This is a genomic window from Exiguobacterium sp. (assembly GCF_020832205.1).
GTDB lineage: Bacteria > Bacillota > Bacilli > Exiguobacteriales > Exiguobacteriaceae > Exiguobacterium.
This window is the reverse complement of record NZ_JAFIFD010000042.1, coordinates 1-56,760: the sequence shown is the minus strand read 5'-3', so window position 1 is coordinate 56,760 and position 56,760 is coordinate 1. Positions and strand designations below refer to the sequence as shown.

Here is a 56,760-nt window from a genome sequence, read left to right as displayed (position 1 = left end):
CAAAAACAAAACATGTTCATGGTGCTCATGATCGCCATCGTCGGCGTCATCTCTTACGTGTTCGGAAAGCTGATCTTCAACGTCACACCGGCTCTTTTGGCCGCCATGTTTCAAAACGTGCCGGCATTATCCGGACATGTGATTCAAAACCTCCTTGAAGGGGGAATAAAATTAGTATTACTGCTCAGCTATTTGTATTTGATCTCGTTGACGCCTTTAATCAAACGAGTGTTTCAATACCATGGCGCCGAGCATAAAGTGATCAACTGTTACGAGTCTGGTCGTCCGATCACGGTCGAGAACGTTCGGGCCAGCTCGCGGTTGCATTACCGTTGTGGCTCGAGTTTCATCTTGTTCACCGTATTCGTCGGCATCGGCGTGTATATGATCGTCCCGATCGACCCGCTATGGGTTCGACTCGTCAGCCGTATCGCATTGTTACCGGTCGTGATCGGGATCTCGTTTGAAGTACTTCAATTTACGAACCGCTTCCGTGACCATCGTTATTTATCTGCCCTCGGCAAACCCGGGCTCTCGCTCCAGCTTTTGACGACGCGTGAGCCGAACGACGAGCAGATCCGTGTCGCCATCGAAGCGTTCGAGACGTGGGAACGGGCCGAGACTTTGCAACCGGCCGTCAACAGAGAGGGTTAAAGAGGAGGAAACGCCATGATCAGACAAAGAATCGGTTCGACCGCAGCGATTATCGTGTTCATCTTAGGGTTCATCGGTGTCGGTCACATGCTCGCGACAGAACCGGGCCGATTGTTCAGACAGTTACTTTTCATCGGTATTTTCGGGTTAATCTTTTATGTCATCTACAAAGTGTTCATGGCGCCTAAAATCTCGGCTGAGGATGTGCGCTACCGAAAGACGGCCCAAGCCTCGAAAAGACGGATGCAACGGCCAAACGACCCTAAAGTGAAGCCGTCAGCGGCCACGAAGAAAAAAGCGAAGGTCAAACCGGGGTCGAACGTGACGAAACTTTCGAAACGTTCTTCATTGAACCGGACGGACGCACCTCGCCTCACCGTCATCGAAGGAAAAAAAGGCAAAAAGAAAAAGAAGGCGAACATGTAACAAGAGGATGACACGGGCCCGTGTCATCCTCTTTTCCTGTTCAATCCGTCTCTACGAATCCGATATATGGCAAGTTCCGATACTGCTCGGCGTAATCGATTCCATAACCGATCACAAACTCGTCCGGAATCTCAAAACCGACATAATCGGCGTCAAGCGTCACGAGACGCCGGGCCGGCTTATCGAGCAACGTACAAATTTTTAACTCCCCAGGCTGGTGCAACGTCATATGCTGACATAAAAATTTAAGTGTTTGCCCTGTGTCGATGATATCTTCAATGATGACGACGTACTTTCCTTCGACGTCGAGGTCAAGGTCTTTCCGAAGTTGAACGTTCCCGCTCGAGACTGACTTCTTCCCATAAGACGAAGCGGCGACGGTGTCGAGTTGAACACTTCCCGTCATTTGCCGCATCAAGTCCGCCGCGAACACCATCGATCCTTTCAACACGGCGACGAGGACGATCGGTGTTCCGTTCGCGTCCTGTTCAATCTGCTCCGCAAGCTCTTTCACTCGTTGTTTGATTTGAACCTCATCAAATAATTTTCCTTTAATGTGTATGTCCATGTTTTCCGGCGATTGTTCGCCGTCACCCCCTCCATGTTGTATCCAGCCCCCATTCTATCATAAATCCAGTTAAAAACCACACATCTTTCGAGATACAACAGTTATTGTTCGGTTTTAGATGTTGTATCCGACAAAAAAGCGGCTCCGATACGCGTACCGGAGCCACCTGTTCCTTACTCGTCTTGCGTCCGCTTCATCTGTTGAAACTGATGGAACTGTTCCATCAACTCGGGCTTGTCCTCAAAAAACTCCACGAACCGGGTCATACAGTCGAGCGTGTTCGAGCTCAAATGGTGTTCGATTCCCTCGACATCTTCATACACGTCAGCCTCATCCACCCCGATGAGCCGCAGAAACGACTCGAGCATCGCGTGCCGCTCGACAAGTCGTTTTCCAATTTTTTGCCCTTTATTCGTCAGCATGAGCCCTCGATATTTTTCATAGACCAAATATTCTTCACGATCGAGTTTTTGAACCATTTTCGTGACTGAGGAAGGGTGCACCCCTAAATGTTCGGCGATATCGGATACTCGGGCGTACCCTTTCTCCGTCATTAATAAATAAATTCGTTCTAAGTAATCTTCCATACTCGGTGTCGGCATGGGCGTGGCCTCCCCTTCAGTTCCGTTATCCAACCTCCATTTTAGCGTAACCGACAGGAAACAGGAAGTCCCAGCAGGAAATACATGAGTCAGTCGTTGTGTCCCGACGTCATATTCTTTATAATGGAGGATGGTAACTTTAAGTAGAGAAAGGAAGAACAGCAATGGGAATTGAAACAATCCTCGTCATCATCCTTTGGGGTGCACTCATCGCATACATCGTCTGGCGCTTTATGCCGGCGCGCGGTTTGAAAAAAATGAAGCAAGAAGAATTCCGCGCCTCACTCAGAAAAGGCCAGCTCATCGACGTCCGCGAACCGAACGAATACAAAGGCGGCCATATCACTGGTGCCCGCAACATCCCGGTCGGTCAAATGAAGCTCCGCATGAAAGAGCTCCGGAAAGATCAGCCGATCCTCATGTACTGCCAAGGCAAATCCCGCTCGAACCAGGCGGCCAAGTTGCTCATGAAAAACGGATTCACCGACATTTACATGCTCGAAGGCGGATTCAAACAATGGAAAGGGAAAGTCAAAAAAGGCTGACCTGAACAAACAAGCGTTGCCCCAACGAGAGTTGAGGCAACGCTTGTTTTCATATAACTTCAAAACAATTTGATGATTGATTTCGGCGTCAACACTTTTCCAGTAACTTATTAGCCCACGGACTCGTTACAATCAGGTGAAGCACCTTACAAAAACCCACTCGTTCACAACGAGTGGGTCACGATCAATTGATGGACGACGGTTGGCGCCGTTCATATTTCAAGACCGGCTTGCGGGCAGCGAGCGTCTCATCGAGTCGCTTGACGACCGTCGTATGAGGCGCCGTCTGAACGATCTCCGGATTCTCTTCTGCTTCTTTGACGATTTGCAGCATCGCGTCACAGAACGCATCGAGCGTCTCTTTCGACTCCGTCTCGGTCGGTTCGACCATGATGCACTCCTCGACGTTGAGCGGGAAATAAATCGTCGGCGGATGATAGCCGAAGTCGAGCAGCCGTTTAGCGATATCGAGCGTGCGGACGCCGAGCGCTTTTTGACGTTTGCCGGACAAGACGAACTCATGTTTACAGTACGTGTCATACGGCACGTCGAACGCGTCTTTCAGACGAGCGAACATATAGTTGGCGTTCAAGACCGCTTCACGCGACACCCGCGTCAATCCTTCCGCCCCCATCGTCTTGATGTAGCTGTAGGCACGGACGTTGATGCCAAAGTTGCCGTAAAACGGCTTAATGCGGCCAATCGACTGCGGTCGATCGTAGTCGAGCGTGAAACCTGTATCCGCCTTCTTCACAATCGGCGTCGGCAAGTACGGAATCAAGTCGTGTTTGACGCCGACGGGACCAGAACCCGGTCCGCCGCCGCCGTGCGGTCCGGTGAACGTCTTGTGCAAGTTCAAGTGGACGACGTCAAAGCCCATATCCCCAGGACGGGCGATGCCTAAAATCGCATTCGAGTTGGCACCGTCGTAATAAAGCTTGCCGCCTGCTTCGTGGACGACTTTCGCGATTTCAAGGATATCCGCTTCAAACAACCCGAGCGTGTTCGGGTTCGTGAGCATGAGAGCCGCCGTGTCTTCCCCGACTTTCGCTTTCAAGTCCGCAAGGTCGACGAGGCCACGCTCATCGGATTTGACGGTAACCGTCTCGAATCCGGCGACCACAGCCGAAGCCGGGTTCGTCCCGTGCGCCGAGTCCGGTACGAGCACTTTCGTCCGATGCGTGTCGCCGTTATGGTGATGGAACGCCTTGATCAACATGAGCCCCGTCCATTCCCCGTGGGCTCCGGCTGCCGGTTGAAGCGTCACTTCATCCATCCCGGTGATTTCGGCGAGTTGGTCTTGCAAGTCGACCATCATCTCAAGCGCTCCTTGTACTGACTCGAGCGGCTGAAGCGGATGAATATGGGCAAATCCAGGCAGGCGCGCCATATCTTCATTCACTTTCGGGTTATATTTCATCGTGCAAGACCCGAGCGGATAGAAGCCGGAATCGACGCCATGGTTGCGAGTCGATAACGACGTGTAGTGACGGACGACATCAAGTTCGGACACTTCCGGCAGTTCGGCCGCCTCTTGACGAATCATCGAGGCCGGCAAGAGCGTCTCGAGGTCGACTTCCGGCACGGTCGGCGTCGGTAAGTTGTAGCCGGTACGACCGGCGCGTGACACTTCAAAAATGAGCGTTTGTTCGTGTTGCATCAGTTCATCCCCCCAACGACTTCGATAAAGCGATCGATCTCTTCTTTCGTCCGAAGCTCGGTCGCGCAAACGAGCATGTGTGTGCGGCGAGCTGATTCATACGTTCCGAGCGGCAAGCCGCCGATGATCCCGTTGTCTAACAAATGGCGTGACACTTCATCGGCATCGACGTTGAAATCGACGACGAACTCATTGAACATCGGCCCTTCGTCGGCAATCGTATATCCAGCCGTTTTAAGCGACTCTTTCATATAATGCGCCGTTTGCATGTTTCGAACGGCCATGTCGCGAATCCCATACTTGCCGAGCGCGGACATCGTGATCGATGCGGCGAGCGCATTGAGCGCCTGGTTCGAGCAAATGTTCGACGTCGCCTTGTCACGCCGGATATGTTGTTCACGGGCCTGTAACGTCAAAACAAAGCCGCGTTTTCCGTCTTCATCAACAGTCTGCCCGACGAGGCGGCCTGGGAGTTTGCGCATGAGTGCTTGTTTCACGGCGAAGTAACCACACGACGGCCCCCCGAAGCTTTGCGGGATCCCGAACGGTTGAGCATCCCCGACCGTGATGTCGGCCCCGAGCGCACCAGGTGACTCCAAAATACCGAGCGCGAGCGGGTTGCTTGAAACGACGAACAGCGCTCCCGCGTCATGCGCCGCTTGGGCGAGCACGGCCAAGTCTTCGATTCGACCGTAGAAGTTCGGATATTGCACGACGAGACATGAAGCGTCGGTCAAGTCGAGGTTCGTCACATCGGTCAATCCATCGGCGACCGGGGTGAACTCGACGTTCAATCCAGGACCCCCGGCATACGTCTCGATGACGTCTTTCGCTTCTGGGTGGACGGCTCCCGATACGATGACTCGCTTCTTCTTCGTATGGGCGCTCGCAAGATATGTCGCCTCGGCCAGCGCCGTGATGCCGTCGTACATCGACGAGTTGGCGACGTCCATGCCAGTCAGTTCACAGATCATCGTCTGAAACTCGAACATCGCTTGCAATTCTCCTTGTGAGATTTCAGGCTGATAAGGTGTATATGCCGTGTAAAATTCAGAGCGGAGCAACATATGATTCATGACGCTCGGTGACAAATGGTCGTACATGCCCGCGCCGAGGAAACTCGGATGCGACTTCGTGTGCAAGTTCTTCTCCGCGAGCTTCGACATATGCCGCACGAGATCAACTTCCGGCAGTGGTGCCCCGATCGCAGACAGCGACGCCGTCTCACGGAGCGAGGCCGGGATGTCTTCGAGCAACTCTTCGATCGACTCAACCCCGATGGTCTGCAACATGTCACGCTCATCTTGCTCCGTCATCGGTAAATAGCGAAATTCCATTCTGTTCATTCTGAATCCCCCTGTATCATTTACGTTTATAAAACGGTGTCGGTACTCGTTCGGCTTCTATTTTTTTGCCCCGAACGTCGACGACGAAGTTCGTTTGTTCGATATAACGGCGGTCGACGCGTGCCCAGGCGATCGATTCATTCACTGTCGGCGGCATCGTCCCCGTCGTCACGACCCCAATCGCTTCCCCATCAAACTCGACAGTCGCCCCTTGGCGCGCGATGCCGCGACCGAGCAGCTTCAAGCCGATAAGACGTTGTGGGATATTTTCTTTTTGCTCAACGAGCGCGTCTTTTCCAATGAAGTCGGTATCAAGTTTGACCGCGAAGTTCAAATTCGCCTCAAACGGAGTGACCGTCTCATCAAGCTCGTGGCCGTAAAGCGGGAGGCACGCCTCAAATCGTAATGTGTCACGGGCACCGAGCCCACACGGCGTCACCCCTTCAGCTTCGAGCGCTGACCAGATATGCGGCATCTGTTCCGCTTTGGCGTAAAGTTCGAACCCGTCTTCACCCGTGTAACCGCTTCTTGAGACGATTGTCGTCACACCGGCCACGTCGCCCGTCAAGAAACGGAAAAACTTGATCTCATGCAACGGCAAATCAGTGATCCGCGAGAGTACCGCCTCGGCGTTCGGTCCTTGAATCGCGATTTGACCATATGCATCCGACTCATCCGTCACCGTGACGTCTCCCGTTGCGTACTCGTTCACGTGCGCCACGTCTTTTTCAATGTTCGAGGCGTTGACGACGAGCCAGAAGGCGTCCTCATCGAGTCGATAGACGAGCAAGTCATCGACGACTCCCCCATTCGGTAGACAGAACAAGTTATATTGCGCTTGACCGATGTGAAGTTTCGATACATCGTTCGTCACGAGTCGTTGGACGGCCGCCAAAGCGTCCGGTCCTTCGACTCGAATCTCTCCCATATGCGACACGTCGAACATGCCGACGTCTTCTCGCACGGCGACATGCTCTTCCTTAATTGAAGAGAACATGATCGGCATATCAAACCCCGCAAACTCCACCATCTTCGCCTTCGGAGCAATCAATTCATACAAAGGCGTACGTTTCAACGTAACTTTCTCCATAATATCCCCCAATCCCGAACATAAGTATAGAATATCGTGAAATATTTCGTTTTCACTATCACTCTATCAATTTTCTTCGCCGTTGCATAGCCTAAAGCGGGCAAAAAGAAAGAGGATGGAAAACGAAAACGTTTTCATCCTCATTATTTCATATTTTACTCTCGGTGGAAACGGTCGAGCTTTCGATTCCGGCGGTCCGTTTGATTTCTTTCGTCAATCCGATTGAGGCATCTTTCAATTCAAGTGACTCGTCCTTCACTTTGACCGACAGACGCTTCATCTCAGTCACGGATTTGTTAACCGTATCGACATGACGCTTGATGTCATCGATGAGTTGCTGGATCACATTGATCCGAATTTGAAACCGCTCGGTCAGTCGTTTGACGCGACGAACGTCACCCGCCATCTTCTTCTTGTAAAGTAAAAAGCCGTATAGGCCGAGCCCGAGAAGTGCGAGCACGATAATGGCAAGATTGATCCAAATCATTTATTTTCCTCCTTCAAGCGATATAGTTCATCGGCGATCGCCATTGTCCCGAGCGAAGCGTCCATTACGAGATGCGCTTGCGCGTACAAAGGGCGACGTCTTTCATAGAGTGCCTTCACACTATCTTTTCCCCGTTTGACGAGCGGACGGTCCGAATGACGGATCCTCTCCCAGCACGTCTCAAACGGCAAGTCGAGAGCGACGACGGTGCCGTTATGTAGCATCCACTCGAGATTTTCCGCCCGTTCGACGACCCCTCCTCCAGTCACGATGAAATCGGCGCTGACCGTCCGGAGTAACTCGGTCTCGCGTTGGCGAAAAGCCTCTTCGCCGTGACAGGCGAAATAAGTCGCGATGTTCGTCCCGTAGCGCCGCTCAAACACCTCATCCAAATCAATGACTTGATTCGTTGTTTCCAAATATCGTTTTAAGCTTGATTTACCTGTACCCATAAAACCGATGATGTAAAACGGTCTACTCATCAAAATAGATCACCTCTTTATGGCGTTCTCCCGTCTCGAGCCAAATCTCGACTTCTGCTGTCCCTGCGCCGAGCGGGCGGCAAGTGACGGTGCCGGTCGGTCTCGTCAAGGTGAGCGGGACCGTCCGGCACTGCTTTTTCGCCACGAGCAGATGGGCCTCGAACCGGATGGCGAGGACGTCGAGCGCGAGACGCTCCGTCGTTCGTTCGATATCAGTATACCAAAATAAAGCCGCACCGAGTATCCACGTCACGACGATCAAAGAAGAGATGAGAAAGAAGCCGCCCTCATGCACATGACATACTTTTCTCGTTCCCCGGTCGCATCGGCCCACCGCACCCGATAACCGCTCCCTACCGTTTCGACGTGATAGCGATCGATTCCTCTTATAAATAGCAGATTCCCTCCTCCCTCTCCGACCATGACCAAGTTGCCGTTAATCTGTTTCAACGTCCACGCCCACGTCGTCTTGTCGGGCCGCACATACACCCCGGCGAGCCGTCCGTCGTTGACCGTGCAGTCCCGGCTGTCGATGACTTTTCGAACGAACAGCTGCGGCGTCATCGTCACGTTCCCTCGAGGCTGCTCATAAAGCGCCCCGCCGAACGCCAGCATATGGACGAGCAAAGCAATGAACAACGGGACGAGGAGCAACGTGAACGTCAGCTCGAGCAGCGTAAATCCTGATTCACAATGTCGGGAGGCAATGGTCACCTTCGCAAACTGCCAATCGTCCGCCCGGTTCGTCCGCATCCTTCACCACCTCCCCTTGCAATCGTTCATATATGCGAACCGTCATTTCAAGACGGGCGACGCGTTCGTTCCCGGCCTCGACGAACGGGACGAGCACACCGCCCCAACCGAGCAGGAGGGTCAGACTGAGACAAACTTCCCAAAACGTGACCCCTTGTTCACCATCCCTCACTGCGGATCACCTCCGGCTCGTAAGTGCCCATGCGAAACTTCAGCGTGACAGCCAACTGTCCCGAAGAAAACTTCCATTGTCCGGCGTACGTCGCTGCCGTCTTCGAGAACACGATGTCACTCGTCGTCGGCAGGCTGATGTCGACGCCATCTGGTACTCTCACCGTTTTGATCGAGGTCAACCCGCACGTGATGTGATAACGCCGTTCTTTGATGTACCAACGCAAACGAGGCACACATTTCTCATCGGAGGCGACGTACGGGTATTGTCCGACTTCGGCGATGTCCGCGAGCAGCGCCTCGGTGAAGTCGACCAAGGCGAGGCGCTCGACAGAACGGACGCTCGGCATCGCTATGAGCAACAGCATCGACAAGATCACGAGGACAGCTGCCATCTCGACGAACGTGTACCCGTCTTTCATTGCTTCGTCAACGTACCGGTCGTGGGAGCGTACGTATACGTCATCGACTGACAGCTGTATGTGAGCGGGTCGCCGGAACCGTTTCGCTTAATGACGGCGAGTGATTCCGGATACGCCTTGTGCTCGGCGTAATACAAATTGATCTCGGACTCGACGATGCGGACGCTGCCTTCACAACTTACACTGTCGGCCCGACTTTTGCCGTCCGACATCGACGGGACGAGCAACAGCAACAATACGGAAATGATGAGCAACACCGCCGCCATCTCGACGAGTGTGAATCCTTGCTCTGCCTTCATTCGGTTCATGTGAATTCCTCCTCATAATTGGTTCATGATCAGCTGGACCGGCAAATAGATCGTATAAAACATCATCGTCACCATGACCGTCAACAACCCATATAGCGCCGGTTCCGTTTTCGCGATAAGTTGTTTCCAGTACAGCTCCATCTCTTCGAAGACGAGGTCACGGTGTAGCGACATGATCATCCCGAGCTCGCCGCTCACCGTGCCGACACCGAACAAGCTGACAACTTCATGGTCAAGGAGCTGTTCCGCCCGCGCCGCCTCCTCTAGCTCGAGTCCGGAAGACATACGGTCGTGCATTCGCTTCGCCATCGAGGCTACTTCCCCTTCGCCGTTTGCCAATCGTTCCACGATGGTCCTAACCGAGGCTTGCCCTTCCCGCAACAATGACAGTTCACTGACGAACAAGTAGGTCACGTATAGACGTTGCCCGCGTTCGATGATCGGGACACGGACCCACCCACGCTTTCCGGACGCGTAAAGCCCCCCCGCCGTCAGGACGACGGCAAGAAACAATCCGGGGAAAAACCCTTTCGACAGTAAAACAGCGTTCATCCCGTTCATCTGCTCAAGCTCGACCATGGCAAGAAGCTTCGGGAAGATATAAAGGGCGTAAATCGTGCCCAAGCCGAACAGCATCGTCAGAATGACGAGCGGATAACGGGCGAGCTGCCGTAATTCTTGCTCGAGCGATCGGCGCATCGTCGATAAGGCGAGCACTTGTTCAAGCCCTTCGATGAAGTGATGCCCCCGCTCAGCCGTCTCGAGCAGTTCCTGCATCCGTCCATCTTTGATGAGTCCGGCGAACACTTCCGATAGAGGGGCCCCGCCTTCAAGCTTCAGCCGCATCTCATATACCGTCCGTCTGTCCCGTCCCCGTTCATGTAATTCAAGCGTTTCAAACGTCTTTTTTAATCCGACACCCCTGGCCTGGAGCCGCAGGAATCGCCGGATCGTGTTCAGTTCATTGTTGGCTCGGGTATCGACCATGAACAACTCACTCCTTCTTCTCGGCTGAGCACGCACCAATGCCGTGCGACATCCATCGTTCCGACGAGCTGTTTGAGCCGTCGTTCGCCGTCTTCGATCGTCGATGTATGAAACGTCACCATCGTCAAATGTCCGCTCAGTGCCGCATCATGGGCTACGTGCAACTCTTCACTCGTCCTCACCTCCCCGATGACGATGACATCGGGGTCGGCCCGGAGCGTCTCCTTCAACAACTGGCGATGATCAAGACCGGCCAACACGTTCACTTCAAGTTGGATCACGCCGGGCACTTGCTGCTCAGGCGGATTTTCAATTGTGACGATGCGCCGGTTGTTCATCTGTTCGAGCAACGCATAGAGCACCGTCGTCTTCCCGGCACCGGTCGCACCGCCAATGATGAACAAGCCGCGACGAAGCTCGGCCATCGCCTCGAATCGTCTCGCGTCTTCTTCTGTCACCAAGTCCCGTAATTGATACGACGCGTTTGGTAACCGCCACGACATGAGGACATGTTCGAAGGACGGGAGGAACGTGACACGCACGACCGCCGTACCCGCGTCATACATTCCTGATTGCGGGACGCGGTGGTCGGTTTCTGTGAGTGAACACCAATATTTCATATGTAACGTCAACCGCTCATAGTCGAACCGCGTCATCGTCTCAATCACTTGTAAACGGCTCCCAAAGCGAACGTGGACCGCCACTTGTTCGCCGGCCGGCATGAAATGCACGTCGCTTGCCCGTAATGCCCTCGCCGCCTCGACGAGTCGTGCCGTCATCACTTTCATCTCCCCCACCTCACAGAAAGCATAAAAAAAAAGCCCACCTTTTGAAAAGTGGACTTGTTTTAGGAAACGTTTGAAGTTGTGAGGTCATGGCGGCGGGCATACGTCTCAATCGATACTTTGTCGTAACCGACAATCACTTCTTTCCCGTCCGTCAAGATCGGGCGCTTCAACAATTTAGGGTTTTCACTCATGAGTTGAAGCAACTCGCTCAATTTCAAGTCATCGACATCGACGTCCAACTGTTTGAACGCTTGACTCCGTGTGGCGAGAAGGGATTCGACTCCGTTGTCACAAAGTGTCAACAACGTCAACAGTTCGTCGACCGAAGGGGCGTCACGGAAAATATGACGTTCGCTCACGTTGAGTTGCTGGTCTTGTAAAAATGCCTTCGTCTTCCGGCATGAAGTACAGCTTGGATACGTATAAAACATCAGTTCATTTGCCATTGTTAAAGCCTCCTTATGAGATGTGTTCCCGGTCGTTCAGTGTGTGTAAGTTGATTATACAACGGTTGGACAATTATGTACAGTATTTGTACAACTTTTTTTATTTTTTTGTACAACCCTTCGCCACTCTTAAATTTCACATTTTTTTCACGATTATTTTGCTCAATTCACACGTTTTCATAGCATTTTTTTTAATGTGTTGGTAAAATAGTGAATGAGAATGGAATAATGTACGTATGGGGGGATTAACATGGCGAGAATGTACCGTGTCCTTGGTTTTTGGACTGGATTGATCGCGGCGCTTGCTTTCGTGGGCGCACTCGGTGGAGATCAAAGCAGCAGCGAACATACTGGTGACTTCGTCGTAATGGGTCTTGTCTTTTTAGCTCAAACTATTTTCTTCGTCGCACTAGGCTACTTGAAGTTGACTGAAAAAACGTATGTATACGTGTTCGGGGCTTACTTGACTGTATTCTTCGTCGTCTTCACGTATTGGAGTAACTTCCAAATGTAAAAAAAGATTGTCTCGCCAAGAGACAATCTTTTTTTACATTTACCGGCTGAAAAACGGATTGGACCGGATTTCAGCTTCAAGTGTCGTTTTTGGTCCGTGCCCGGAATAAAGGACGGTCTCGGGTGGCAACAGTTGACGGATGCGGTCGATCGAACCGAGAAGCGTCGCTTGCTCCCCTCCGTACAGGTCCGTCCGCCCGACCGACTGTTTGAAAATGAGATCTCCGCAAAACGCGACGCCAGCATCCGCCGCGTGAAGTGTGACGCTTCCTGGCGAGTGGCCTGGAGTATGATGAAGACCGAACTCGAGAGCACCGATTTGCAACGATTTCCCTTGGTAGACTCGCTCGGCCGGCCGCATGGATGCGTAAGGCAAATGGAATTTCGCGGCGCCGTTCTTTTCATCGTCCATGAGCCACGTTCGTTCGGCCTCGTGGATGTAGACCGGGACGTTATAGCGGTCGCGAAGCGCATCGATCCCACCGATATGATCGAAATGGGCATGCGTCAACAAGATCGCCTGCACTCCACCGAAGCGTTCTACCGCTTCAAAGAAGCGCGGGTCATCGGTTCCCGGGTCGATGATGACGACCGTACCGTCTTGTTCCACGACATACCCGTTTTCTTGCGCCAAGCCTGATGTGATTTTTACTACGTTCATATGAACACCTCCTTCCCCATTCTAATCGATATTGTGGCAAAATTGTAGCGACGCCTTTCTTTGCTCGACACCGCCCTCTATTTCGGATAAAATAATAATGATATTTCAGTGAAATTTTTATGAATTTCATGACGTATAATAAAGGGGGAACTCGTCATGCATTTGTATGAGCCGTTTGGATGGATTTCACTTATCGTCGCACTTGTGGCGATTTGGGGAATGGCCCGTTCATTCAAGAAACGTCAATTCTTTCCACTCGCCTTCGCCGCGCTTACTGTACTCGTCTTTGGATTTTTCGGCGTCGCGACATTGATTTACGGTGGAATCCCGAGCTAACACACGCATTGAAAAAGACGGCCTCGGCCGTCTTTTTTGTACCAAAAAAGCGTCACCCGAACGGGTGACGCTTGCTCGTTCATTTATTATCCGACTGTTCTTTGAAGCGCAACAAGTCTGAGTAAATCAAGTCATCATTCATTTGAAGAATGTTCTCCGCTTCTTCGCTGATCGGTCCGCAAAGAGAGGCATCTTCCACGGCTTCACCCGTCTCGGCATCATAGCAAAGCGATTGTGTCCAAACGTATTCATCGGTGACGACCGTTCCATCCCGGAAGATGGCACGGCTGTTACGCTCTTCAGAGAAGAGGTCGTTGCCGAATCCGACGAGGTCGGACGTGTCAATGCCGAGCAAGTGCAGGATTGTCGGTTTCATATCGATATGGCTGCCGACCGTTTCATGGACTTGTCCGTTTTCTTGGCCAGGCAAATGAATCGCAAATGGGACTTGCTGAAGTTTCGCCACATCGTACGGTGTCAGCTCTTCTTTTCCAAGAAGGTCGGCCATCGCGGCGTTATGGTTCGTCGAGATGCCGTAATGGTCACCGTAGACGACGAAAATCGTGTCGTCCCACATGCCGTTCGCCTTCAGCTCGTCGATGAACAGTCCGAGCGCGTAATCTTGGTATGCGAGCGCCTGTGGGAAGTTGTTGAGCGTCGTCGAGTTCGTCTCGAACTTCGGCACGAGCTCATACTCCTCACTCGGCATCGTGTACGGGAAGTGGTTCGTCAAAGTGATGAACTTCGCGTAGAACGGTTGCGGCAACTCTTCGAGCATCGGAATCGATTGTTCGAAGAAACTGTCATCAAGCAGTCCCCATTCGGTCATATCTTCCGGATTACCGAGGTCGTAGCTCTTCTCATCGAAAAACTCGTCCACGCCGACGTTTTTGTACATATGGTCGCGATTCCAGAACGATTTATTGTTCGCGTGGAACACGGTCGAATAGTAATTGTCGTCTTTGATCAATTCCGGAAGCGCCTGATATTCGTTGTCGGCGTTCGTAAAGTAGACCGCACCTCGCGGAAGTCCGTAAAGCGAGTTGTCGAGGGCGAACTCGGCGTCGGACGTCTTCCCTTGTCCGACAGTGTGATAATAGTTCGGCCAGTAGTGCGACTCTTCGATCAACTTGTTCAAGTTCGGTGTGATGTACTCGCCGTTCGAGGCTTTCATATTGTGCGTGAAGTTTTGGGCTGACTCGAACGAGACGACGATCACGTTCTTCCCTTTATACTTGCCGAACAGATCAGGGTTCGGGGCGGCATAGTTTTGACGGGTGAACTGCTCGATCTCGGCAAGTTCCGATCCATCGGCCATCGCCTTTTGGGCAGACGTCTTCGTCTGGAGCATCGCGTCGTATACGTGGAAGTTGAACGTCCCGATATTTTTGACGAGCAGTTCACGGTCGAACGAGCGCGTCAACAATTCCGGGCGCTCCGTCTCAGCGAGTGACAAGTTGAAGAGGAACACGGCCACGGCCGCCACGAACGTGACGAGCGCACGGCGATGAGACGCCGCGTTTTGGCGGGTGTTCACTTTCCATAGGAGGAACGGCAAGACGAGCACATCGCCGAGGATGATCAAGTCTTTCCATTCCAACAGCGACGTGAACGATGTCGATAACGTCTCCATGTTCGACGGTTGCAAGATGACCGGCATCGTCAAGTAGTCGGTGAACTCACGGTAGTAGACGGCATCGGCGAACAAGATGAACGAGGCGAACGCATACAGCGTGTAGAGCACCCATTTCTGCTTGCTGCCTTTAAAGAAGAAACTAAACGCGAATAGGAACAGCGTTGAACTGATCGGGCTGATCAATAAAATAAATGCTTGCGCGGTGTTTTCAATCGGGATATTAAAGAAAAATTGATATACGATGTACGTCTTCGTCCAAAGCAATAAAGTAAAGATCCAGAATAAACGATATTCTTGAAACGAAGCGCGGACCGTTTCATTCAGTCGCATTGTAAGCTTCGAGAAGCGTTGAGATGACTTCATCTGACGGTCTCCTCCTCTTTTCAGTTTTATGGCGTTGTCCATCGACTCGCCTTCACTTCGTCCGTGGTGAGTATGTTCTATGTTTCACGAACGGTATTAGTCCAGTATCAAGTTCAAATCTTACCCCTTTTTTAACAAAAAATCAACCGTGGGGTTACAAAATTTACATTATTCAATACCCTTTCCATACTAAAAACACGCCTATGCTCGAGGCATAGGCGTGCAGGTCGTCAGATCGATTAAACGCGTGTCGGCAAGAAATGTTTGCGGGCGAGCCATGCGCACCCGATGACGCCCGCATCGTTCTCAAGTTCAGCGATTTTGAACGTCGTCGATGTGTAGACGCGTTCGAGGGCGAATCGTTTGAACTGTTCATCGAGCGGTTCAAGCAGTGCTTCTCTCGCTTTCGAGACACCGCCGCCGATGACGATGATTTTCGGGTTCAACGTATTGGCGATGTTGGAGATTGTAAGCCCTAAATACTCCGTCATCTCGCGGACGACCTCAGTCGCCACTTCATCGTTCGCTTTGAACGCTTCGAAAACGTCACGAGCCGTCACTTCTTTCAACTCATTCAACGAAGTCGTCCGATTTTTCCGTTTTTGAAGCGCCAAACGAGCGACACCTGTCGCGGATGCGATCGTCTCGATGCACCCTGTCCGGCCGCAGCCGCATTTCACTGCTTTCGTCTCATCGCGCTCGACCGTGATATGACCGATTTCTCCGGCCATCCCAGCGGCACCGTGTACGATATTGCCGTTCGTGATGACACCGCCGCCGACCCCGGTGCCGAGCGTGATGGCGAGCAACTCCGAGGCACCTTCGCCGGCACCTTTCCACATCTCGCCGAGCGCGGCCGCGTTGGCGTCATTTTCTAATACGGCCGGCAATCCGACCGCTTTCTCGAACTCACTGACGAGCGCAAAGTTTTTCCATCCGATGTTCGGCGAGTACTCGACGACACCTTCCGAGAAATTGATGAATCCCGGAGCGCCGATTCCGGCGCCGGCAAAGTCTTCCTTCGCCTTGCCCGATTGCGCGAGATAGGCGTTGAAGGAAGTTGCGATATCCGTCGGAATATGTACCCCGTTGTCACGAATATCCGTCTTGATTTCCCATTTGTCAGAAATGATACCATTCATATCGAGGACGGCCATTTTCACCGTCGTTCCTCCGATGTCGATCCCTAATAACCACTTCATCTAGTCCACTCCTCATCTCAATTAAATCGCTTTCATCCAATAGTTTACACTATTCAACCCCTTGTGCAAACATTTGCACAAGGGGTTTTTCTGTCAATCTATTGAATTTTTTAATTCGTGCGTCAAGATGATTTTCGCCGTGTCGTATTCACGTTGTTCGATCATCCCACCGGCGTGCAGTTCATCGAGCTCCATCATCATGAGACCGATCTCGGCGTCCCGCTCCCCGATATAGATGATCGTCCCGAACGATTTCAAAAACTGTTGAACATCGTAAAAGTTTTTCACGATCGTCCCTCCATCTCCGTCAAGACGTAACGGTACAATAGCGCCCGCGTCGCCTCGAGCGACGAGACGTGCGTCCGCTCGTAACTGTGGCTCGACTCGATGCCGGGGCCGATGAGCGCGTGCCGAACATCGTAGCCGGCCCGAACCGCCGCCGAGGCGTCGGAGCCATAATAAGGATAAAGATCGACTTTAAACGCGATGTCATGTTTTCGGCAAAGCGATGTGAACAAGCGGCGCAGTTCCAAATCATACGGACCCGACGAGTCTTTCGCACAAATCGACACCGTATACTCGTCCGAATGCTGGCCGTCTCCAAGCGCCCCCATATCGACGGCGACGTATTCGACGACGTCATCCGGAATGCCGGCGTTGCCACCGAAACCGACCTCTTCGTAGTTCGAAATCAAATAGTGGACACGGTGCGGTAAATCTGCGGACACGAGCTCCCGGGCCAAATCTAATAAAATGGCGACCGAAGCCTTGTCATCGAGGTGGCGCGACTTAATGTAACCTGTTTCCGTCTGTTTAAAGCGCGGGTCGAACGAGACGAAGTCTCCCACTTCGATCCCGAGACCTCTCACGTCTTCTGCACTGTGCACATCGGCATCGAGACGTACTTCGATCGTCGACGACGACCGTTCGGCGCTGTTCGTGTCTTTGTAGACGTGAACGCTCGATTGGTGCACCAAGATCGTTCCATCAATCGGCTCCCCTGACTCCCGATGGACGAGACAGTTCTCTCCTTCGATCGCCGTCCACGCATATCCGCCGACTTGAGAAAGACGGAGCCGTCCGCTCGGCAAGATGTCTTTCACCATCGCCCCGAGCGTGTCGACGTGCGCGGTCAACAAACGGGCAGGACCGATGCGTCCCGGGAACGTCGCAAGTAGCGCTCCTTTATGCAACCGTTTCGTCTCGACGCCGAGCGTCGACAGTTGCTGCTCGACAAAGCCGATCGCTTCGTCCGTCATCCCGGACGGACTCGGTATTGCGACTAGTTGTTTCAACGTATCAATCATGTCATTACTCCTTTGTCATCGATAGTAGCCGTATGCGTAAAAGGCTATCGCAAGCAAGATGGCGGCAATCGTAAAACCTGCCCGGCGCACTTGCTTATGTTCATCTGGTAACCCGACGGCACCGGCCATCAAAAACCCACCGACCAGACCTCCAGCGTGAGCAGAATGGTCCAAGCTCGCGCCAAGGACGAAGGCGAGTCCTACGTTTAATCCTAACATAATAAACAACGGCGGACCGAGCGTCTTCATGAAAAGTGACCGGTCCCGCAGGCCGAAATAAAGCAACGCTCCGACAAGCCCGAACAACGCACCCGACGCCCCGGCCGAGATGGCGTCACTGAGCGCGTACGAGGCCGTCGAGGCAATCAGACCGGCGAGCAGATAAATGACGACAAAACGCGGCGAGCCGTACATTCGTTCCACGAGTGGGCCGAGCGACCAGAGCGCGAACATGTTGATGGAAAAATGGAACCAACCGATATGAAGAAACATCGGGGTGACAAGCCGCCACCATTCGCCGTCGTCGATGAGCGGATTGACTTTCGCCCCGAACCGGATGAGCGTCTCCGGGTCGAGCGTGGAGCCGATTGATTCGGCGAGCCACATGACGAGAAACGTCGCGAACATGAAAAAATAGACGGCTTGGGGTTTCCCAAAAGCGAAACGTCGCTTCAACTCGGCTTTCCGCTCTTTGTCGAGTTCCAAGGCGAGAGGTCGATAGCGTTCGGCTCCGTCTTCCGTCGCGAAGTGCCGTTCGATCGTCACTTTGGCCGAAATCGAGAATGTCAGCGTCTTCAGCCGTTCCTCATCGACGAGCGGCTCCCCGTAAACGTGAACGCGAAGCTTCTCTCTTCCAAGACGTGCGAGACGAAACGAGTTCATGACCGCCTCGATGTCCATGGCGACGTGGTTGGCCCACGCTTTATCCGTTCTTATGTACAAGTTGTAGACGTCGCCAGCTTTCGTGTCGAACAACAAGAGCGCCCGTGACGGCTCAAGAATCCCCTCGACTCGTCCGCCCGCCTCGATCGCGTGATATATATCTTCCCAAAACGAGTTCGCCATTTGAATCCCCTCCCTTCATCTATAATTGTAATCCAATTTCTGCCCGACGACAAAGAAGGACGTGCGCCACGTATGCCACGACAAAAAACCGCGGTCGGCAAAACGCCTCCCGCGGTACGTGCTACTTATAAAACTGGCTCCATCGTTTTCATCAAGACGTCTGCCGAGTGGTGCATCTTTTGCTTCTCTTCTTCAGACAACTCGATTTCGACGACTTGACGAACCCCTTGGCGGTTAATGATGGCCGGTACCCCGATGTGGATGTCGTTCAAGCCATACTCTCCGTCCAAGTACGCGCCGACCGTAAGGAGCGTGTTCTCGTTACGGAGCACCGCTTTGACGAGACGGAGGAGACCGAGACCGATCGCATAGTACGTCGCCCCTTTGCGCTCGATGATGTGATAAGCCGCATCACGGACGTTGACGTAAATGTCTTCGAGGTCTTCCCACGAATAATCATCGTTCTCTTCAAGCAACTGCTCGACCGACTTGCCGTAGATCCGGGCGTTGCTCCAAGCAGCAAATTCTGTATCGCCGTGCTCGCCCATGATGTAGGCGTGGCAGTTGCGCGGGTCGACATTGAAATAGTCGCCGAGCATGTAACGGAGACGTGACGTATCGAGCACCGTACCAGAACCGAAGACGCGGTGTTTCGGAAGACCTGAGTATTTCCATGCCAAGTGCGTCATGATGTCGACCGGGTTTGACGCGATGATGATGATTCCGTCAAATCCTGACGCCATGATGTCCGCGATCATCGATTTCATGATTTTCGCGTTCTTCTCGACAAGGTCAAGACGTGTCTCGCCCGGCTTTTGCGGAGCTCCCGCCGTGATGACGACGATGTCAGCAGCGCCACAGTCCGTGTAGTCCCCGGCCCACACACGCATCGGTGATGACGCGAACGATACGCCGTGGTTCAAGTCCATCGCTTCCCCTTCGGCTTTCGCTTTATTGATATCGATGATGACGAGTTCTTCACAAAGGCTAGCTGTCGTTAATTGATATGCGAAGCTGGCACCGACTGCACCGGCACCTACGAGCGCGACGCGTGTTACTTTTGCATGATTTAATGTTTCCATGTTGATTCTCCACCCTTCGAACAATCTGTTTCATGTTTTAGTTTTATCTGTTACATAAAGATTGTAACATCATTCACAAACACTCACTACAATAGAAACCGTTTTCACTTTGGCGATATTGTGACAATATTCACATTCGTTTGAAACATCCTCATTCACTGTACTACCCTCAAGCGAAGACTAAAAAACAAATCACGGCCGCCGCAGCGATCGCCAAGAAGTTGACGGCATCGTTCCCTAAGAAATGCCAGCCCGACACGTACGCGGTCGCTTCGTCGTGATGAACACGTTTTTCCGTCAGCTTTCCGCACACACGGCAGCGGTATTTGCGTTGCACGGTCGCACCGAGAAGCGTGTCGACGACACTTCCGCTCAAGCCGATCGCAATCAACACGAGAGCCGTCGTCCATTCGAGGCCTAAGAACGGGTACGTCGCTACGACGATCGTCGCGGCTCCGACGATCGACATGACCGTCCCAAATAGCGACACGCCGCCGCTCGTTCCCGGTTCGACCGGACGCAACGTCATGATGGAACGCGGTTTTCGTTTGGCGAGCACACCGAACTCCGAGCCCCACGTATCGCTCGTCGCCGCGGCGATCGAGACGATATACGCATAGAGCCACGCCTCGTTAGACGTGACGACCATGCCGACCGCCGTCAGCATTCCGATGCCGCCGTTAGCGAGCACTTGGACAAAATCACGCGGTCCTGATTTTTCGACGATATCATCGACCGGCGCCTTGTCGCGGGCGCGGTATTTGGAGGCGAGCGAGGAGGTAGAGAAGAACACTCCGAGCAAGTACAGGCCGAACCAGCCGAACCCGTAGCCGATGACGGTACCGGTCACGACCGTCAACACGGCCCCGGAGAGCGTGAGCGACCGTAAGCGGTAACCGGCGTAGGCGACGATACATGTTACGAGGAAGATGGCATACATCGGATCAATTCCCTTTCCGTCACGATCATTTCGACCGGAATGTCATGCGATTCGATCGGTATTTCGGGCAGCACTTGCACGTCATAGGCGATCGACACCGTCCGACCTGGATATGTCGCCAAAAAGCGGTCATAGTACCCGCCCCCCCAGCCGATGCGGTACCCGCAACGGTCGAACACGCGGCCCGGTACGATACAAAGGTCGACGGTGGCGTCGACACGAGGAGTTGTCGGCTCGAGAATCCCCATCACCCCCGGCTCTACGTCATCGAATGACGTTAGGGGATGGAACGTGAGTCCCGCTTTCATTACTTTCGGCACGAACACTGTTTTTCCTGCCTGCCAGGCGAGATGAATGAGCGGGCGAGTATCGACTTCGAGACCGAACGATAAAGTCAGTGCGACCGTTTCGGCGTCGCGCCATTCAGGGAGGGACGCGACAGTATGTAAGATGGATGCGTCGGCAACAGCCCGGTTCTCGAGCTGACCGATTTGTTCATGGACGGCGTCTCGTAGCGTCTGTTTGTCTATCATGTCGATGGCTCCTTTCGAAAAAAAAGGCCGCCACAGAAGTGACGGCCGGTCTCATTATTTCACTTCGCGGTAAAGCGTGTGACGGCGGAGACGTGGGTTGTATTTGCGCAACTCGAGGCGCTCTGGGTTGTTACGTTTGTTTTTCTTCGTGATGTACGTGCGATCGCCTGTTTCTGTGCAAGCTAGTGTGATTTTAACGCGCATTTCTTTCACTCCCATCTTACTGATGTTGTATCAAGTGCTTTTGCTTTACAGTCTAAGCATACTCAATTATCCTACCAATTTTTTTTTGAAAAAGCAAGGTGTTTTCACGTTCTTTTTCAAACGTTCTGCCCGTAAGGTGAAGCGTCGGGTGACAAGCATGGTGTTACGTTATCTTTGATCGCATAGCGAGAGCCGAGTTCATCGATTGAGATGTCGGCACCGACAAAGACGGTGGCGGCATCAGCGAGTACGCTGTTCTCAATTCGATGGATCGCGTCGAACAAGCCGCCATGACCATGGGGGTTGCGCGTCGTTTCAAATGACAACATAGTTGAGTATAACGGAACGGCAAGTGACTTCGCAAGTGAACGTGCCGCCGGAATCGTCATCCAATCGAAATGATGGATCGCTTTGAAACGGACGACGTTCACGAGCTCATGGACGAGCTTCACGTAGGCGACGTTTTGAGCAGCGACTTGGTTCATGACGTGTTCAAGGAACGGACTCGTCAAACGGACCCGATAGACGTGGACACGGCCATGACGTTCATATTCCGGCAACCCTTCTTTATGAGGCGTCAACACGTAAAGCGTCTCGCCTTCCGCGGCGCGTGCATCGACTTCTTCGACGACGCGATGGCCCAGTTCGCCGACGAGGTTCCCTGTGAACTCAGGAGCCAAGACGAGAATCGCGGCTTGCTCCGGTTCGCGCTCGGTCGTCACGTAGTAGTCGTGCGGCGACAGGAACGTATCGATCTCCACATCTTCGTCTTGGAGGAACGGATATGCGCGATAATGTTCATCGAGCAAGTGATCGGACAGCTTGTCTCCGTAGAGCGCCGTTTCGAGCTCCGCAAAGAGACGAGCGTGCTCCCGGAAGCGCTCGGCCGCGTACTGCGCCGTCGTCTGCCCGTCTAAAATGAACGCCCAGTCGCTTGATACCGCGAGCACATAATGGCGAATCAATTGTTTGAGCGCGCGGTCGACGAGCGGTGACGTCCCGCGGTAGTCGGCGACATCTTTGACGAGTTGCGTCTCCATCATGTGCAAATGACGGAGCATCCATTCATTCCGTTCGTTGATCCACACGTCGCCGTAGCCTTTCCGCCCCCACGTGTTCATCGAGACGTGGACCGTCTGCAAGTCTTGGAAATGACGCTCGAGGAACATGGCCGGTGTGATCGTCTCGATCCCGAATTCCTCGAGCCGTTCTGCCACTTGACCTAAAAATTCTGGGCCCTCAAACCACCAGTGACCGAATAGTTCGGCATCAAACGGCGCAGTGACAAGGAAAGGCGGGAACGTCTGTCCGGCGTGTGCCTCGAGATGGGCTTCGAGCGTCTGGGCGAAATCGGTCGCGTGGTTGTGGATCTGGTGCTCGGCCCAGTCACGGACGTAGTAATCTTTTTCGTCGGTATCCCCGGTGATGCGGTGCATCTTCAATCCAGTGTCGAACCGAATCCCTTCCGGGTGCATGAACGAGTGGATATATTCCCAATCACGGTCATAAGCGAGGTCACGATAAAATTCGCGATAGTCCGGATGGCCCGGATAGCCGATCATCGAGCTCCAAATCTTTCCGGAGATAATTTGGTCACGCGGGAACAGAGCGACGCCGTTCGGTGAGTAGACCGGCGCACCGATGCCTTTGTCCGGAGTCGGGTCGGCTTCTAGGAGCGCATGCTCATCGACGAACGTATAGCGCACTCCTTCCTCATATAAAATCCGGTCCACACCAGGCGTGTAGGCACATTCCGGTAACCAGATCCCTGTTGGACGGAATCCATAATGACGCTCAAAGCAGTTTAGTCCAGACCGAATCTCGGCGCGGGCGGCTTGGTCTGTGAACAGATGCGGGTTGAAGCCGTGGGTCGCCGTACATGTGACCATGTCGATATAACCGTGTTCGCGGTATGTACGGAACGCCTGATTCAAGTTTTTATTCCAGTGCAAGAACGTGTTCTTTAAGTCTTGATAACGCCGCTCATAAAAATGAAGCGTGCCGACTTCCGCCTCACTCCGGCCTTCAGACAGCTCGAGCGCGATCAGTTCGAGCATCTCATCCAAGTGGGCCACGTATCGGTCTTGCACGAGCGGGTCGGCGAGCATTTCGATGACAGGCGGCGAAATGCTGACGGTCCAGTGCAACGGACGTTTCAGCCGATCGACTTGCCATAAAATCGGGATATATGTTTCAGAGATGGCCTCGTACACCCATCTCTCTTCTAAACGGTGTTCTTCTTCATGCCGGACGTACGGTAAGTGGGCATGAAGGACGAGTGAAAAGTAACCTGGTTTCATCTTGGAAGTCCTCCTCAGCGCACGAATCGGTATGCAGCGTATTTTGGTAGCGTGTCGAGTAGTTCTGGTGACTCGACTTCACCGTACTGCCAACGACGGACCGGCTCGGCAAATCGTCCGACACCGGCTGGTTCGGCCCGCGGCGTGTCGAGTGGCATCGAAGCGACGATCGGCAAAAATTCGCCTTCCATCGTACGAATGCCAAATTCAAACACGTACGTCGTGTTCGGGTCGAGCGGACGGACGAACCAACTGTTCGTCATCTCGGGCAATTCGAACGAGTACGACCGATTGGCATGACCGCTCGTATAGTCTAGGAGCGTGACATCGAGAATACGGAACGCCTTCGGCAAATCTTCCCATGGCCGCATGAACTGCATGGCAAGCGTCTCTTTCACGTCGTCAGACACTTCCCAGAACACGTAGACGGCGTTAGGCGATTGGACGACCGCGTGCATCATATCGGCATCGTAGCGGTCTGGGAGCTTCCAGAAGCCGTCTGGCGCATGATCGAGGAGCGGTGATTGTTTACTTGCATCGTGTTGAAGCGTCGAGGCGACCTGCTTCACTGACGTAGCGGGTGTAGCCTTCGGTTTTGGTTTCATTGATTTCTTCCCTTCGGTCTTTCGTTTCGGGGCAGCAGCGGCTGTCGTGACTTCGCCATGTTGAGCCCGCCATTTACGCCAGGCGTATTGGACTTTTCCGATTGGCATATCTAATTGTTCTGCAATCTGTTTTAACGTAAGCCCTTGTTGTTTCAAGGATACGATTTTCTCTTCCATATATATGTGGCTCCCTTCCTAAAAAAAATCCATGTAGTCTACTATTCGCCTTCTGCCCGTGAATTCCTGCACAAAAAAAGTAAAGAACAACATGTCTGTTGTCCTTTACCACTTTTGTCACTGATTTAAATCATAATGTTTCCCTTTTTCGAGGAAAATCAAATGTTCGCCGAAATTGGTGACGTGATCTCCCATCCGCTCGAGATAGCGGGCGATGTTCGAAAACTCATATACGTCGTTCGTACCGATCGTCATCGTCGGCAAATAACCGATATATTGCTTGATGACTTGCAAGTTCAAATCATCGATGACTTTGTCCATCTCGTTCAATTCACGGACACGGCTCACTTCCCCTTTACGGTACGCGCGCGTCGCCAGTTCGAGCATATCGATCAACTGTTCAGCCATCTGCTTGAGCGGCTTAATGTCGAGCACGTAAGGCACGTGTTCGATACGCGTGACTGCTTTGGCGATATTCGTCGCGTAATCGGCGATCCGTTCAAGGTCCGTCGCCGATTTCATCGTCACGATCAAGCGACGCAAATCGGTAGCGACCGGTTGTTGCTTGGCGATCAACAAGATCGCCTCGTCGTTAATGGCGAGCTCGAGGTCATCGAGCTCATTGTCGTTGTCGATGACCGTCTGGGCGAGCGTGAGGTCGTGTTTTTCGAGCACCTCGATTGCTGTCGCCGTTTGACGCATCGTCAAGTTCGCCAAATGGACGACTTTGTCTTCTAATTCAATCAACTTCGTATCAAAGAATGTGCGATTTTGTGCCATGTCTGTCTCCCCTTCTTAACCGAACCGGCCAGAAATGTAATCTTCAGTCCGTTTGTCAGTTGGATTCGAGAAGATTTTGTCAGTCTCGTCGAACTCGACGACTTCGCCGTTCAAGAAGAACGCTGTCTTGTCCGATACACGAGCTGCTTGCTGCATGTTGTGTGTAACGATGATGATCGAATACTGTTGTTTCAACTCTTGGACAAGCTCCTCGACTTTGAGCGTCGAAATCGGGTCAAGCGCCGACGTCGGTTCATCCATGAGGATGACGTCAGGTTCGATGGCAAGTGTGCGGGCGATACAAAGACGCTGTTGCTGACCCCCCGAGAGTCCGTAGGCGTTCTCGTTCAACCGGTCTTTCACTTCATCCCAAATCGCAGCACCGCGAAGTGAACGTTCGACGATCTCATCGAGTACTTTTTTATTTTTAATCCCGTGTGTGCGCGGGCCATATGCGACGTTATCATATACTGATTTCGGGAACGGGTTCGGCTGTTGGAACACCATCCCGACCGATGTACGAAGGTCTTCGACCCGATAATCACGGTCAAAGATATTACGGCCATGATACAAAATTTCTCCGTTCGTGCGAACTGAAGGCACGAGTTCGACCATCCGGTTCAACGTCTTGATGAACGTCGACTTCCCACAACCCGACGGACCGATGATGGCCGTCACTTCATTCTTTTTAATGTCCAAGTTGACATCAATCAACGCTTGATCGTCGCCATACCATAAGTTCAGGTTGTTCACGACGTAGGCGCTGTCTTTTTGCATCACGGTCTCGTTTGGTTGTGTCGTCGTTGTATTCACTTCATGGTCTCCTTTAAGTTCTGTTTGTTTCATCATCTCGAGAATCCTCCTCGTTACTCCTGCGACTTAATGTCGATTTGTATACTTGTTTCGGATATAAATTGCGGCCGAGTTCATCGTGATGAGCACTGTCATCAAGACGATGATACCGGCAGCCGCCAAGTTTTGGAATTCAGCTTGCGGACGGCTCGTCCAGTTATAAATTTGAATCGGGAGTGCCGTGAAGTCTGAAAAGACGTTGTTCGGTGTCGTCGAAATGAACGTCGCAGCTCCAATCATGATGAGCGGCGCTGTTTCCCCGATGGCGCGGGACACTGCCAAGATGATACCGGTAATGATTCCCGGCAGCGCCGAAGGCAACACGACGTTGAACGTCGTCTGCCACTTCGAGGCTCCGAGGGCAAGCGAAGCGTGCCGCAGTTCCATCTTGACGGAACGAAGCGCTTCTTGTGACGCGACGATGACAATTGGTAAACTCATCAAACCGAGCGTGAGCGCACCCGTTAACACCGAGTTCCCGAATCCGGCCGTCCGGACGAAGAACGTCAATCCGAGCAAACCGAACACGATCGACGGGACACCCGCCAAGTTCGAGATGTTCACTTCAATAAACGAAGTGACGCGGTTTTTCGGTGCATACTCTTCCAAGTAAATCGCTGCACCGACTCCGACGATGAACACCATCGGTACGATCAACATCATGAGCCAAAGCGTCCCGATCAAGGCTGGGTAAAGACCGGCCTGGGCCGCACGGCGTGACGGGAAGTTACGGAGGAAGTCAAGATTGACCCAACCGCCACCTTTTGTGACGACGTCATAGATGAGCGTCGACAAGACGAGCAAAGCGAAAACGAGCCCTGCTAAAAAGATGTATTTGAATACCTCGTTTAATTGAAGACGGCTTTTAATTCGTTTTGAGACCGTCTCCCGGTCAATATAGTTCTTCGTATTCTTGAACTCACTGTTCGGAAATGCCATATTAGTACTCCTCTCTGAAGCGGCGCGTCACCCAGTTCGCGAATAAGTTCATCACGAGCGTGAAGATGAATAGAAGCGCACCGACCGCATAGATACTATAGTATTCGATTGTCCCGTAACCGGCGTCGCCTTTTGCGATTTGAACGATATACGCTGTCATCGTCTGAATCGCGTTGAGCGGGTTGAACTCGAAGTTCGGTTGCGACCCACCCGCGATCGTCACGATCATCGTCTCTCCGATAGCTCGGCTCATGCCGAGGACGATTGAGGCGATGATTCCTGACAAGGCAGCCGGCATGACGATTTTGAGGGCGACTTCTAGACGTGTCGCACCAAGACCGAGCGCTCCGTCACGAATCTTTTTCGGTACGGCACTCATCGCGTCTTCAGAAATCGAGGCAATCATCGGGATGATCATGATCCCGACGACGATACCCGGGCTGAGGGCGTTATAAATTTTCAGGCCTGGAATGAGTGATTGCAAGATCGGTGTCACGAACGACAAGGCGAAAAATCCAAAAACGATCGTCGGAACGCCGGCGAGCACTTCTAGGATTGGTTTTAAAATCGTCCGGGCCCGTTCAGATGCATACTCACTTAAATAAATCGCCGAGGCAAGACCAAGCGGCACTGCCACCATCATCGCGATGACCGTGATTTTCATCGTACCGGCGACGAGCGCCCATACACCAAACCGTGGGTCGGCGCTAAGTGGATACCATTCGGTCGATCCTAAAAACTCACGCACTGGGACACGTTCGAAAAACTTGAACAGTTCAAATCCGAGCGTCAAGGCGATGCCGATTGTCGTGACGACCGACACGAATGCGCTCAAGAATAATAAGAACGGCATGACTCTATCAAACACGTTCGTCGTACTATATTTTTTTTGTTTATTGACTTCGATCATCTCTCGAATCGAAAAATCTTTTTTTGGTTGATTCATCTCGTCTATCGCTCCCTACCTCTTCATACTAGAAAGCACGGCGAGAAGGCGAGATCGATTCTCGCCTTCTACCGATTGCCCGATTATTCTCCAGCTAGCTCGTCGATGATGTCGGCGTTCTCATCGTAGCGTGCTTGTTCCATTCCTACATAGCCGACTTCTTCAGACAACTCGGCTGCATTCTCGTTCAAGAAGCGAGCGAATGCTGCGACTTGCGGCTTATCATTCAATGATGCATTGTTCACGTATGTGTAAATTTCACGTGAGAGTGGATAAGACAAATCGTTGATCGTCTCTTGATTCGGTTCCACGCCTTCAACTGCCATAGCGCGGAGTGTGTCTTGGTTTTCAACGTAGTAGGCGTATCCGAAGAACCCGATTGCACCTTTCGTACCAGCAACTCCTGTTACGAGGACGTTGTCGTCTTCTGACAACTGTGCGTCTTGGCGGATGTCCGTGTCATCGAGTACCGCTTCGTTAAAGAAGTCGAACGTTCCTGAGTCTTTACCTGGCGCGAAGAACGTGATTTCCTCATCTGGCCAGTCCGAGCGGACGTCTTTCCATGTCTTTACGTTCGTATCTGTCCACATTTTGTTTAATTCATCGATCGTGATGTCTTGTGCCCAGTCATTTTCTGGGTTGACGACGAGCGAAAGTCCGTCTAATGCGACCGAAAGTTGTGTATACTCGACGCCGTTCGCTTCAGCTTCTGCAGCTTCTTCTTCTTTGATTTCACGCGATGCGTTCGAGAAGTCTGTCTCGCCTGTTACGAAGCGTTTGAACCCGCCGCCCGTTCCTGAGACACCGACCGTCACTTCAACGTCAGATTGCTCTGCTGAGAACTCTTCAGCGACCGCTTCCATGATTGGGAATACAGTTGACGATCCGTCCATGACGACTTTGCCTGAAAGTGACTCCCCTTCAGCTCCGCCATTTCCTTCTTCGTTGTTGTTCCCACACGCGGCACCGACGATGGCCACCGAAGTGATTGAAGCGAGTAAAGCCGATTTTTTCATCCAAGACATTTCTGACGTCCTCCTTGAGTTTGCTTTGATTTTTGTTGTGGATCTGTTGTTCTGTCCTACAATTAACATCCTAATAAACTACTATTAACGAGAAATGAACGGAACGTTAAAGAATTGTAAAGACAAAAAAAGAAGCCACCGAAGTGACTTCTTTATTGGAGTTGAGCTTGAACGTCTTCAAGGTTGAAGTAGGCTTTCATAATGTCGTGAGCGACGCGTGTGTTGACGCCTTCCGCCTCAAGCCCCGGCATGATGATGGCCCAAGCGATTTCCGGGTCGTCGTATGGGGCCCAGCCGACGTGGTTCGAGTTGAACGTCTTGATCGGCTCTCCGTTCGCGTTCCGTTTCGCTTGTCCGTCCGGTCCTTCCGCGATCGCTTGCGCCGTCCCGGTCTTCCCGGCCGCCGTCATTCCTGTCTGTTGGAGAATACGCGACGTTCCGCTCTCGACCCCTTGACGGAATCCTTGTCGCGCCCGCTGAATATATTCATCACGGATGTCGACTTTGTTGAGCGCGTTTGGTTGGAACGTGCTGACGACTTGTTTGTTCGATTCATCGAGCGAACCGGGTTCGATAATTTCTTTCAACAAGTGCGGTTGGACACGGTAGCCGCCGTTAGCAAGCGCCGACGTATACTGCGCCAGCTGAATCGGCGTGTACGAGATGAACTGCCCGATCGACATATCCATGAGGAGCGTGACACGGTCCGGCACACTGCGGAAACCGGTTGACTCATACGGCAAGTCGATGCCCGTCTCGACCCCGAGCCCGAACTGTTTATAGTAGTGTTCCATCGTATTGAACGCTTCCGTCACGTTTTCCCCGACGATTTGACCGGTCGAATAGTAGTCGGCCAATCGAAGCGCGATCTGGAACATATAGATGTTTGACGACATGGCGAGGGCATCCAGGTCGTTGATGTTGCCCATATTTCGGTACGATGATTTGAGCGACGAGCCGATGCGGATCGGTGTGTCATATATATACTCGCCCGGTTTGATCACTTCTTCTTCAAGCCCGAACGCAACGGTCGCTCCTTTGATCGTCGATCCGATCTGGCTCGCCCGAAGCACCGTACCGGTCGAGACGTCTTTAAACTCGTTCGTCTCAAGGTCGAGTTCCTGCCCTGAGAGGGCGAGCAGTTCTCCTGTCTTCGGGTTCATGACGACGACGAACGCCCGGTCAAAGTGGGGACTGCCTGAGCGGCCGGCCCGAATCGCTTTTTTCAGGATTTCATCGACTTCTTTTTGAAATTCGATGTCCGTCGACAAGACGATGTCTTTCCCTGGGTTCCCGCTGACACGGGTCGGCTCTCCGACTGGCTGCCCTTTATACGTCGTAAAGACGTCGTAGGCCGGAGTCCCGCGCAACACGTCCTCGTACTGCTGCTCGAGATATGACGTGCCGACACGATCGTTCAACCCGTAGCCTTTCGCTTGATACGAGGCACGCTGCTCAGCGGGGATCTGCCGGTAGCTGCCGAGGAAGCTTTGGAACGTCTGGCCGAACGGATATTCACGCTGATAGTACGGTTCGACGCTGACACCAGGCAACAGTTCTAAGTTCTCTTCGATCAACGCGATTTCTTTAGGAGACGCGCCGACTTTGATGAGCTGCGGGTCTAATGCATACCCGCTCTCCATGTTATGTTTGATGGCGATGATTTCTTCCGTTGCATCGTCGAATGTGATGTCTTCGTCACTGATAGAATCGAGGAGCAACTGGTCGACTTCTTGGTTCGAAAGCGAAGCCCGCTCTTCTTCTGATAAATCGGCGAGCAACGTTTGGACGCGTTCCCGCGACCGGTCCGGGTCGATGGCGATCCAATAATCCTTCCGGTCGCGTTCCGTCACTTTGCGATCTTTTTCCGGAACGTCTAAAATCTCGGCGAGCTTGACGGCGACGTCGAGACGCTCTTCCGTCTTCGTCACTTGAGACCGCCGGTACATGACCGAATAGTTCGAAATCGTATCGGCGAGTACTTGCCCGTTGCGATCGTAAATCTTCCCGCGCGGCACCTCATATTTGATCTTACTCGACTCTGTCTTTTGGACTTCTCGGGCAATCAATTCCCCGTTCACGATTTGAACGACCCCTAAGCGGAAAATAAGCGTCGCGAATAACATAAACACGATGAAAAATAATAAATTCAAGCGCAACGGAAGGTGGTTGCGCCGTTTTTTCGGCACTTTCACGCGATGTCTAGCCAATTCAATTGTCTCCTCCCTTAATCACTTGCTTCTATAATAATGTTTTTCGATATGTTCTATTTTTCGACTCGATTTTCACTATATCATAATTTGTTTACAAATTAATGACTTGTAGAAAAAATCCCGAGATTCGATGGAATCTCGGGATTGATGATTATTTAGCGTCAGCGTAAAGCTTCGCGACGTAATCCCAGTCGATGACGTGGAAGAACGCTTGAATGTAGTCAGGACGACGGTTTTGGTAGTTCAAGTAGTACGCATGTTCCCAGACGTCGAGTCCGAGGATCGGCGTCACGCCTTCCATGATCGGTGAATCTTGGTTCGGTGTCGACGTCACTTCGTGTTTGCCGTTTTTCACGACAAGCCATGCCCAACCTGAACCGAAGCGGCCAGCCGCTGCTTTCGCGAACTCGTCTTTGAATGCGTCGAAGCTGCCGAACGCTTCGTCGATCGCTGTAGCAAGCTCACCAGATGGCGTCCCGTTCTCATTTTTCTTGAGTAGTTTCCAGAAGAACGAGTGGTTCCAATGTCCGCCACCGTTGTTGCGAACGGCCGTTTGAATGTCAGCAGGAAGTGAATCGAGGTTTTGGAGCAACTCTTCGAGTGAAGAGTACTCAACATCTTTTCCTTCGAGTGCATTGTTTACGTTCGTGACGTATGTGTTGTGGTGTTTCGAGTGGTGGATTTCCATCGTGCGTGCGTCAATGTGTGGTTCGAGTGCATCGTATGCGTAATCAAGTTGTGTTAATTCAAATTTAGCCATAACTAAAATCCCCCTTAAATTTGGTTTGAACAACGTTCGTTTTAAATGTAACAGATTTGTGACGCGATTCTCAATTGTAACGCTTCATTCGACATCCGTTTCCGGCAACGCCCAAACTGAGATGGATCCCGCCGCCACTTTAAATACCCCATTTCCGTCTTCATCAATCTCGATGGCCTCATCGACCGTGTTCGTCAAATCGACCCATTTCTCACCAGCCCGATGTTCTCCGACGAACATCGTCTTCACGGCCTCGTCAGAATTCGAGATGAGGACAGCACAGCCTGAGCGTTCGATTTCTTCGACACCGTGCCGGACCCAGCCGATGACGTGCTCATCGTCGAAGTAATCATCTTGTTGTCCATAAGCCTTCTCTCGTCTCGCGTAAAGGAGGGGATCGATCGCCGCTTGTTTCCCTTCTGACGGGTGTGGCCCGTTGATGCCGTAGTAATCGCCGTAAAAGACGCATGGATAGCCGTCTTGACGCAATAAGATCAAACCGTAGGCGATTTGTTTGAACCAGTCCTCGACCCAAGACTCGAGCGCCTCGGCCGGCTGAGAGTCATGGTTGTCCACGAACGTGACCGCATGAAGCGGGTGGGACTGGACGAGCGTGTCATCAAGGATCGTCCGCATATCGAACGATTCACCTTCGACCGAGGCCCGTTGCAAGTTGTAATGAAGCGGGACATCGAACAAGTCGACATGATAGTCGATGTTGTCTAAAAATGCCCGGCAATCCTCGAGTTCTGACTTCCAAAATTCACCGACGAGATAAAAGTTCTCCCCTTTCTCGTCTTTCATCTTCTGACTGAACTCTTTGACGAAGTCGTAATTGATGTGCTTGATCGCGTCGAGACGGAAACCGTCACATTTCGTTTCTTCGATAAACCACTTGCCCCAATTGAGTACTTCTTCTTTCACCTCTGGATGATGGTAATCAATGTTGGCGAACATCAAATAGTCATAGACGCCGAACTCGTCATCGACGTTGTCGTTCCATTTTTTATTTTCCCCGAGGATGAAGAAAATGCCGCTATGCTCCGTCGCAGCATCATAGTCGGTGCCGTTGAAGTGATGGAAGTTCCATTTGAACGACGAATATTTATTGTTTCTGCCCTTGTAATCAAACTTTGTCCATCCTTCGATCTCGAACGGCTCTTCTGACAGCACTTTCGTCCGATCATCCGGGTCGACTTCTAATACGTCGAACTTCTCCGTCGCGTCCGCACCGGCTTTATGGTTCAAGACGACGTCCATGTATACTTGCATGCCGAGCTGTTGCGCATGTTCAGTCGCTTCGAGCAGCTCTCGTTTCGTCCCGTATTTCGTGGCGACCGTTCCTTTTTGATCAAACTCGCCTAAATCATACAAATCATAAATGCCATAGCCTGTGTCCTCATTACTCTGACCTTTCGTGACCGGTGGGAGCCAAAGGGCGGTGATGCCCGCTTCCTTCAAACTTTCCGCTCGCTCTTTTAACCGTTTCCAATGCTTTTGGTCAGCCGGGACGTGCCATTCAAAAAATTGCATCATCGTATGATTTCGTTCCATCTCATTCGCCTCATTTCATATTTTTCAAAAAACAAAATGCTAACGGATATTTACCCCCGTCTTGGCGATTGAAAACAAAAAAGACAGCTTTCACAAGAAAGCTGTCACGAATGGACCCTGTAGGACTTGAACCTACGACCGGACGGTTATGAGCCGTCTGCTCTAACCAGCTGAGCTAAGGGTCCTTATAAATAGCGGCGGAGGGAGTCGAACCCACGACCTCACGGGTATGAACCGTACGCTCTAGCCAGCTGAGCTACACCGCCATGTTGTTATACAGTAATAATATACTGAATGCTGTCATCTCTGTCAATGAAAAGCAACGAAAGCCAATAAAAAACCTTCACCCGATTACACAAGGTGAAGGTTTGACTCACTTATACAGAAACTTCGTTATTCGTATCTTCAAGTGTGATTTCCGTGATGTTCATCGCATGGTCACCGATCCGCTCCAAGTTTGAGAGCATATCGACGAAGAACATACCGGCTTGACCGTCACACGCGCCTGTATTCAGGCGGACGACGTGGTTCTTACGGAATTGACGCTCGAGCATATCAAGTTTCGCTTCCATCTCAATGACTTGACGAGCTTCGTTCATATCCCCGCTCGCAAGTGTTTGAAGTGACTTCTCAAGTGTCTCTCTTGTCAAATCGTACATTTCAGTCAATTCCTTTTGAGCATCGACTGATAGTGTCACACGTGTCGCCGTCTTGTAGTCAATCAACTCGATGATATTTTCGACGTGGTCTCCGATGCGCTCGATGTCGTTGATCGCGTGCATAAGTGTCTTATGCTCTTGAGATTCCTGCTCCGTCAAATCAACAGCAGCAAGTTTAACAAGATAGTCCGTGATTTTAGCATTGAGTGAGTTAAGCGCCTCTTCAATGTGGGCTGATTTTTCAGAGTGCTTCTTGTCCCCTGTTTCGAGATACGAGCGGGCCTCATCGAGCCCGAGCTTCGCAAAGTCACCCATCCGAATCACTTCATATTTCGCTTGTTCGACAGCGATCGAAGGCGACTGTTGGATGAAGATTGGATCCAAGTGTTGCGCTTTCGTGTCGACGATTGAATCTTCGCCCGGCACGATTTTCGTGACCATCCAAGCAATCGCTCCGATAAACCAGAACTGGATGAACGTGTTGGCGACGTTGAACGTCCCATGCGCGAAAGCGATTTGCATCTTCGATTCGATTGCAAGAAGATCTGTAATCCAGAAAATATATTGTGTGAACAGTGGCAAGATGATCAAGAAAATGAACGTACCGACCAAGTTAAAGATAACGTGGGCCGCAGCAGTTCGACGTGCCGCGACTGATGCCCCAATCGATGCAAGAATCGCTGTGATGGTCGTTCCGATGTTATCTCCGAAAAGAACAGGGAGAGCCGCATCGAGTTCAATTGAGCCACCAGCATAAAGTTCCTGCAAAATCCCAATCGTCGCTGACGATGATTGAACGAGAACAGTGAAAACTGTACCGACGATGACACCAAGGAATGGGTTGTCACTCATCGATTGAGTTAAGTCGATGAAGTACTCGCTTGAGCGGAGTGGTCGCATCCCATCACCCATAAGTTCAAGACCGTAAAAGAGAGCTCCAAGTCCGAAGACGACTTGGCCCAAGTGTTGGAAACGTTCTTTCTTAAAGAAGAACAAGAGCACCGCACCGGCAGCAATCATCGGGAGCGCGTAAGCGCCGACGTCAAATCCAATGATGAACGCCGTTACCGTCGTCCCGATATTCGCTCCCATAATGACACCGATCGCTTGACGGAGCGTCATAAATCCAGCACTAACGAGTCCGACTGTGATGACGGTCGTTCCTGACGACGATTGAATTAATACGGTAACGATAATCCCGGCCAGTACCCCGAGGAATGGATTCGTTGTATACTTATCAAGGATGTCACGCAGACGATTTCCTGCTGACTTTTGGAGGCCGTCTCCCATCGATTTGATACCGAAGAGGAAGATTCCTAATCCTCCAAAAAACATGAATAACATTTCTTGCAAATTGTATTCCACGATTTTTGTACTCCTTTTAATTGTGAATTGGTTGTGTTTACTTGGTTTTTAATGCCTTACTCATTATGCCTTCTTCCCCTCTCGAATGTAAACACGTTTAATGTTAAGGTTTTATTAAATGGCTGTATGATTTTTATGATTTTTTATCGGTTTGTACTATAACAGATTGGAGCAACGCATTATGTTCAAGACGACCACTCTTTTTTTACGGCATAGTTTACTTCCGACGAAACAAGCACTGCGCCTGCGTCTAGCCCCGCTTCACGCCTATATGCTGGCTAGCCTCGTTTTTACGATTCTCGTCACTTTATTCGATTACATAATATTACGACCTGACTTTTTCGTACCAATGTGGTTGTTCCTTCACGGATTTGCCGTCTTTTTCTTCTACCTCGTCTCGGTCGCCATCGCCGCCCTTTACGTACAACTCGTCACAAAGTTGCGTCAGCGGCAGATGTGGCCTTACCGTCAAGCTTGGCCGTACGCCGTGGCGATGACGGTCGTCCCGATGTTCATCCTCGTCGTCTTGTATCACCTGTTCCCGGCGTTTCTTTACGCCGGCATCGGTTTGATCGTCGTTTACTTGACGGTGCCGCTCACGCTTGCCCCTATAAAGAAGATACACGCAACAAAGTCGAAACCGGATTGACGGTTTCGACTTTGTTTTACGACTCCTTCATCGGAACGAGTTCATCGAGCACATGATGGAGCCGCTGACTTTGATTTCCTAACTCCGTACCCGTATGTTTCAGCTTCCCTTGCGCATCTGTGAACCCCGACACGCCTTCATACAGCCCTCTCAATTTGTCATCGAGCTGTTGTCCGATCGCTTGAAGCGGTTTGACCGCCTCTGCCATCTGTAACAGTTCACGCCCGGTCGCCGCCGTCTCGTCACCGATTGTTTGATACGATCCGATTTGATGACGCATCCCTTGATCGATCGTCTCAATCCCTGCCTCGAGTCGATGTAATTGCTCTCCAACTTGTAAAATGTCTTCACTTAATCGTTCCATCTCCGTCAGCGTCACATCCCGTTCGTGACGAATCGCCTCCATGGCTGAAACGGCTGAGAGCGAAGATTCGTTCGTCACTTTTGCAAGTTGACCGACTTCATGGGCCACGACAGCAAATCCTTTCCCGTGCTCACCCGCGCGTGCCGCTTCGATCGAGGCGTTTAGCGCCAACATTTTCGTGGCTGCGGCGACCGATAAGATTGTCTGTAGCGCCCGCTCGGCCTCGGCAGAGATTGCTTCACTTTCAAGCAACCGCTGACGGATTGCCGACGCTTGTTGCTCGAACTGACTGCTCACTCCTTGCAGCGAACGAAACGACGACCGTTCCTCGAGGAGCGTCGTCTTCAATCGCACCGCCTGCTGATCGACGACTTCGATATCGCCCTGTAACTCGTTAATTCGAGCCGCAACGTCAGAAAAACGGTGCGTCGTCTCACGCGTGTAGGATTGATAAGAGGCACTCGTCTGTTCAACGGCGCTCGCCACTTCTTGAAAACCGGCGAGTTGTTCGGCGTTTCGTTCTAACTGACTCATAAAAGTCGGCAAGCTCGACTGAAACGCCATTGATGTTTCGGTCATCGTGTCGATCGACGTGTTCCACAGCCCGATCAACGTATTGTATTCGCCTTCGAGTTGACGCATCTCGAACGATTTCGCTCGTAAGTCAACCGGTGTGAACGTTCGGCGCTTGACGGCATCTCGTAAGTGTTCGACAAACACCGTCACCGGTCTCAGTTCCCGTCGAATCATCCGGCTGAACAATAAGATGATTCCCGCCATGGAGGTCAAGATCATGAACGTGACAAGTTTCCGAAGCGACCACATCGGCCCGAGAACGGATTGCTTGGAGACGATCAGGACGTAATCTGCTTTCAGCTCGGGAATCGGCACAATCGACAAAAACGTTTCTTTTTGCTCAACGACTCGTGGACCTGTGCCTGAATACGCAACGAGCCCGTCCGCGATCGACCGAACCTCTTTCCCGGTCAACCGTTCCGCTTCTCCTTCTCTCCACAAATATTGACTTGCCTCGAGGCCGTCCGCCGATAAGATGGACGCTTGCTGCATATAGGTCGATTTCAACGAGCGGGCGAGCAGTTTCTCATTAGAGACGTAAGCGCCATATGTCGCTTTGACTGTCTCACGTACGACGGTCGCTTCGCGATATAACCGTTTCTCGACTTCAGCCGTCAATTGTTGTTCTGCCTGCAGGGCAAACCATCCGAACGTCGTTAAAAATAACACGATGACGATCGGCATGAGCGTCCACTGCAACCTCCGTTCGATCTTCCCTTTCTGTCTTTCCCTTCTTTTCAACATCTTCAATCCGCTCCACACCTTTCCACTCTTTCTCTACGCCCGATATATCGGTCTTGAGACGGTGGAAAATTATGAAGCATCTGTTAAGATAACGTTAGACTTTGTAAAGAGCACATCTGGTGAACGCTTGCTGGGTGCTTTTTCACAAACATTTCGTTATGATAAATAGGAAACCTATCATCTTATATCGATTGGAACCTTTCCAAAAGAAGGAGATCATGTATATGTCAGAAATTTTACACCGTTCATTAACGCGGCCGATCCGTGTCGGCAACCTCATCATCGGAGGTTCAGACGAAGTCGTCATCCAATCGATGACGACGACAAAAACACACGATGTCGAAGCGACCGTCGCCGAGATTTTGCGTCTCGAAGAAGCGGGTTGCCAAGTCGTCCGTGTCGCTTGTCCGGACGAACGGGCCGCAGACGCCCTCGCCGAAATCAAGAGCCGCATCAACATCCCGCTCGTCGTCGACATCCATTTCGACTACAAATTAGCGCTCAAGGCGATCGAGAGCGGTGTCGATAAAATCCGGATCAACCCGGGCAACATCGGCCGCCGTGAAAAAGTTGAAGCTGTCGTCAACGCAGCGAAAGCAAAAGGCATCCCGATCCGTATCGGGGTCAACGCCGGCTCGCTCGAGAAGCAATTCCTCGAGAAATATGGCTATCCGACGGCTCAAGGAATGGTCGAAAGTGCGATGCACCACGTTAAAATCCTTGAAGACCTTGGTTTCTATAACACGATCATCTCGCTTAAAGCGTCAGACGTGAACCTCGCCCTCGAGGCGTACACGCTCGCCGCGAAGACGTTCGACTATCCGCTTCACGTCGGGATCACCGAATCGGGCCCGCTCTTCTCGGGATCACTCAAGTCAGCTGCCGGCCTCGGCGCGATCCTCTCGCTCGGGATCGGCTCAACGGTCCGTGTCTCTCTATCAGATGACCCGGTCGAAGAAGTCAAAGTCGCGAAAGAAGTGCTCAAGTCGTTCGGACTGGCCGCTAACGCCGCGACATTGATCTCTTGTCCGACATGTGGCCGCATCGAAATCGATTTGATTTCGATCGCGAAAGAAGTTGAAGAGTACATCCAAAACATCAACGTCAACATTAAAGTGGCCGTGCTCGGATGTGCGGTCAACGGACCAGGAGAAGCGCGCGAAGCTGATATCGGAATCGCCGGTGCTCGTAACGAAGGGTTGCTCTTCCGTCACGGAAAGATCATCCGGAAAGTGCCGGAAGCGACTATGGTCGAAGAGTTGAAAAAAGAAATCGATGCCATCGTCGCCGAAAAACTCGCCGCACGTGAACTCGAAGAACAAGAACTGGCCAATCAATCGAAATAACACGTCACCCGCTCGGTTGCAACCGAGCGGGTTTTTGATACAATAGACGTTATGAGTTAGGAGGGAGCAACATGCATATCGGCATCGATCTCGACGGGACCGTCACGGACCCGCAAAGCTGTTTTCACTATATGAATGACGCTCTCGGTTACGCCATCGACTATCATCAGGCGACCGAGTATGAGCTGCACACGTATACGAATATGACCCAACATGATTTTTGGAAATTTATGATCGAGCACGGACACGAGGAAGAGATTTATCGCCGCTCGCTCCCCCATACGGAAGTGAGCGACGTCTTGTGGCGTATGCGTGAGTCCCACCGTCTTCATTACGTTACGGCCCGAAGCGAGGCCGTCCGTTCAGTCACAGAAGACTGGATCAAGCAACAAACGCTTCCGCTCGACTCGCTCATCATGACGGGGAGCCATGATAAAGTCGGTGTCGTCAAAGAGCTCTCGCTCGACTTATTCATGGAGGACCGGTACGAGAACGCCATCTCGATCCATGAACAGACGACGATCCCGGTGCTTTTGTTCGATGCACCTTACAATCGTAAACCGCTGCCGGACGGAGTCCGTCGCATCAACTCATGGAACGAGGCGCTCCACCTCGTCAACCATTTCGAGACGACGCAATCGACTCGAGTTCGCTAAAAAAGAGGAATCGGCGCCGAGCAGCGCCGATTCCTCTTTTTATATGCAGCCGATCGCCTCGATGACGTCACTCGCGAGAACGCTCGCCGGGTGAATCGTCTCGCCCGCCCGTTTGGCAGCGAGGGCGTGCCAGAGCACCGCTTGTTCGTTCGGGTTATTCCGAGGCTCGATGCGTCGACTGCGTGCCCATAGCGCGAGCGCAATACCGGTCAAGACGTCCCCGCTACCGCCTTTTGCCAAAGCCGGCGCTTCGACCGTATTGACTGCACCGCTACCGTCCGGCGAGACGATCAACGTATACGTTCCTTTCAAAATAAGATGGACACCGTGCTTCATCGCGAACTGACGTGCCACCTCGAAGCGGTCAGCTTCGATCGCTTCGACCGTTTTCCCGGTCAAGCGGGCCAATTCCCCGGGGTGAGGGGTAAGGGTGACGGGACCGGACGCTTCGAGATGACGCGTCGTCAACGCACCTGCATCCACGATCAACGGACTTTCCCTCGATCGGACCGATTCCCAGACGCGCTCTAACGTCCCCCCTTCGGTCATGCCGGGACCAATCGCCGTCGCCGCATAATCTGTCTCTGGGATCGCCTCGATACAATAGTACATCGCTTCCGGCAACGTCGCTTTCAACGGGGATGCCGCGTCCGGAATCGCCACGTCGAGCAAGCCGATCCCGGTACGGAGGGAAGCCTTGGCCGCTAGAAACGGCGCCCCAATCAAATGCGCGCTCCCCCCGATCAACAAGCCGTGCCCGTACGTCGCTTTATGGCTGAACGGGTCGCGCCAAAACAACGTCTCGTCAAAATCGTCCGCCGTCAGAACACGCCACGAAGACGTGTGCGGCAAGCCGATATCGACTCGTTCGACTTTCCCATAATAAGGAGCCGTTTTCGGTAAAAACGCGCTTCGTTTATAACCGTGCAACGTATACGTCGCCGTCGCTTTGACGGCATGACCGTCGAATCCGCTCGCCGTGTCACTCGTCACACCGGACGGGATATCAATCGAAATAATCGGCGTGTCTTGACTTTGGAGCCATGAAATCACCGTTCGGGCTTGTCCGGTGACAGGACCTTTAAGCCCGATCCCGAACAAGGCATCGATGATGAGATCGGTCGGTCTCGGGTCCGACACGACGGTGACGAAACGTCTCGCATAAGCGGCGTGCGCCGCTGCGGTTCTGGATTTTGGTTCCCCGAGCGGCGTCCAAACGAACACGTCGTGACCGCGCTGCACAAGTTCACGGGCGACGACCCAGCCGTCTCCGCCGTTGTTGCCAGTGCCGCAGACGACGAGGATGGACGCAGACGGCGGCACAGCGAGTCGACTCGCGACCGCGGAAGCCGCCCGTTCCATCAACACGTCTTCTGGCATCCCTTGCCTCGCTGCCGTCTCATCGGCCTGTCTGATCTCTTTCGCCGTATAAATCACCTCATCCGCCCCTTTCTTCCTATGTAGCAAAAAAGGGATCGACTTCGTCAATCCCTTTCCGCCTTACATTGTTTACAATACCCGTAAATCTCGAACTTATGATCCACGACTTCAAAGTCGGGATCAAGTGCCTCGACGTAGCGCATCGGACATAAGTCGAGCAGTTTCGTCTTGCCGCACCCGCGGCAAATCAAGTGGTGGTGGTGGTGCGACGCCCCGCACGTGACACGGAACGCCTTCTCTCCGCTCAATTCTGTCGCCTCGAGCAACCCTTCTTCGGCGAACGACTTCAAATTGCGGTACACCGTGTCAAAACTCATCGTTGGATGTTTCGAACGCATATAATCCAAGACGTCCTTAGCGCTGACGTACCGTTCTTCGTTCGCCAAGTAGGCGTACATCTCAATTCGTTTCGGCGTCACTTTGAGCGACGACGATTGCAAACGAGTCAATTGTTCCGTCTCATTCATGTGTGGCCTCCTTCTTCTGCAACGTACCGACTTTCTCGATCCCCATGACGACCGCTAAAATGAGCACCGCGAGCAGCACGATGACGCCCCCTGGTGCGACGTCGAGTTCGTATGCGAGGACGAGCCCGCCAATCGTCGCGACCTCACCGAAGACGATGGCCCACAGGATCGTCTGTTTGAAGCTCTTTGTAAACCGGAGCGCCGCCGCGACGGGCAGCGTGATCAAACTTGAGACGAGCAACGTGCCGACGATGCGCATACTGACAGCGATGACGAGCGCGACGACGAACATGAACAGCATGTGGAGCAACGTACTCGGCAGTCCCGACACTTTCGCTTGTTCTTCGTCGAACGATAAAAACAATAACTGTTTATAAAACACCGTGATGACGAGCAGTGTGACGAACGACACCGCAAGGATCAAAACGATATCAGACGGGCTGACCGCCGAAATCGAGCCGAACAACAGCGTCGACAAGTCGACCGAGAAGCCGCGGGACAAGGAAATGAAAATCGCGCTCAACCCCATCCCCGCCGACATCATGATCGGGATCGACAGCTCTTGGAAGTGGACGTACTTATTGCGGAGCCAATCGAGACCGAGCGCCGCTAACACCGAGACGAGCGTCCCGAGGTACAGCGGGTTCAAGTCTGAGAACAACAACACGTATTGCCCAAGGAACAGGCTGAGCGAGATACCGGCAAGCGTCACGTGCGACAAGGCGTCGGCGATCAGACTCATGCGGCGCACGACGACGAACGAGCCGATGAGCGGGGCCGTAAACCCGATCACGACGGCTGCGACGAACGCGTAGCGTAAAAAGCTGTACTGGAACAAATCCGCGATCATGACGTACCCTCATGAACGAGCAGTTTGACGGGATACGGCTTAATCGACTTCAATTCACTCAGTTCGCTATATTCTTTCAATCCGCAGTTACACGCCATTCGTCCGCGGTCGAGATGGACGACTTTCGTCACGAGGTCGGTCACGACGTTCAAGTCGTGCGTCACCAAGATGAACGTGCACGTCGTATGCTCGCGCAACAAGTGGAGCACTTCGTAAAAGTCACGCAAATGTTTCTGGTCGACCCCGACGGTCGGCTCATCTAAGATGAGCAAGTCCGGTTGGTTGACGATGGCGCGGGCGATAAATACCCGCTGTTGCTGCCCACCGGACAGGCTGCCGATCTTTTTATCTCGATATTGCCACATGTTCACCGTCTCGAGCGCGTTTTGAATCGCGGCCCGGTCCTCCATGTTGAGACGCTTGAACAAGCCGAGCCGTCCATACCGGCCCATGGCGACGACTTCTTCGACCGTCACCGGGAACCCCGAGTTAAAGGACGCGGCTTTTTGGGAAACGTAACTGATACGGGACTTATCTTTAAACTGGGCTTGCGGACGACCGAACAGCTCGACAGAACCGGTTTGTGGCGTCAACAACCCAAGGATCGACCGGATCAACGTCGATTTACCGGAACCGTTCTCCCCGACGACGGCGACGAAATCGCCTTGCTTAATATCGATCGACACATCCTGCAAGGCGGCCGTACCGTCATAATAATATGAAACGCGGTCTAGTTTTACGACAGATGTCGTCATAAGATACCCTTCTCTCATTAAATAAATCGTAATCATTTCTACTTGCTTGGCGTCTGTATTATACAGAATATTAAGCATCGCTTCAAGTTCGAGCTGACGTGTAAAACACGTCTTCACATGAAATCCATGTGAGTTTGAGGCGGATTCGTTGTAAACTGATAGTAACGCACAGAGGGGGCTTTATCGTGGAGAAAAAATTAGCAGTCATTGATATCGGTTCGAACTCGATTCGTAACGTCATTTTCGAAGTGAACGAACACGGACAATATTTTGAACGATTGAACGTAAAAGAAGTGGCGCGCTTGTCGAGCCATATTACGGAGGAAAATGAGTTGTCTTCGGACGGCATCGCCTCGTTGATCGAGACGTTGCAACACTTCGTCAGCCTGAATGACCATCATCACGTCAAAGAGACGTTGCCGGTGGCGACGGCCGCGATTCGTAACGCCGACAACTCGGACGCCATTTTAGAAGAAGTGCGTCAAGCGACCGGCATCGAGATCCGGTTGTTGAGCGATTATGAAGAAGCGTTTTACGGATATTCGGCCATCGTCAACTCGACCTACATCGAGGACGGGTACTCGGTCGATATCGGCGGCGGTTCGATGGAAGTGACGTACTTCAAAAACCGTGAGCTCGTCTTTTATCATAGCTTCCCGTTCGGCGCCGTCACGCTGACGAACGACTTCATGAAAGGCGATGTGATGACGAAAGAAGAACGCAAACAACTCGTCTCGTTCTTAAAAAAATCATTCAAACAACTCGACTGGCTCGAGCCGCACGGAGTGCCGCTCGTCGGTGTCGGCGGGACGGCTCGAAACTTGGTCCGCGTCGAACAGTCGATGTCGCATTTCCCGCTTGAAGGCATTCATCAATACACGATCGATGCCGAGCGGCTTGATGAAGTCGTCGAAGAACTTGTCGCCATGTCGAGTAAACAACTCGGACGGCTCGACGGTTTATCGAAAGACCGGGTCGACATCATTGGCCCTGCCGTGACCGCCATCGCGGAGCTGGCCCGTTATTTGAAAGTACCCGAGTTCACGATGAGCAACAACGGATTGCGGGAAGGCTTGTTTTACGAATATTACTTGAAAGCGAACGACGAGGTCCGCTTCGCCGACGTGAAAGAAGAGAGCTTCCGTCACTTCGAGAAGCAGTACGACGTCGACCCGACCCGGCATCGCCACCTCATTCATTTGGCCCGCCAAATCTATACCGGACTGATCGAGGCGAAAGCGATCAAACCGAAACCGTACGAGCCGGGATTATTAGAAGGCGCGTGCCGACTCGCCTATGTCGGGGAATACATCGACCATAACAACAAGAGCGATCACACGTTTCACTTGATCACGACGAGTGACTTCAAAGGGTTAAACAATGAGGATCGGCTCGCGCTTGCCTTAGTCTCATCGTATAAGTCGCGCCGCCTGCTTGACCAACATATCGAAGGATTCCCGGAATGGTTCGACTCGAAGATGTTAAAAAGTCTCGAACTGCTCGGTTCGATCGTCAAACTCGTCGACGCCTTCGATTTGACTGAGCGACAAGTCGTCGAAAACATCGATGTCGAAGCCGAAGACGACGGACTCGTATTCATCCTTCATACGGCCACGTCCCCACGGTTTGAACTGCAGCGCGGCATCCGTCATAAGAAACATTTAGAGCGGGTGATCGAGATGTCGATCGAGTTACGCATAGAGGAGAGGATCACTTCATGACGACCTACTTACCCGAACACTTCAACAACCGAGAGCTCAGCTGGCTCAGCTTCAACGAACGTGTTTTAGAAGAAGCGATGGACGAGCGCAATCCGCTCATGGAACGCTTGAAATTTCTCGGCATTTTCAGCTCGAACCTCGATGAGTTCTACATGGTCCGCTTCGGCGGTTTGAAGGACGAAGTGCTCGCCGGTTTCAACCGTCCTGAGGACAAGGCCGGATTGACACCGAAACAACAAATCAAGGCGATCTCAATCAAAGCGCAAGAACTCGTCGAGATGCAATATGCGGCCTATAAAAAAATCACGAAACAACTTGCGACGAACAACGTCCGTTTTTTACGGCCGAAGCATTTGAACAAAGAGCAACTCGACTTCGTCAAGTTGTACTTCCGAACCCACGTGTTTCCGGTGCTGACGCCTATCGCCGTCGATGCGTATCGCCCATTCCCGATGCTGTTGTCGAAATCACTCAACATCGCCGTCGAGATCGCATCGAAAGAAGAAGGAAAAAAACGGCTCGCTCTCGTCCAAGTGCCAGCCGTGCTGCCTCGTTATCTCGAGTTACCGACAGATGATGAAGATCATACCGACCTCATGCTGCTCGAAGACGTGATCATTCAATTCGTCGACTCGTTATTCAAAGGGTTTGAAGTCGAATCGACGATGCCGTTCCGGATCACCCGTAACGCCGATATGCCGTTCCACGAAGAAGGCAGCCCGGACGTGTTGAAGCAAATCGAGAAAGAGTTGAAGAAGCGACGCTACGGGGTCGCCATCCGGCTTGAAGTGCAACAACGCTCATTGAGCAAAGAGCTGTTGTTCATGTTACAAGACGTACTCGACTTGCACGACCGCGACATCTTCATCGTCGATGGGCCGATCGATTTGACGTTCTTGTTCGGTGTCTACAATAAGATTGGGATCGAATATGATGAGATGATCAACGAGACGTTGATCCCGTTCATCCCGGAAGGCCTTGAGTCGGGGAAAGACTTATTCAAAAGTCTGCTCAAACGCGACTATTTGCTCCACCATCCGTACCACTCGTTCGACCCGGTCGTCCGCTTCATCGCCCAAGCCGCGAAAGACCCGAACGTCCTCGCCATCAAACAGACGCTGTACCGCGTGTCGGGCGATTCGCCGATCATCAAAGCGCTCACGGACGCCGCCGAAAGCGGGAAACAAGTGACGGTGCTCGTCGAACTGAAAGCTCGATTTGATGAAGAGAAAAACATCCAATGGGCGAAACAGCTCGAGAAAGCTGGCGCCCACGTCATCTACGGCTATAAAGAGTTGAAGACGCACTCGAAAATCACTCTCGTCGTCCGTATTTTAGAAGGTGGTGTTCTCCAACGTTTCGTTCATCTCGGCACGGGAAACTATAACGACTCGACGGCAAAACTGTACACCGACATCGGGCTGTTGACGACGAACGAAGAACTCGCCGAGGATGCGACGAATTTCTTCAACTGGCTGTCCGGTTACGGAGAGCGACCGTCGTGGCACGAGTTCGAGACATCACCGGACGACATGCTCGACTTTTTCTTGCAAAAGATCCAAGACGAGATCAAATTGCACGAGAAGTACGGGAACGGCCGCATCGTCGCGAAGATGAACTCACTCACCGACAAGTCGATCATCACAAAGCTGTATGACGCCTCCCAAGCCGGTGTCAAAATCGATTTGATCATCCGTGGCATCTGTTGTCTCCGCCCTGGTATAAAAGGGGTATCCGACAACATCCGGGTCATCTCGATCATCGACCGCTACTTGGAGCATTCCCGTATCTTTTACTTCTATCAGAACGGAAAAGAAGACTTGTACTGCTCATCGGCCGATTGGATGACGCGTAACATGAAAAAACGGATCGAAATCTTGTTCCCGATCCTCGACACAGGCCATAAGTCGTACATTAAAGACATGCTTGCCCTCCAACTCGTCGATAACGTCAAAGCGCGCATTCAACGGCCCGACGGCAAGTACGTCTATATCAAACAAGAGCCGGGCCAAGAGCGGATCCAGTCTCAAATCATCATCCACCAATACACCGGCGGCCGTTGGAACAACATTCCGAGCGTGTTCGAACGGGAACCTTCGAACTGGGCGGAACGCGAAGTTCTCCGTTTGCGAGCTGAAAACGAGAAAATGACAGATGACTGATGTTAGACTTCTCAAAGAAGAAAGAACGTTGTATAATTAATTCGGTCACGCTGTTAAAACGTTTTCATTTCATTATACGGAGGAATCATCATGCAAGAACTTTTACTCTCATTACTCGCCGGTCTGATTTGTGGCATGATTTTCACGGCCTTGAAGTTACCGTTGCCGGCCCCACCGGTTCTCCCAGGGGTCGTCGGGATTTTCGGTGTTTTCCTCGGCATGAAGGTATACCAATTCGCTCTCGCGAACTGGCCATTTTAATAAAAAGGAACGATGTCCGCGGACATCGTTCCTTTTTAATTGTAGTGTAACGCTTTATGGCAAGTCGGACAGACCCAGACCTCCTCGTCAGCATCGATGTGGTATTCCATCAATCGATTGGCGAGTTGCCCGTAAAAGAATGACAAATCAGAAGCACAATAGGCGCATACGGTCGTCGGTGACACCTGATGCTCAAATTGTCGTTCACGCGTGAGATGTGCCTCATACGCAGACCGGCTCCACCGTTTAGACGGGACACGATACCCTTCGTCCCACAGGCGTTTTAACGTGTCATAATCCGTCGTCTCGTCATACGTCCCGACTTGAAGGAACGGATGATGAAAATCAAGGGCGAGCAGGTCGACAAGGCTGTACACTCCAATCGCAGCGGACGGTTCAAGCCAATAGCGGTCGGCGGGACGCGTCGTCGTCTCGACGAGCAAAACGTCCGCCTCGGCGACGATGCCGTGTCCGATGATTTCGATGAACGCGGTCGGCGTTCTCACTTCCCCTTCGATATAGATCGGGCTCTGCTCGCGATAATAAACGGGAAGCGCGGACCAGGCGTCATACGTTTCTAAATCAATCCGGAGCCAGTTCATCGTTTACTGATGGGCGAGCGTGAAACGCTCCCGCCATTCGGCATCGAATGCGCCTGCCCGGAACATGTCAATTTCTTGTTTGTACGGTGCGACTTTCGTCTTCTCGCTCACCGGGATATAAGGTGTCTCTAAAATCTTCGGCAAATGCGCGAACGCCTCGTGGTGGATGATTCGGTTCAAGACGTCAAACCCGATCTCACCATAACCGATGTTCTCGTGACGATCTTTTTTCGCGCCGCGTACGTTTTTCGAATCGTTGACGTGAATGACGCCAAGTCGGTCGAGTCCAACGACGCGGTCGAACTGTTCGATGACACCGTCCAAATCACCGACGAGGTCGTAGCCGGCGTCGTGGACGTGACACGTGTCGAAACAGACCGACAAACGATCGTTATGCGTGACGCCGTCGATGATTGTCGCGAGTTCTTCAAACGTCTTGCCGAGCTCACTTCCTTTACCGGCCATCGTCTCGAGTGCGATGTTGACCGTCTCGTCGCCCGTGAGCACTTCGTTCAATCCTTCAATGATGCGGGCGAGCCCCACTTCTTCCCCAGCCCCGACATGGGCGCCCGGGTGCAAGACGACGTGTCGGGCGACTTTGAGCGCCTCGGCTCGTTTGATTTCCTGAGCCAAAAATGAGACGGCGAGTTCGAACGTCTCCGGTTTCGTCGTGTTGCCCAAATTAATGATGTAAGGGGCGTGGACGACGATTTCTTCGATGTCGTGCGCAGCCATATGCGCGAGCGCGGCTTCGATATTTAAATCTTCAATCGGTTTACGCCGCGTGTTTTGGGGCGCACCCGTATATACCATCATCGTTGTCGCCCCGTACGAGACAGCCTCTTCACTGCCGGCTAAGAGCATCTTTTTTCCGGAAACCGAAACGTGTGAACCAATTTTTAACATAGTCATCTTCCCTTCCTATCTTCTCTTTTCAGTGTACACAAAAAGAAGAACCGACTCCACGAAGTCGATTCTTCTTTTTACTTAACGTTTATTTTTCTTACGGATTTCACGGCGCTCTTGGCGTTGACTCTGCATGTGCTCACGTGAAGCCGTCTCTTTCAACTTATACTTGAACTTTTTCTTATAGCCCGGTTTGACTTTTTTCTTCGCCTTCTTGATCTCACCAGCCATACGGCTGTGAGCCGTCTGCGAGACTTTCATCTTCCGGTCGGTCGTGCGGCGTTTACGCGTTTTGATCGGTTGAAGCGTCCCGTTCTTCACATCGACGTGCGTGAACGTGAACCCACGCTCTTCGAGGCGGTTGATCGGCCCGTTCTCATGATCTTCATAGAGCGTATACGCTTCACCTGTCGCTCCGGCACGTCCCGTACGTCCGACGCGGTGCGTGTAGAAGTCGAGATCTTTCGGAATGCCGAAGTTGATGACGTGCGATACACCCGAGATATCGATCCCGCGTGCCGCCAAGTCAGTCGCGATGACGTATTGATACTTCGCATCGTTAATATCTTTGATGGCTTGTTTCCGACGACGGGCTTGCATGTCGCCATGAAGCGTCCCGACGTTGAGACCAGCTTCACGGAACGTCGCCTCAAGCTCGTCCGCCTCTTGTTTCGTGTTCGTGAACACGAGACAGACGAACGGGTTGATCGCCTTGGCGACTTCGACCGTCAACGCTTTGCGATCACGGTGGCGGACCGGGATCGTATGGTGCTTGATCTTCGGTGCGACCCGATGCTCGGCGCTCGCTTCGGCGTAGCGCGGGTCATGCAAATACTTCTTCAAGAACGGTTCGAGTTTCTCAGGGATCGTAGCTGAGAAGACCATCGTCTGAAGTTTTTCCGGCAACGATTGAGCGATACGGTCGACTTCAGGCAAGAAGCCCATGTCGAGCATTTGATCGGCTTCATCGACGACGAAATGACTGACCTTGTGCGGGAACAGCGCTTGAACTTTCATCAAGTCGAGCAGACGTCCCGGCGTCCCGATAATGATATGCGGTGGATTTTTCATCTTGTCGATTTGACGTTCGCGGTCGGTACCGCCGACGATCAAGCTCGATTTGATATACTCCGGTTGTTTGACGAGGAGCGACTTCAGCTCTTCGTGAATCTGCCAAGCGAGTTCGCGCGTCGGGGCGACGACGATTGCTTGGACCGATTGTTCTTTTGGATCGATTGCTTCTAAAATAGGCAAGAGAAACGCGAGCGTCTTCCCTGTACCGGTCTGTGATTTTCCGATGATGTCACGACCATTCATCGCGGCTGGAATAATCCGTGATTGAATGTCGGTTGGCTTAGTGATGCGCTTTTCTGTCAAGGCATCGACGATAAACGGTAACAATTTGAACTGTTGGAAGCTGTTCAATCGATACACCTCCTGTTTCTTTCCACTTTTCCTAGCATAGCGGAATCTAATCATTTGTCAATTAATCTTTTACGAGCCCTTCATATAAATAGCTCGACGAATAGTAGTACCGGGAAATCTTTTTCCCGTTTAAATGTTGTTCGAGCGCTTTAAAGCCGACCTCGATCATTTCGTTCGGTGACTGCACGACGGTCGCGTCAACTTTGCCGCTATGGATGAGCGGATAAATCTCCGTCACGCCATCGACCGATACGATCGTCTTCTCCGTCAGTCCACGACTCTCAAGTGCACGAACGACGCCGAACGTGTTGTCATCGTTATGCGAGAACACGGCATCGAACGGGATATCTTCTTTCAACCAGCGCGACATCTCGATTTCGGCTTGGAACGTGTCGAAGTTGCCGGTCAAAGATGCGACGACTTCTAAATCGTCATGAGCCTTGTCGTATTCAGTCAAGCCGAGGCTGCGGTCAATCGTCGACCGGACTTTCGCCGTTCCTCGCACCTCGACGACACGAATCGGTCGTTGCAGCGTCGCGTGTTTGGCCGCGATATGGTTCGCGGCCATCCGGCCGATGTCAATGTTGTCGGAGACGACGGACGTGATCACACTCTCGTGGTCGATCATCCGGTCGATGGCAATGATCGGAATCCCTTCGCGCTCGGCCCGTTCGAGCGATGGACGGATGAACGTCTCATCGAGTGTCGTCACAAAAATCGCTTCGACGTCGCGGTCGATCAGCGAATCAAGTTTTTCTTTTTCAAGGACACGGGAATCTTCACTCGTCGTCGGAACAGGGATGAATCCTTTTTGGTTCGCCGTTCTGACGAAAGCCGCCAACAGCTTGTTGGCGTGTTCGTGCTTGTCGCTGACGAATACGAAACCGACTTCATTGTCTTTTGACTTTGGCTCCGGCAACTGGATCGATGTGATCAGTAAAATCGCCATCGCCCAAACGACCGGTAACCAAAGCCAATAATGGCGAAATCCTTTCATACGCCTGACCGCCTTGGGATCTTAATCATCATGGCCGTTCCTTCTCCTTCGACACTCTCGATCTCCATTTGACCGTTCACAGCTTTCAAGTACTCCCGGATCATATAAAGACCAAGCCCGTTCCCGTTCTCTTTCGTCGTGTAAAATGCCGAACCGATCGCTTGTACTTGAGACTTCGTCATGCCGACACCGTTATCCTCGATCAAGAAGCGATAATCACGTTCCGTGAAGAGGATCGTCACGGTGACACTGCCGTCGGCCCCTTTCGAATCGACCGCTTCGACTGCATTTTTAAACAGATTATAGATGATTTGGACGAGCATGTCGTTCGAGCAATAAAACGGGGGCATCTCGTTTGGCACGATCAATTCCCAGTTCGTGACGCGTTTGTAACACTCGGCATCGAGTAAAAATTCGAGCCGGCTCGCAAACTCGTCCATGTCGATCCACTCCTCGTCCCGTCTTGACTGCTCTGGCTTCGCGAGCGTGAGCATCGTCGAGATCAAATGATTGGCCCGATCGAGTTCCGAAAGGGCGAGGTCGAGCATCTCTTGACTGCTATGCCCTTCTTTCACCATTTGCAACGTGATCTGGACCGGGGTGAGCGGGTTGCGGATCTCGTGGGCGATACCGGCGGCGAGCTGACCGAGCGAAGCGAGTTTTTCTTGCTGAAGCAACAGCTGTTGTTGGCTCAACTGTTCGCGTCGCGACGTCTCCATCCTTCTCGAGTAATCGTTGTACGTGTCGAGCAACGTCTGCACTTCTTTTGAGCCCGTCCGTTCGAGTTGGATCGGTTCAAGTGACTGTTGTCGTTTAATGCTTTGAACGAGTTCGGTGAGCGGACTCGTCAACGTTTTCGACAAGAGCAACCCGACGAGGATGCTCAAGAAAAATGTGACGAGCGTGATGAGCAAATATTGCCATCGTGTCGCGTACACGGCCTCGTACACGGAATCGGTGCTATGTTTGGCGAGCACGCTCCATCCGTTGACACGGGCGTCAGGTTCATACATATAGACGTCCGAGTCCGTGCTCATAATCGAGCGAACGTCTTTGTCTCTCGCCGCTGCCACGACCTCACGCGACAGGCGCCGTTCAGCGTCCGTAACGAGGTTGAACGAAGTCGATAACACTTCACCGCGCTCGTTCAACAAATATAAGATCATGTTATCGTTCGCCGACTCGAGGACACGCCGGTACAGGTCAGAGTTGAGTACGCTGATACTGCCGCCGAACAAACCGACCGGCCGGTTATCTTCAAACACCGGCACATATAAATACGTACCGACGTCCCCTGAGATGGAAATCGGATCGCTCATATAGATGTCATTACCGCCTGACGTGATGACGTCCGTGAACTTCGGGTCCGCCTTCAACGTCATCGCAGGCACTTGGCGTTGCGAGTACCAGGTGAACGCTTCGTCTTGAAGGTTATAATAAAATATGGACGTGAACCCGGTACGTTGGTTCAAATACCCGGTCCGAATCCGTTCCTCGATCCACGGTTCATTGCCAAGATAGGCACCGAGATAGACAAGGTCTTCATATAACTTTCCGAGACGCGTTTCCATGTTCTCGATACTGCCGTCTATCGCATAGTCGAACTGTTCTTGCGCCAACTCTTCGGCACGGGACACCGTCACACGATCGGCCGAAAACGCTAAAGATGAGATGACGAGCCCTAAAATGATGAAGATGATAAACGTAATTTGAAAGAAGTACGATTTTCGAACTTCAAGCAATGTTCTCAAGCGTTCCACGGTGTCCCTCCTTTCCAACCTTAAGATTATAGCATGAATACACGCAATTCTTTTCGTATTTTCGAAACAATGTTAGACTTATACGTATGAAAGCATCGCGAAAGGAGCGTTCATCGCATAATGAAAATTAAAAAGATCAGCCCACGCGGATATTGTTATGGTGTCGTCGATGCCATGAAATTAGCGAACGAGGCTGTGGCCAACCCTGATTTACCACGGCCAATCCATATACTCGGTATGATCGTCCATAACCGTCACGTCACTCAGGCGTTCGAAGACCTCGGCGTCAAGACGGTCGACGGGGACGACCGCATGCAGGCGCTTGAAACGATTGATGAAGGCACGGTCGTCTTCACCGCACACGGCATTTCGCCTCTCGTGCGCAAACGCGCGATCGAGAAAGGACTGACGATCGTCGACGCGTCGTGTCCGGACGTCCTCGTCACTCATGACTTGATTCGCGAGAAGACGGCGGTCGGGTACGAAGTCATCTACATCGGCAAACACGGGCATCCCGAACCGGAAGGCGCCATGGGCGTCGCTCCCGGGAAAGTCCATCTCGTCCAATACGAGCGTGACCTCGAAGTCTTACCGGACCGCTTGTACGAGACGAACATTCTCGTCACGAACCAGACGACGATGAGCCAATGGGACGTCTCGGCGTTGATTGAACAAATTCAAGAACGATACCCGCACGTCGAAGTGCACAATGAGATTTGTAACGCCACCCAAGTCCGCCAAGAGGCGGTCGCGGAACAGGCCGGTGACTGTGAGCTGCTCATCGTCGTCGGCGATCCGAAATCGAACAACTCGAACCGGCTCGCCCAAGTGTCGAAAGAAATTGCCGGGACGAACGCCTATCGCATCGGCGACTTGAGTGAACTCGACCTCGCTTGGCTCGAAGGAGTAGAGACGGTCGCCGTCACGTCCGGAGCCTCGACTCCGACCCCGATCACAAAGAAAGTGATCGACTTTTTGACCCAGTATGACCCGCTCGATTTGAGCACACACGACAAGACACCGTATCTCGAGTTGCGCAGCATCCTTCCTAAAGTGAAGGCGCTTCGCAAGTGACGACAATCCCCGGCCTAGGAACAGGTCGGGGATTGTTTGTTTATTTAAACCGGAACGGGTTCGTGTTCGCCGTCGATACGACCAACTCAACATCAAGTTTCGCGTCTTCAAACTTCTGACGCAGCACGTCGACGACCCCTTGTTTCATGACGCTCTCGACGTGATGGCCTGGATCGACGACGGAAAGACCAAGTGCCATCGCATCGTGGGCGACATGGAAATAAAGGTCCCCGGTCACGTAAGCATCCGCGCCCTTGAAGTGAGCGGCCGAGACGTATTTATTCCCGTCGCCGCCGAGGACGGCGACTTTTTCAATTTTACGCTCCAAGTCGCCGACGACACGGACCGCTTCGACATGAAAGCTCGCCTTGACGTGTTCCGAAAACTCGGCGAGCGTCATCGGGCGCTCGAGTCGACCGATTCGACCGAGGCCGAACGTGTGCCCGGCAATCTCATCCCGAATCACGTCATGAGCCACTTCTTCGTACGGGTGTGCTTCCGTCATCGCTTTGATGACACGCTTCTTTTTACTTTCGGTCACGACCGTCTCGATTTTCACTTCATCGACTCGTTCCGTTTTACCGGTTTGACCGAGGTATGGGTCAGATCCGTCGAGCGGCGTGAACTGCCCTTTTCCGGTCACCGTGAATTGGCAATCACCATAGTTCCCGATGCGGCCGGCCCCGGCTTTCCCTAACACTTCAGACACTGCGGCCTCGTGCGTCTCCGGGACGAAGACCGACAACTTGTAGACCGGTTCTTCATACGTCGGGACGAGCACTTCGGGCTCAAGCAGTCCGAGTGCCTCGCTCATCCAATCGTTGACTCCGCCCTCGCATACGTCTAGATTTGTGTGCGCGACATAGACGGCGATGTCGTGTTGGATACATTTCATGACGATGCGGCCAGCTGCGCTGCGGTCGTTCACTTGATCGAGCGCACTGAAGATCGGCGGATGATGGGCGATAATTAAATCGATGTCTTTGTCGATCGCCTCGTCGACGACCGGCTCCAACACATCGAGCGTGACCATGACACGGCGGACTTGCTTATTGAGCGAGCCGATTTGCAGACCGATCTTATCGCCTTCAACCGCCAAATGCTTTGGCGCGAACTGTTCGAACAGTTGAATGATATGGTTACCGTTTGCCATTATTCGCTCACCTCTCTCATCTTGTCGCGCAACGTCTCGAACGTCCGTTGTTTTTCAAGTAATGCTGGCGTCTGTTCACCTGCGGCCATCTGTCCGAGCACGTAGTCCAACTTGTCCGCTTCACGGCCCCACTTCAATTTGAACGGCTCCGGGCGATGCTTAAGCAGGAAAGGACCGAATAACAGTTGCCATTTGCGCTCGGTCTCGTCTTCGCTATAGCGTGTCTCTGTCCCGCGCTCTCCGACTAAAATCTCATACACTTTATCGTTTTCTTCCACGATTCGTTCATCGACCAACACATATCCTGCCGCGAGCAACCATTCCCGAACGTGTTCACCATCGACGTTCGGTTGTAAGACGAGGCGCTCGACCGCACCTAGCTTGCTTCGTCCGGCTTCAAGAATCGAACGGATCAAACTGCCGCCCATCCCGCAAATCGAGATGCACGTGGCCTCGTCGGCTTCGAGGACGGCTAGCCCGTCACCGAGCCGGACGTCAATCTTGTCCGTCGCTCCAATTAACGCGACTTGCGCCTTGGCCGCTTCCATCGGACCTCGGTTCACCTCACCGGCGATGGCACGGTCGACGATCCCGTGCTGGACGAGATAACACGGGACGTACGCATGATCGGAGCCGATATCGGCGATAATGCTACCTTTCGGGATAAAGTCGACGACTTGTTTGAGTCGACGGTCTAACGTTACTTGTTCTTGCATGGGGACAACTCCTTTTTGACTACTTCTCTCTTAGGTTAACGAAAATTGAAGAGGCGGACAACAAAAAACGTACCCTCGCTTGCGCGAGAGTACGTCACTTTATTATTGCTCGAGCAACCACGTCGTAAGGATGTCTGCCTCTTCGGCCGACGCGAGTCCGCCTGGCATCGAACCTTTACCGTTCACGATGATGTTCGTGATCTCGTCTGCCGACAAGCGTTCCCCTACACCCGTAAGTGCCGGGCCGACGCCACCTTCAAGGTTCCCGCCGTGGCAACCGGTGCAGCCTTGGGCAGCATACAGTTCTTCCGGATTCATCTCAGTCATAGCCGGACCTTCTGCAGCTTGTTGCGCTTGGTTCACGCCAAAATACGATAATGAGCC

61 protein-coding genes and 2 tRNA genes (1 of these 63 only partly in view) are annotated in these 56,760 nt (G+C 52.3%); 12 read left to right on the top strand and 51 right to left on the bottom strand.

Annotation, left to right across the window (positions count from 1 at the left end; all coding sequences use genetic code 11):
- Together JJU47_RS11310 and JJU47_RS11305 are read left to right on the top strand one after the other, a co-directional pair.
- Positions 1-654, top strand: partial view of a DUF1385 domain-containing protein gene (locus JJU47_RS11310; RefSeq protein WP_228619454.1) — the 3' portion only. 288 nt of this gene lie to the left of the window's left edge; the window shows 654 of its 942 coding nt (coding positions 289-942); its start codon lies beyond the left edge, outside the window; the stop codon is at positions 652-654.
- Positions 655-669: 15 nt separating this feature from the next.
- Positions 670-1,080: an SA1362 family protein gene (locus JJU47_RS11305; protein ID WP_228619452.1), complete on the top strand. Its 411-nt coding sequence runs from the start codon at positions 670-672 to the stop codon at positions 1,078-1,080.
- A gap of 40 nt (positions 1,081-1,120) precedes the next feature.
- On the opposite strand, the gene hpt is transcribed toward JJU47_RS11305, so the two are convergent.
- Together hpt and mntR are read right to left on the bottom strand one after the other, a co-directional pair.
- Positions 1,121-1,648, bottom strand: coding sequence for a hypoxanthine phosphoribosyltransferase (gene hpt / locus JJU47_RS11300; protein WP_228619449.1), 528 nt, complete (start codon positions 1,646-1,648; stop codon positions 1,121-1,123).
- Between the two features lie 173 nt (positions 1,649-1,821).
- On the bottom strand, positions 1,822-2,250 hold the full coding sequence (gene mntR, locus JJU47_RS11295) for a transcriptional regulator MntR (RefSeq protein ID WP_228619447.1): 429 nt from the start codon (positions 2,248-2,250) through the stop codon (positions 1,822-1,824).
- Between the two features lie 164 nt (positions 2,251-2,414).
- Between mntR and JJU47_RS11290 the strand changes: the two genes are divergently transcribed.
- A complete protein-coding gene (locus tag JJU47_RS11290) occupies positions 2,415-2,795 on the top strand; it encodes a rhodanese-like domain-containing protein (protein WP_029334789.1) in 381 nt (126 codons plus the stop codon).
- 184 nt (positions 2,796-2,979) lie between these two features.
- Here JJU47_RS11290 and gcvPB read toward each other — a convergent pair whose 3' ends face one another.
- The 13 genes from gcvPB to JJU47_RS11225 all read right to left on the bottom strand — a co-directional run bounded on the left by gcvPB (position 2,980) and on the right by JJU47_RS11225 (position 11,735).
- Positions 2,980-4,455 (bottom strand): aminomethyl-transferring glycine dehydrogenase subunit GcvPB, encoded by a 1,476-nt coding sequence (gene gcvPB / locus JJU47_RS11285; protein ID WP_228619444.1) that lies wholly within the window; start codon positions 4,453-4,455, stop codon positions 2,980-2,982.
- Positions 4,455-5,792: an aminomethyl-transferring glycine dehydrogenase subunit GcvPA gene (gene gcvPA / locus JJU47_RS11280; protein WP_228619566.1), complete on the bottom strand. Its 1,338-nt coding sequence runs from the start codon at positions 5,790-5,792 to the stop codon at positions 4,455-4,457. The genes gcvPB and gcvPA overlap by 1 nt, the downstream gene beginning before the upstream one ends.
- 25 nt (positions 5,793-5,817) lie before the next feature.
- A complete protein-coding gene (gcvT, locus tag JJU47_RS11275; protein ID WP_228619442.1) occupies positions 5,818-6,891 on the bottom strand; it encodes a glycine cleavage system aminomethyltransferase GcvT in 1,074 nt (357 codons plus the stop codon).
- 148 nt (positions 6,892-7,039) lie between these two features.
- Positions 7,040-7,378: a hypothetical protein gene (locus JJU47_RS11270; protein WP_228619440.1), complete on the bottom strand. Its 339-nt coding sequence runs from the start codon at positions 7,376-7,378 to the stop codon at positions 7,040-7,042.
- Complete coding sequence (locus tag JJU47_RS11265) at positions 7,375-7,860, bottom strand: shikimate kinase (RefSeq protein WP_228619437.1); 486 nt, start codon at positions 7,858-7,860, stop codon at positions 7,375-7,377. Before JJU47_RS11265 ends, JJU47_RS11270 begins: the two co-directional genes overlap by 4 nt.
- Positions 7,853-8,155, bottom strand: coding sequence for a hypothetical protein (locus JJU47_RS11260; RefSeq protein WP_228619435.1), 303 nt, complete (start codon positions 8,153-8,155; stop codon positions 7,853-7,855). Before JJU47_RS11260 ends, JJU47_RS11265 begins: the two co-directional genes overlap by 8 nt.
- Positions 8,119-8,613, bottom strand: a complete 495-nt coding sequence (locus JJU47_RS11255; protein ID WP_228619433.1) for a hypothetical protein — start codon at positions 8,611-8,613, stop codon at positions 8,119-8,121. Before JJU47_RS11255 ends, JJU47_RS11260 begins: the two co-directional genes overlap by 37 nt.
- On the bottom strand, positions 8,549-8,785 hold the full coding sequence (locus JJU47_RS11250; RefSeq protein ID WP_228619430.1) for a hypothetical protein: 237 nt from the start codon (positions 8,783-8,785) through the stop codon (positions 8,549-8,551). Before JJU47_RS11250 ends, JJU47_RS11255 begins: the two co-directional genes overlap by 65 nt.
- A complete protein-coding gene (locus tag JJU47_RS11245; RefSeq protein ID WP_228619428.1) occupies positions 8,772-9,206 on the bottom strand; it encodes a prepilin-type N-terminal cleavage/methylation domain-containing protein in 435 nt (144 codons plus the stop codon). Before JJU47_RS11245 ends, JJU47_RS11250 begins: the two co-directional genes overlap by 14 nt.
- Positions 9,203-9,514, bottom strand: coding sequence for a prepilin-type N-terminal cleavage/methylation domain-containing protein (locus JJU47_RS11240; RefSeq protein ID WP_228619425.1), 312 nt, complete (start codon positions 9,512-9,514; stop codon positions 9,203-9,205). The genes JJU47_RS11245 and JJU47_RS11240 overlap by 4 nt, the downstream gene beginning before the upstream one ends.
- A 12-nt stretch (positions 9,515-9,526) precedes the next feature.
- Positions 9,527-10,501, bottom strand: a complete 975-nt coding sequence (locus JJU47_RS11235; RefSeq protein WP_228619423.1) for a type II secretion system F family protein — start codon at positions 10,499-10,501, stop codon at positions 9,527-9,529.
- The gene (locus JJU47_RS11230) at positions 10,471-11,289 is read right to left on the bottom strand and encodes an ATPase, T2SS/T4P/T4SS family (protein ID WP_228619420.1); all 819 of its coding nucleotides are present in this window, start codon (positions 11,287-11,289) and stop codon (positions 10,471-10,473) included. Before JJU47_RS11230 ends, JJU47_RS11235 begins: the two co-directional genes overlap by 31 nt.
- A 59-nt stretch (positions 11,290-11,348) precedes the next feature.
- Positions 11,349-11,735, bottom strand: coding sequence for a Spx/MgsR family RNA polymerase-binding regulatory protein (locus JJU47_RS11225; protein ID WP_228619417.1), 387 nt, complete (start codon positions 11,733-11,735; stop codon positions 11,349-11,351).
- 250 nt (positions 11,736-11,985) lie between these two features.
- On the opposite strand from JJU47_RS11225, the gene JJU47_RS11220 reads away from it, so the two are divergent.
- Entirely contained in the window at positions 11,986-12,249 is a 264-nt protein-coding gene (locus JJU47_RS11220; RefSeq protein ID WP_228619415.1) for a DUF2626 domain-containing protein, read from the top strand.
- Between the two features lie 39 nt (positions 12,250-12,288).
- Here JJU47_RS11220 and JJU47_RS11215 read toward each other — a convergent pair whose 3' ends face one another.
- Entirely contained in the window at positions 12,289-12,909 is a 621-nt protein-coding gene (locus tag JJU47_RS11215) for an MBL fold metallo-hydrolase (protein ID WP_228619412.1), read from the bottom strand.
- A gap of 156 nt (positions 12,910-13,065) precedes the next feature.
- On the opposite strand from JJU47_RS11215, the gene JJU47_RS11210 reads away from it, so the two are divergent.
- On the top strand, positions 13,066-13,245 hold the full coding sequence (locus JJU47_RS11210) for a DUF2759 domain-containing protein (RefSeq protein WP_024371491.1): 180 nt from the start codon (positions 13,066-13,068) through the stop codon (positions 13,243-13,245).
- A gap of 79 nt (positions 13,246-13,324) precedes the next feature.
- Here JJU47_RS11210 and JJU47_RS11205 read toward each other — a convergent pair whose 3' ends face one another.
- The 22 genes from JJU47_RS11205 to JJU47_RS11100 form a co-directional block, all read right to left on the bottom strand.
- Entirely contained in the window at positions 13,325-15,244 is a 1,920-nt protein-coding gene (locus JJU47_RS11205; RefSeq protein ID WP_228619410.1) for an LTA synthase family protein, read from the bottom strand.
- Positions 15,245-15,483: 239 nt separating this feature from the next.
- Entirely contained in the window at positions 15,484-16,446 is a 963-nt protein-coding gene (locus tag JJU47_RS11200; RefSeq protein ID WP_228619408.1) for an ROK family glucokinase, read from the bottom strand.
- A 93-nt stretch (positions 16,447-16,539) separates the two neighbouring features.
- Positions 16,540-16,734 carry a YqgQ family protein gene (locus tag JJU47_RS11195; protein WP_024371488.1) on the bottom strand — a complete coding sequence of 65 codons (195 nt, stop codon included), beginning with the start codon at positions 16,732-16,734 and terminating at the stop codon, positions 16,540-16,542.
- Positions 16,731-17,753 carry a M42 family metallopeptidase gene (locus tag JJU47_RS11190; RefSeq protein ID WP_228619405.1) on the bottom strand — a complete coding sequence of 341 codons (1,023 nt, stop codon included), beginning with the start codon at positions 17,751-17,753 and terminating at the stop codon, positions 16,731-16,733. Before JJU47_RS11190 ends, JJU47_RS11195 begins: the two co-directional genes overlap by 4 nt.
- 15 nt (positions 17,754-17,768) lie before the next feature.
- On the bottom strand, positions 17,769-18,818 hold the full coding sequence (locus JJU47_RS11185; protein WP_228619403.1) for a rhomboid family intramembrane serine protease: 1,050 nt from the start codon (positions 18,816-18,818) through the stop codon (positions 17,769-17,771).
- A gap of 125 nt (positions 18,819-18,943) precedes the next feature.
- Positions 18,944-19,900, bottom strand: a complete 957-nt coding sequence (locus JJU47_RS11180) for an L-lactate dehydrogenase (protein WP_228619400.1) — start codon at positions 19,898-19,900, stop codon at positions 18,944-18,946.
- Positions 19,901-20,069: 169 nt separating this feature from the next.
- Positions 20,070-20,840 (bottom strand): DUF92 domain-containing protein, encoded by a 771-nt coding sequence (locus tag JJU47_RS11175; RefSeq protein WP_228619398.1) that lies wholly within the window; start codon positions 20,838-20,840, stop codon positions 20,070-20,072.
- Positions 20,819-21,373, bottom strand: coding sequence for a 5-formyltetrahydrofolate cyclo-ligase (locus JJU47_RS11170; RefSeq protein WP_228619395.1), 555 nt, complete (start codon positions 21,371-21,373; stop codon positions 20,819-20,821). The genes JJU47_RS11175 and JJU47_RS11170 overlap by 22 nt, the downstream gene beginning before the upstream one ends.
- Positions 21,374-21,427: 54 nt before the next feature.
- Positions 21,428-21,592, bottom strand: coding sequence for a 50S ribosomal protein L33 (rpmG, locus tag JJU47_RS11165; RefSeq protein ID WP_255313299.1), 165 nt, complete (start codon positions 21,590-21,592; stop codon positions 21,428-21,430).
- Positions 21,593-21,693: 101 nt separating this feature from the next.
- Positions 21,694-23,877, bottom strand: coding sequence for a 1,4-alpha-glucan branching protein domain-containing protein (locus tag JJU47_RS11160; RefSeq protein WP_228619391.1), 2,184 nt, complete (start codon positions 23,875-23,877; stop codon positions 21,694-21,696).
- Between the two features lie 14 nt (positions 23,878-23,891).
- Complete coding sequence (locus tag JJU47_RS11155) at positions 23,892-24,659, bottom strand: DUF4912 domain-containing protein (protein WP_228619386.1); 768 nt, start codon at positions 24,657-24,659, stop codon at positions 23,892-23,894.
- Between the two features lie 117 nt (positions 24,660-24,776).
- Positions 24,777-25,439: a phosphate signaling complex protein PhoU gene (phoU, locus tag JJU47_RS11150; protein ID WP_228619383.1), complete on the bottom strand. Its 663-nt coding sequence runs from the start codon at positions 25,437-25,439 to the stop codon at positions 24,777-24,779.
- A gap of 15 nt (positions 25,440-25,454) precedes the next feature.
- Positions 25,455-26,216, bottom strand: a complete 762-nt coding sequence (gene pstB, locus JJU47_RS11145) for a phosphate ABC transporter ATP-binding protein PstB (RefSeq protein ID WP_228619563.1) — start codon at positions 26,214-26,216, stop codon at positions 25,455-25,457.
- A 102-nt stretch (positions 26,217-26,318) separates the two neighbouring features.
- The gene (gene pstA / locus JJU47_RS11140; RefSeq protein WP_228619380.1) at positions 26,319-27,230 is read right to left on the bottom strand and encodes a phosphate ABC transporter permease PstA; all 912 of its coding nucleotides are present in this window, start codon (positions 27,228-27,230) and stop codon (positions 26,319-26,321) included.
- Between the two features lies 1 nt (position 27,231).
- A complete protein-coding gene (gene pstC / locus JJU47_RS11135; RefSeq protein WP_228619378.1) occupies positions 27,232-28,176 on the bottom strand; it encodes a phosphate ABC transporter permease subunit PstC in 945 nt (314 codons plus the stop codon).
- Between the two features lie 83 nt (positions 28,177-28,259).
- Positions 28,260-29,201, bottom strand: coding sequence for a PstS family phosphate ABC transporter substrate-binding protein (locus JJU47_RS11130; RefSeq protein WP_228619376.1), 942 nt, complete (start codon positions 29,199-29,201; stop codon positions 28,260-28,262).
- Between the two features lie 152 nt (positions 29,202-29,353).
- Entirely contained in the window at positions 29,354-31,411 is a 2,058-nt protein-coding gene (locus JJU47_RS11125) for a peptidoglycan D,D-transpeptidase FtsI family protein (RefSeq protein WP_228619373.1), read from the bottom strand.
- A gap of 154 nt (positions 31,412-31,565) precedes the next feature.
- Entirely contained in the window at positions 31,566-32,174 is a 609-nt protein-coding gene (locus tag JJU47_RS11120; protein WP_228619371.1) for a superoxide dismutase, read from the bottom strand.
- 84 nt (positions 32,175-32,258) lie between these two features.
- Positions 32,259-33,728 carry an alpha-amylase gene (locus JJU47_RS11115; protein WP_228619369.1) on the bottom strand — a complete coding sequence of 490 codons (1,470 nt, stop codon included), beginning with the start codon at positions 33,726-33,728 and terminating at the stop codon, positions 32,259-32,261.
- A gap of 111 nt (positions 33,729-33,839) precedes the next feature.
- Positions 33,840-33,913: transfer RNA gene (locus JJU47_RS11110), tRNA-Ile, on the bottom strand.
- Positions 33,914-33,920: 7 nt separating this feature from the next.
- Positions 33,921-33,994: transfer RNA gene (locus tag JJU47_RS11105), tRNA-Met, on the bottom strand.
- Positions 33,995-34,105: 111 nt separating this feature from the next.
- The gene (locus JJU47_RS11100; RefSeq protein WP_228619366.1) at positions 34,106-35,752 is read right to left on the bottom strand and encodes a Na/Pi cotransporter family protein; all 1,647 of its coding nucleotides are present in this window, start codon (positions 35,750-35,752) and stop codon (positions 34,106-34,108) included.
- 181 nt (positions 35,753-35,933) lie between these two features.
- Between JJU47_RS11100 and JJU47_RS11095 the strand changes: the two genes are divergently transcribed.
- Positions 35,934-36,401: a hypothetical protein gene (locus JJU47_RS11095; protein ID WP_228619364.1), complete on the top strand. Its 468-nt coding sequence runs from the start codon at positions 35,934-35,936 to the stop codon at positions 36,399-36,401.
- Positions 36,402-36,417: 16 nt separating this feature from the next.
- Here JJU47_RS11095 and JJU47_RS11090 read toward each other — a convergent pair whose 3' ends face one another.
- A complete protein-coding gene (locus JJU47_RS11090; protein WP_228619362.1) occupies positions 36,418-38,085 on the bottom strand; it encodes a methyl-accepting chemotaxis protein in 1,668 nt (555 codons plus the stop codon).
- A 224-nt stretch (positions 38,086-38,309) separates the two neighbouring features.
- Here JJU47_RS11090 and ispG point away from each other — a divergent pair, with 224 nt between their 5' ends.
- Positions 38,310-39,431: a flavodoxin-dependent (E)-4-hydroxy-3-methylbut-2-enyl-diphosphate synthase gene (ispG, locus tag JJU47_RS11085; protein WP_024371469.1), complete on the top strand. Its 1,122-nt coding sequence runs from the start codon at positions 38,310-38,312 to the stop codon at positions 39,429-39,431.
- Positions 39,432-39,502: 71 nt separating this feature from the next.
- On the top strand, positions 39,503-40,087 hold the full coding sequence (locus JJU47_RS11080; protein ID WP_228619359.1) for a hypothetical protein: 585 nt from the start codon (positions 39,503-39,505) through the stop codon (positions 40,085-40,087).
- A 39-nt stretch (positions 40,088-40,126) separates the two neighbouring features.
- Here JJU47_RS11080 and JJU47_RS11075 read toward each other — a convergent pair whose 3' ends face one another.
- From JJU47_RS11075 to JJU47_RS11060, 4 genes are read right to left on the bottom strand one after another with little or no spacing between them, the layout of a single operon-like run.
- On the bottom strand, positions 40,127-41,524 hold the full coding sequence (locus JJU47_RS11075; protein WP_228619357.1) for an NAD(P)H-hydrate dehydratase: 1,398 nt from the start codon (positions 41,522-41,524) through the stop codon (positions 40,127-40,129).
- 47 nt (positions 41,525-41,571) lie between these two features.
- A complete protein-coding gene (locus tag JJU47_RS11070; protein WP_228619355.1) occupies positions 41,572-41,994 on the bottom strand; it encodes a Fur family transcriptional regulator in 423 nt (140 codons plus the stop codon).
- Positions 41,987-42,844, bottom strand: a complete 858-nt coding sequence (locus tag JJU47_RS11065; RefSeq protein ID WP_228619352.1) for a metal ABC transporter permease — start codon at positions 42,842-42,844, stop codon at positions 41,987-41,989. The genes JJU47_RS11070 and JJU47_RS11065 overlap by 8 nt, the downstream gene beginning before the upstream one ends.
- On the bottom strand, positions 42,841-43,599 hold the full coding sequence (locus tag JJU47_RS11060) for a metal ABC transporter ATP-binding protein (RefSeq protein ID WP_228619348.1): 759 nt from the start codon (positions 43,597-43,599) through the stop codon (positions 42,841-42,843). Before JJU47_RS11060 ends, JJU47_RS11065 begins: the two co-directional genes overlap by 4 nt.
- Before the next feature lie 185 nt (positions 43,600-43,784).
- On the opposite strand from JJU47_RS11060, the gene JJU47_RS11055 reads away from it, so the two are divergent.
- From JJU47_RS11055 to JJU47_RS11045, 3 genes are all read left to right on the top strand, one after another.
- Positions 43,785-45,320, top strand: a complete 1,536-nt coding sequence (locus tag JJU47_RS11055; protein ID WP_228619345.1) for a Ppx/GppA family phosphatase — start codon at positions 43,785-43,787, stop codon at positions 45,318-45,320.
- Positions 45,317-47,482, top strand: a complete 2,166-nt coding sequence (locus JJU47_RS11050; RefSeq protein ID WP_228619342.1) for an RNA degradosome polyphosphate kinase — start codon at positions 45,317-45,319, stop codon at positions 47,480-47,482. The genes JJU47_RS11055 and JJU47_RS11050 overlap by 4 nt, the downstream gene beginning before the upstream one ends.
- 90 nt (positions 47,483-47,572) lie before the next feature.
- Positions 47,573-47,743 (top strand): DUF1427 family protein, encoded by a 171-nt coding sequence (locus JJU47_RS11045; protein WP_174233462.1) that lies wholly within the window; start codon positions 47,573-47,575, stop codon positions 47,741-47,743.
- Between the two features lie 35 nt (positions 47,744-47,778).
- Here JJU47_RS11045 and JJU47_RS11040 read toward each other — a convergent pair whose 3' ends face one another.
- The 5 genes from JJU47_RS11040 to JJU47_RS11020 form a co-directional block, all read right to left on the bottom strand.
- Entirely contained in the window at positions 47,779-48,345 is a 567-nt protein-coding gene (locus JJU47_RS11040) for a hypothetical protein (protein WP_228619340.1), read from the bottom strand.
- Positions 48,346-48,348: 3 nt separating this feature from the next.
- Positions 48,349-49,251 (bottom strand): deoxyribonuclease IV, encoded by a 903-nt coding sequence (locus JJU47_RS11035; protein WP_228619337.1) that lies wholly within the window; start codon positions 49,249-49,251, stop codon positions 48,349-48,351.
- Between the two features lie 81 nt (positions 49,252-49,332).
- Complete coding sequence (locus tag JJU47_RS11030; protein WP_228619335.1) at positions 49,333-50,676, bottom strand: DEAD/DEAH box helicase; 1,344 nt, start codon at positions 50,674-50,676, stop codon at positions 49,333-49,335.
- Between the two features lie 61 nt (positions 50,677-50,737).
- A complete protein-coding gene (locus JJU47_RS11025; RefSeq protein ID WP_228619333.1) occupies positions 50,738-51,673 on the bottom strand; it encodes a sugar ABC transporter substrate-binding protein in 936 nt (311 codons plus the stop codon).
- The gene (locus tag JJU47_RS11020; protein ID WP_228619331.1) at positions 51,670-53,433 is read right to left on the bottom strand and encodes a sensor histidine kinase; all 1,764 of its coding nucleotides are present in this window, start codon (positions 53,431-53,433) and stop codon (positions 51,670-51,672) included. Before JJU47_RS11020 ends, JJU47_RS11025 begins: the two co-directional genes overlap by 4 nt.
- Positions 53,434-53,553: 120 nt before the next feature.
- Between JJU47_RS11020 and JJU47_RS11015 the strand changes: the two genes are divergently transcribed.
- Entirely contained in the window at positions 53,554-54,507 is a 954-nt protein-coding gene (locus JJU47_RS11015) for a 4-hydroxy-3-methylbut-2-enyl diphosphate reductase (protein WP_024371456.1), read from the top strand.
- A 40-nt stretch (positions 54,508-54,547) separates the two neighbouring features.
- Here JJU47_RS11015 and JJU47_RS11010 read toward each other — a convergent pair whose 3' ends face one another.
- The 3 genes from JJU47_RS11010 to JJU47_RS11000 all read right to left on the bottom strand — a co-directional run.
- Positions 54,548-55,660 carry a Nif3-like dinuclear metal center hexameric protein gene (locus tag JJU47_RS11010; protein ID WP_228619329.1) on the bottom strand — a complete coding sequence of 371 codons (1,113 nt, stop codon included), beginning with the start codon at positions 55,658-55,660 and terminating at the stop codon, positions 54,548-54,550.
- Positions 55,660-56,376, bottom strand: a complete 717-nt coding sequence (locus JJU47_RS11005) for a tRNA (adenine(22)-N(1))-methyltransferase (protein ID WP_228619326.1) — start codon at positions 56,374-56,376, stop codon at positions 55,660-55,662. The genes JJU47_RS11010 and JJU47_RS11005 overlap by 1 nt, the downstream gene beginning before the upstream one ends.
- Positions 56,377-56,478: 102 nt before the next feature.
- The coding region (locus JJU47_RS11000) for a c-type cytochrome (protein ID WP_228619323.1) at positions 56,479-56,760 on the bottom strand (282 nt) is incomplete at its 5' end.

Bases quoted from the DNA above. Each gene is read 5' to 3' on its own strand.
- JJU47_RS11305 (WP_228619452.1), top strand. From the start codon at position 670: ATGATCAGACAAAGAATCGGTTCGACCGCAGCGATTATCGTGTTCATC.
- hpt (WP_228619449.1), bottom strand. From the start codon at position 1,648: ATGGACATACACATTAAAGGAAAATTATTTGATGAGGTTCAAATCAAA.
- mntR (WP_228619447.1), bottom strand. From the start codon at position 2,250: ATGCCGACACCGAGTATGGAAGATTACTTAGAACGAATTTATTTATTA.
- JJU47_RS11290 (WP_029334789.1), top strand. From the start codon at position 2,415: ATGGGAATTGAAACAATCCTCGTCATCATCCTTTGGGGTGCACTCATC.
- gcvPB (WP_228619444.1), bottom strand. From the start codon at position 4,455: ATGCAACACGAACAAACGCTCATTTTTGAAGTGTCACGCGCCGGTCGT.
- gcvPA (WP_228619566.1), bottom strand. From the start codon at position 5,792: ATGGAATTTCGCTATTTACCGATGACGGAGCAAGATGAGCGTGACATG.
- gcvT (WP_228619442.1), bottom strand. From the start codon at position 6,891: ATGGAGAAAGTTACGTTGAAACGTACGCCTTTGTATGAATTGATTGCT.
- JJU47_RS11270 (WP_228619440.1), bottom strand. From the start codon at position 7,378: ATGATTTGGATCAATCTTGCCATTATCGTGCTCGCACTTCTCGGGCTC.
- JJU47_RS11265 (WP_228619437.1), bottom strand. From the start codon at position 7,860: ATGAGTAGACCGTTTTACATCATCGGTTTTATGGGTACAGGTAAATCA.
- JJU47_RS11255 (WP_228619433.1), bottom strand. From the start codon at position 8,613: ATGCGGACGAACCGGGCGGACGATTGGCAGTTTGCGAAGGTGACCATT.
- JJU47_RS11245 (WP_228619428.1), bottom strand. From the start codon at position 9,206: ATGAAAGACGGGTACACGTTCGTCGAGATGGCAGCTGTCCTCGTGATC.
- JJU47_RS11240 (WP_228619425.1), bottom strand. From the start codon at position 9,514: ATGAACCGAATGAAGGCAGAGCAAGGATTCACACTCGTCGAGATGGCG.
- JJU47_RS11235 (WP_228619423.1), bottom strand. From the start codon at position 10,501: ATGGTCGATACCCGAGCCAACAATGAACTGAACACGATCCGGCGATTC.
- JJU47_RS11230 (WP_228619420.1), bottom strand. From the start codon at position 11,289: ATGAAAGTGATGACGGCACGACTCGTCGAGGCGGCGAGGGCATTACGG.
- JJU47_RS11225 (WP_228619417.1), bottom strand. From the start codon at position 11,735: ATGGCAAATGAACTGATGTTTTATACGTATCCAAGCTGTACTTCATGC.
- JJU47_RS11220 (WP_228619415.1), top strand. From the start codon at position 11,986: ATGGCGAGAATGTACCGTGTCCTTGGTTTTTGGACTGGATTGATCGCG.
- JJU47_RS11215 (WP_228619412.1), bottom strand. From the start codon at position 12,909: ATGAACGTAGTAAAAATCACATCAGGCTTGGCGCAAGAAAACGGGTAT.
- JJU47_RS11210 (WP_024371491.1), top strand. From the start codon at position 13,066: ATGCATTTGTATGAGCCGTTTGGATGGATTTCACTTATCGTCGCACTT.
- JJU47_RS11205 (WP_228619410.1), bottom strand. From the start codon at position 15,244: ATGAAGTCATCTCAACGCTTCTCGAAGCTTACAATGCGACTGAATGAA.
- JJU47_RS11200 (WP_228619408.1), bottom strand. From the start codon at position 16,446: ATGAAGTGGTTATTAGGGATCGACATCGGAGGAACGACGGTGAAAATG.
- JJU47_RS11190 (WP_228619405.1), bottom strand. From the start codon at position 17,753: ATGATTGATACGTTGAAACAACTAGTCGCAATACCGAGTCCGTCCGGG.
- JJU47_RS11185 (WP_228619403.1), bottom strand. From the start codon at position 18,818: ATGGCGAACTCGTTTTGGGAAGATATATATCACGCGATCGAGGCGGGC.
- JJU47_RS11180 (WP_228619400.1), bottom strand. From the start codon at position 19,900: ATGGAAACATTAAATCATGCAAAAGTAACACGCGTCGCGCTCGTAGGT.
- JJU47_RS11175 (WP_228619398.1), bottom strand. From the start codon at position 20,840: ATGTATGCCATCTTCCTCGTAACATGTATCGTCGCCTACGCCGGTTAC.
- JJU47_RS11170 (WP_228619395.1), bottom strand. From the start codon at position 21,373: ATGATAGACAAACAGACGCTACGAGACGCCGTCCATGAACAAATCGGT.
- rpmG (WP_255313299.1), bottom strand. From the start codon at position 21,592: ATGGGAGTGAAAGAAATGCGCGTTAAAATCACACTAGCTTGCACAGAA.
- JJU47_RS11160 (WP_228619391.1), bottom strand. From the start codon at position 23,877: ATGAAACCAGGTTACTTTTCACTCGTCCTTCATGCCCACTTACCGTAC.
- JJU47_RS11155 (WP_228619386.1), bottom strand. From the start codon at position 24,659: ATGGAAGAGAAAATCGTATCCTTGAAACAACAAGGGCTTACGTTAAAA.
- phoU (WP_228619383.1), bottom strand. From the start codon at position 25,439: ATGGCACAAAATCGCACATTCTTTGATACGAAGTTGATTGAATTAGAA.
- pstB (WP_228619563.1), bottom strand. From the start codon at position 26,216: ATGCAAAAAGACAGCGCCTACGTCGTGAACAACCTGAACTTATGGTAT.
- pstA (WP_228619380.1), bottom strand. From the start codon at position 27,230: ATGGCATTTCCGAACAGTGAGTTCAAGAATACGAAGAACTATATTGAC.
- pstC (WP_228619378.1), bottom strand. From the start codon at position 28,176: ATGAATCAACCAAAAAAAGATTTTTCGATTCGAGAGATGATCGAAGTC.
- JJU47_RS11130 (WP_228619376.1), bottom strand. From the start codon at position 29,201: ATGTCTTGGATGAAAAAATCGGCTTTACTCGCTTCAATCACTTCGGTG.
- JJU47_RS11120 (WP_228619371.1), bottom strand. From the start codon at position 32,174: ATGGCTAAATTTGAATTAACACAACTTGATTACGCATACGATGCACTC.
- JJU47_RS11115 (WP_228619369.1), bottom strand. From the start codon at position 33,728: ATGGAACGAAATCATACGATGATGCAATTTTTTGAATGGCACGTCCCG.
- JJU47_RS11095 (WP_228619364.1), top strand. From the start codon at position 35,934: ATGTTCAAGACGACCACTCTTTTTTTACGGCATAGTTTACTTCCGACG.
- JJU47_RS11090 (WP_228619362.1), bottom strand. From the start codon at position 38,085: ATGTTGAAAAGAAGGGAAAGACAGAAAGGGAAGATCGAACGGAGGTTG.
- ispG (WP_024371469.1), top strand. From the start codon at position 38,310: ATGTCAGAAATTTTACACCGTTCATTAACGCGGCCGATCCGTGTCGGC.
- JJU47_RS11080 (WP_228619359.1), top strand. From the start codon at position 39,503: ATGCATATCGGCATCGATCTCGACGGGACCGTCACGGACCCGCAAAGC.
- JJU47_RS11070 (WP_228619355.1), bottom strand. From the start codon at position 41,994: ATGAATGAGACGGAACAATTGACTCGTTTGCAATCGTCGTCGCTCAAA.
- JJU47_RS11065 (WP_228619352.1), bottom strand. From the start codon at position 42,844: ATGATCGCGGATTTGTTCCAGTACAGCTTTTTACGCTACGCGTTCGTC.
- JJU47_RS11060 (WP_228619348.1), bottom strand. From the start codon at position 43,599: ATGACGACATCTGTCGTAAAACTAGACCGCGTTTCATATTATTATGAC.
- JJU47_RS11050 (WP_228619342.1), top strand. From the start codon at position 45,317: ATGACGACCTACTTACCCGAACACTTCAACAACCGAGAGCTCAGCTGG.
- JJU47_RS11045 (WP_174233462.1), top strand. From the start codon at position 47,573: ATGCAAGAACTTTTACTCTCATTACTCGCCGGTCTGATTTGTGGCATG.
- JJU47_RS11040 (WP_228619340.1), bottom strand. From the start codon at position 48,345: ATGAACTGGCTCCGGATTGATTTAGAAACGTATGACGCCTGGTCCGCG.
- JJU47_RS11035 (WP_228619337.1), bottom strand. From the start codon at position 49,251: ATGTTAAAAATTGGTTCACACGTTTCGGTTTCCGGAAAAAAGATGCTC.
- JJU47_RS11025 (WP_228619333.1), bottom strand. From the start codon at position 51,673: ATGAAAGGATTTCGCCATTATTGGCTTTGGTTACCGGTCGTTTGGGCG.
- JJU47_RS11015 (WP_024371456.1), top strand. From the start codon at position 53,554: ATGAAAATTAAAAAGATCAGCCCACGCGGATATTGTTATGGTGTCGTC.
- JJU47_RS11010 (WP_228619329.1), bottom strand. From the start codon at position 55,660: ATGGCAAACGGTAACCATATCATTCAACTGTTCGAACAGTTCGCGCCA.
- JJU47_RS11005 (WP_228619326.1), bottom strand. From the start codon at position 56,376: ATGCAAGAACAAGTAACGTTAGACCGTCGACTCAAACAAGTCGTCGAC.